General features: G+C 39.9%; 49 protein-coding genes and 6 pseudogenes (2 of these 55 cut by a window edge). 37 read left to right on the forward strand and 18 right to left on the reverse strand.

Annotated features, from left to right (window positions below; translation table 11 throughout):
- On the reverse strand, window positions 1-28 hold the beginning of the coding sequence (locus IPK31_08135) for a dipeptidase (GenBank protein MBK8087904.1). The gene continues 1,037 nt to the left of window position 1, outside the view; only the first 28 of its 1,065 coding nucleotides appear in the window; its start codon is at window positions 26-28; its stop codon lies off the left edge, out of view.
- A 39-nt stretch (window positions 29-67) separates the two neighbouring features.
- Between IPK31_08135 and IPK31_08140 the strand changes: the two genes are divergently transcribed.
- From IPK31_08140 to IPK31_08150, 3 genes are all read left to right on the forward strand, one after another.
- Complete coding sequence (locus IPK31_08140) at window positions 68-604, forward strand: GNAT family N-acetyltransferase (protein ID MBK8087905.1); 537 nt, start codon at window positions 68-70, stop codon at window positions 602-604.
- A 31-nt stretch (window positions 605-635) separates the two neighbouring features.
- Window positions 636-1,265, forward strand: a complete 630-nt coding sequence (locus tag IPK31_08145) for a Crp/Fnr family transcriptional regulator (protein ID MBK8087906.1) — start codon at window positions 636-638, stop codon at window positions 1,263-1,265.
- 178 nt (window positions 1,266-1,443) lie between these two features.
- Complete coding sequence (locus tag IPK31_08150) at window positions 1,444-1,653, forward strand: DUF2892 domain-containing protein (GenBank protein MBK8087907.1); 210 nt, start codon at window positions 1,444-1,446, stop codon at window positions 1,651-1,653.
- Between the two features lie 50 nt (window positions 1,654-1,703).
- On the opposite strand, the gene IPK31_08155 is transcribed toward IPK31_08150, so the two are convergent.
- The 3 genes from IPK31_08155 to IPK31_08165 are packed head-to-tail and all read right to left on the reverse strand — an operon-like array spanning window position 1,704 to window position 3,811.
- Window positions 1,704-2,249: a hypothetical protein gene (locus tag IPK31_08155; GenBank protein ID MBK8087908.1), complete on the reverse strand. Its 546-nt coding sequence runs from the start codon at window positions 2,247-2,249 to the stop codon at window positions 1,704-1,706.
- A gap of 2 nt (window positions 2,250-2,251) precedes the next feature.
- Complete coding sequence (locus IPK31_08160; protein ID MBK8087909.1) at window positions 2,252-2,917, reverse strand: DUF1211 domain-containing protein; 666 nt, start codon at window positions 2,915-2,917, stop codon at window positions 2,252-2,254.
- A 51-nt stretch (window positions 2,918-2,968) separates the two neighbouring features.
- Window positions 2,969-3,811, reverse strand: a complete 843-nt coding sequence (locus IPK31_08165; GenBank protein MBK8087910.1) for a class I SAM-dependent methyltransferase — start codon at window positions 3,809-3,811, stop codon at window positions 2,969-2,971.
- A gap of 94 nt (window positions 3,812-3,905) precedes the next feature.
- Here IPK31_08165 and IPK31_08170 point away from each other — a divergent pair, with 94 nt between their 5' ends.
- Entirely contained in the window at window positions 3,906-4,664 is a 759-nt protein-coding gene (locus tag IPK31_08170) for an FkbM family methyltransferase (protein MBK8087911.1), read from the forward strand.
- 117 nt (window positions 4,665-4,781) lie between these two features.
- Here IPK31_08170 and IPK31_08175 read toward each other — a convergent pair whose 3' ends face one another.
- Window positions 4,782-5,405: a hypothetical protein gene (locus IPK31_08175; GenBank protein MBK8087912.1), complete on the reverse strand. Its 624-nt coding sequence runs from the start codon at window positions 5,403-5,405 to the stop codon at window positions 4,782-4,784.
- 64 nt (window positions 5,406-5,469) lie between these two features.
- A complete protein-coding gene (locus tag IPK31_08180) occupies window positions 5,470-6,042 on the reverse strand; it encodes a phosphoribosylglycinamide formyltransferase (protein MBK8087913.1) in 573 nt (190 codons plus the stop codon).
- Between the two features lie 547 nt (window positions 6,043-6,589).
- Between IPK31_08180 and IPK31_08185 the strand changes: the two genes are divergently transcribed.
- The 19 genes and pseudogenes from IPK31_08185 to IPK31_08275 all read left to right on the forward strand — a co-directional run bounded on the left by IPK31_08185 (window position 6,590) and on the right by IPK31_08275 (window position 31,822).
- Window positions 6,590-7,825, forward strand: coding sequence for a c-type cytochrome (locus IPK31_08185; GenBank protein MBK8087914.1), 1,236 nt, complete (start codon window positions 6,590-6,592; stop codon window positions 7,823-7,825).
- A gap of 73 nt (window positions 7,826-7,898) precedes the next feature.
- Window positions 7,899-11,048 (forward strand): TAT-variant-translocated molybdopterin oxidoreductase, encoded by a 3,150-nt coding sequence (locus IPK31_08190; GenBank protein MBK8087915.1) that lies wholly within the window; start codon window positions 7,899-7,901, stop codon window positions 11,046-11,048.
- Between the two features lie 152 nt (window positions 11,049-11,200).
- The gene (nrfD, locus tag IPK31_08195) at window positions 11,201-12,643 is read left to right on the forward strand and encodes a polysulfide reductase NrfD (protein ID MBK8087916.1); all 1,443 of its coding nucleotides are present in this window, start codon (window positions 11,201-11,203) and stop codon (window positions 12,641-12,643) included.
- Window positions 12,622-12,720: pseudogene (locus IPK31_08200) on the forward strand (phage DNA packaging protein J). The gene nrfD and the pseudogene IPK31_08200 overlap by 22 nt, the downstream one beginning before the upstream one ends.
- Before the next feature lie 21 nt (window positions 12,721-12,741).
- Window positions 12,742-13,332 carry a DUF3341 domain-containing protein gene (locus IPK31_08205; GenBank protein ID MBK8087917.1) on the forward strand — a complete coding sequence of 197 codons (591 nt, stop codon included), beginning with the start codon at window positions 12,742-12,744 and terminating at the stop codon, window positions 13,330-13,332.
- Window positions 13,333-13,342: 10 nt separating this feature from the next.
- The gene (locus IPK31_08210; GenBank protein ID MBK8087918.1) at window positions 13,343-13,996 is read left to right on the forward strand and encodes a cytochrome c; all 654 of its coding nucleotides are present in this window, start codon (window positions 13,343-13,345) and stop codon (window positions 13,994-13,996) included.
- Window positions 13,997-14,032: 36 nt separating this feature from the next.
- Window positions 14,033-15,313 carry a quinol:cytochrome C oxidoreductase gene (locus tag IPK31_08215; GenBank protein MBK8087919.1) on the forward strand — a complete coding sequence of 427 codons (1,281 nt, stop codon included), beginning with the start codon at window positions 14,033-14,035 and terminating at the stop codon, window positions 15,311-15,313.
- A 61-nt stretch (window positions 15,314-15,374) separates the two neighbouring features.
- Window positions 15,375-16,466 carry a cytochrome c oxidase subunit II gene (locus IPK31_08220; GenBank protein ID MBK8087920.1) on the forward strand — a complete coding sequence of 364 codons (1,092 nt, stop codon included), beginning with the start codon at window positions 15,375-15,377 and terminating at the stop codon, window positions 16,464-16,466.
- Window positions 16,467-16,502: 36 nt separating this feature from the next.
- Window positions 16,503-18,315, forward strand: a pseudogene (locus IPK31_08225) (cbb3-type cytochrome c oxidase subunit I).
- Window positions 18,316-18,499: 184 nt separating this feature from the next.
- Window positions 18,500-19,299, forward strand: a pseudogene (gene cyoE, locus IPK31_08230) (protoheme IX farnesyltransferase).
- Between the two features lie 262 nt (window positions 19,300-19,561).
- Window positions 19,562-20,047: a heme-copper oxidase subunit III gene (locus IPK31_08235; GenBank protein MBK8087921.1), complete on the forward strand. Its 486-nt coding sequence runs from the start codon at window positions 19,562-19,564 to the stop codon at window positions 20,045-20,047.
- A 31-nt stretch (window positions 20,048-20,078) separates the two neighbouring features.
- Window positions 20,079-20,753 carry a cytochrome c oxidase subunit 3 gene (locus IPK31_08240; protein ID MBK8087922.1) on the forward strand — a complete coding sequence of 225 codons (675 nt, stop codon included), beginning with the start codon at window positions 20,079-20,081 and terminating at the stop codon, window positions 20,751-20,753.
- A gap of 35 nt (window positions 20,754-20,788) precedes the next feature.
- Window positions 20,789-21,214 (forward strand): cytochrome C oxidase subunit IV family protein, encoded by a 426-nt coding sequence (locus IPK31_08245; GenBank protein ID MBK8087923.1) that lies wholly within the window; start codon window positions 20,789-20,791, stop codon window positions 21,212-21,214.
- 156 nt (window positions 21,215-21,370) lie between these two features.
- Window positions 21,371-22,087 carry an SCO family protein gene (locus IPK31_08250; protein ID MBK8087924.1) on the forward strand — a complete coding sequence of 239 codons (717 nt, stop codon included), beginning with the start codon at window positions 21,371-21,373 and terminating at the stop codon, window positions 22,085-22,087.
- Window positions 22,078-22,659: a DUF420 domain-containing protein gene (locus tag IPK31_08255; protein ID MBK8087925.1), complete on the forward strand. Its 582-nt coding sequence runs from the start codon at window positions 22,078-22,080 to the stop codon at window positions 22,657-22,659. The genes IPK31_08250 and IPK31_08255 overlap by 10 nt, the downstream gene beginning before the upstream one ends.
- 258 nt (window positions 22,660-22,917) lie before the next feature.
- A complete protein-coding gene (locus IPK31_08260) occupies window positions 22,918-27,864 on the forward strand; it encodes a gliding motility-associated C-terminal domain-containing protein (GenBank protein MBK8087926.1) in 4,947 nt (1,648 codons plus the stop codon).
- Between the two features lie 54 nt (window positions 27,865-27,918).
- Window positions 27,919-28,944 carry a PorP/SprF family type IX secretion system membrane protein gene (locus IPK31_08265; protein MBK8087927.1) on the forward strand — a complete coding sequence of 342 codons (1,026 nt, stop codon included), beginning with the start codon at window positions 27,919-27,921 and terminating at the stop codon, window positions 28,942-28,944.
- Window positions 28,945-29,002: 58 nt separating this feature from the next.
- Window positions 29,003-31,066 (forward strand): OmpA family protein, encoded by a 2,064-nt coding sequence (locus tag IPK31_08270; GenBank protein ID MBK8087928.1) that lies wholly within the window; start codon window positions 29,003-29,005, stop codon window positions 31,064-31,066.
- A gap of 132 nt (window positions 31,067-31,198) precedes the next feature.
- Window positions 31,199-31,822, forward strand: coding sequence for an HAD family hydrolase (locus IPK31_08275; protein ID MBK8087929.1), 624 nt, complete (start codon window positions 31,199-31,201; stop codon window positions 31,820-31,822).
- Between the two features lie 5 nt (window positions 31,823-31,827).
- Here IPK31_08275 and IPK31_08280 read toward each other — a convergent pair whose 3' ends face one another.
- Window positions 31,828-33,111: an MFS transporter gene (locus IPK31_08280; protein ID MBK8087930.1), complete on the reverse strand. Its 1,284-nt coding sequence runs from the start codon at window positions 33,109-33,111 to the stop codon at window positions 31,828-31,830.
- A gap of 160 nt (window positions 33,112-33,271) precedes the next feature.
- Here IPK31_08280 and IPK31_08285 point away from each other — a divergent pair, with 160 nt between their 5' ends.
- Window positions 33,272-33,811: an ORF6N domain-containing protein gene (locus IPK31_08285; protein MBK8087931.1), complete on the forward strand. Its 540-nt coding sequence runs from the start codon at window positions 33,272-33,274 to the stop codon at window positions 33,809-33,811.
- A 35-nt stretch (window positions 33,812-33,846) separates the two neighbouring features.
- Entirely contained in the window at window positions 33,847-34,470 is a 624-nt protein-coding gene (locus IPK31_08290) for a hypothetical protein (protein MBK8087932.1), read from the forward strand.
- A gap of 94 nt (window positions 34,471-34,564) precedes the next feature.
- On the opposite strand, the pseudogene IPK31_08295 reads toward IPK31_08290, so the two are convergent.
- From IPK31_08295 to trmB, 5 genes and pseudogenes are all read right to left on the reverse strand, one after another.
- A pseudogene (locus tag IPK31_08295) lies at window positions 34,565-38,152 on the reverse strand (PD40 domain-containing protein).
- A gap of 119 nt (window positions 38,153-38,271) precedes the next feature.
- Window positions 38,272-39,444 carry an amidohydrolase family protein gene (locus tag IPK31_08300; protein MBK8087933.1) on the reverse strand — a complete coding sequence of 391 codons (1,173 nt, stop codon included), beginning with the start codon at window positions 39,442-39,444 and terminating at the stop codon, window positions 38,272-38,274.
- Window positions 39,441-39,941, reverse strand: a complete 501-nt coding sequence (locus tag IPK31_08305; protein ID MBK8087934.1) for an MGMT family protein — start codon at window positions 39,939-39,941, stop codon at window positions 39,441-39,443. The genes IPK31_08300 and IPK31_08305 overlap by 4 nt, the downstream gene beginning before the upstream one ends.
- Window positions 39,877-40,119, reverse strand: a complete 243-nt coding sequence (locus IPK31_08310; protein MBK8087935.1) for a hypothetical protein — start codon at window positions 40,117-40,119, stop codon at window positions 39,877-39,879. Before IPK31_08310 ends, IPK31_08305 begins: the two co-directional genes overlap by 65 nt.
- A 66-nt stretch (window positions 40,120-40,185) precedes the next feature.
- Window positions 40,186-40,892, reverse strand: a pseudogene (trmB, locus tag IPK31_08315) (tRNA (guanosine(46)-N7)-methyltransferase TrmB).
- A 180-nt stretch (window positions 40,893-41,072) separates the two neighbouring features.
- On the opposite strand from trmB, the gene IPK31_08320 reads away from it, so the two are divergent.
- From IPK31_08320 to IPK31_08335, 4 genes are read left to right on the forward strand one after another with little or no spacing between them, the layout of a single operon-like run.
- Window positions 41,073-42,788: an FAD-dependent oxidoreductase gene (locus IPK31_08320; protein ID MBK8087936.1), complete on the forward strand. Its 1,716-nt coding sequence runs from the start codon at window positions 41,073-41,075 to the stop codon at window positions 42,786-42,788.
- Window positions 42,789-42,827: 39 nt separating this feature from the next.
- Window positions 42,828-43,508, forward strand: coding sequence for a hypothetical protein (locus tag IPK31_08325; protein ID MBK8087937.1), 681 nt, complete (start codon window positions 42,828-42,830; stop codon window positions 43,506-43,508).
- Window positions 43,492-43,902 carry a hypothetical protein gene (locus IPK31_08330; GenBank protein ID MBK8087938.1) on the forward strand — a complete coding sequence of 137 codons (411 nt, stop codon included), beginning with the start codon at window positions 43,492-43,494 and terminating at the stop codon, window positions 43,900-43,902. Before IPK31_08325 ends, IPK31_08330 begins: the two co-directional genes overlap by 17 nt.
- A 56-nt stretch (window positions 43,903-43,958) precedes the next feature.
- A complete protein-coding gene (locus IPK31_08335; GenBank protein MBK8087939.1) occupies window positions 43,959-44,738 on the forward strand; it encodes an adenylate/guanylate cyclase domain-containing protein in 780 nt (259 codons plus the stop codon).
- Here the strand turns inward: IPK31_08335 and IPK31_08340 are convergent.
- The 3 genes from IPK31_08340 to IPK31_08350 are packed head-to-tail and all read right to left on the reverse strand — an operon-like array spanning window position 44,722 to window position 48,562.
- The gene (locus IPK31_08340; GenBank protein MBK8087940.1) at window positions 44,722-45,174 is read right to left on the reverse strand and encodes a cyclic nucleotide-binding domain-containing protein; all 453 of its coding nucleotides are present in this window, start codon (window positions 45,172-45,174) and stop codon (window positions 44,722-44,724) included. The two genes, IPK31_08335 and IPK31_08340, sit on opposite strands and share 17 nt — an antisense overlap.
- On the reverse strand, window positions 45,171-47,948 hold the full coding sequence (locus tag IPK31_08345) for a hypothetical protein (GenBank protein MBK8087941.1): 2,778 nt from the start codon (window positions 47,946-47,948) through the stop codon (window positions 45,171-45,173). Before IPK31_08345 ends, IPK31_08340 begins: the two co-directional genes overlap by 4 nt.
- A 14-nt stretch (window positions 47,949-47,962) precedes the next feature.
- A complete protein-coding gene (locus tag IPK31_08350; GenBank protein ID MBK8087942.1) occupies window positions 47,963-48,562 on the reverse strand; it encodes an HD domain-containing protein in 600 nt (199 codons plus the stop codon).
- A 631-nt stretch (window positions 48,563-49,193) separates the two neighbouring features.
- Between IPK31_08350 and IPK31_08355 the strand changes: the two genes are divergently transcribed.
- From IPK31_08355 to IPK31_08365, 3 genes are all read left to right on the forward strand, one after another.
- Window positions 49,194-49,670: an Lrp/AsnC ligand binding domain-containing protein gene (locus IPK31_08355; GenBank protein MBK8087943.1), complete on the forward strand. Its 477-nt coding sequence runs from the start codon at window positions 49,194-49,196 to the stop codon at window positions 49,668-49,670.
- A 65-nt stretch (window positions 49,671-49,735) separates the two neighbouring features.
- Window positions 49,736-50,578 carry a hypothetical protein gene (locus IPK31_08360; GenBank protein MBK8087944.1) on the forward strand — a complete coding sequence of 281 codons (843 nt, stop codon included), beginning with the start codon at window positions 49,736-49,738 and terminating at the stop codon, window positions 50,576-50,578.
- A gap of 1 nt (window position 50,579) precedes the next feature.
- Window positions 50,580-52,025 (forward strand): O-antigen ligase family protein, encoded by a 1,446-nt coding sequence (locus IPK31_08365; GenBank protein ID MBK8087945.1) that lies wholly within the window; start codon window positions 50,580-50,582, stop codon window positions 52,023-52,025.
- Here the strand turns inward: IPK31_08365 and IPK31_08370 are convergent.
- Entirely contained in the window at window positions 52,017-52,274 is a 258-nt protein-coding gene (locus tag IPK31_08370; protein ID MBK8087946.1) for a substrate-binding domain-containing protein, read from the reverse strand. The two genes, IPK31_08365 and IPK31_08370, sit on opposite strands and share 9 nt — an antisense overlap.
- Before the next feature lie 334 nt (window positions 52,275-52,608).
- Here IPK31_08370 and IPK31_08375 point away from each other — a divergent pair, with 334 nt between their 5' ends.
- The 5 genes and pseudogenes from IPK31_08375 to IPK31_08395 all read left to right on the forward strand — a co-directional run bounded on the left by IPK31_08375 (window position 52,609) and on the right by IPK31_08395 (window position 56,013).
- Window positions 52,609-52,941, forward strand: a complete 333-nt coding sequence (locus IPK31_08375) for a hypothetical protein (GenBank protein ID MBK8087947.1) — start codon at window positions 52,609-52,611, stop codon at window positions 52,939-52,941.
- Window positions 52,938-54,259 (forward strand): annotated as a pseudogene (locus IPK31_08380) (vanadium-dependent haloperoxidase). Before IPK31_08375 ends, IPK31_08380 begins: the two are co-directional and overlap by 4 nt.
- Before the next feature lie 104 nt (window positions 54,260-54,363).
- Window positions 54,364-54,582 (forward strand): hypothetical protein, encoded by a 219-nt coding sequence (locus IPK31_08385; GenBank protein MBK8087948.1) that lies wholly within the window; start codon window positions 54,364-54,366, stop codon window positions 54,580-54,582.
- A gap of 3 nt (window positions 54,583-54,585) precedes the next feature.
- Window positions 54,586-54,780, forward strand: a complete 195-nt coding sequence (locus IPK31_08390) for a hypothetical protein (protein MBK8087949.1) — start codon at window positions 54,586-54,588, stop codon at window positions 54,778-54,780.
- A gap of 96 nt (window positions 54,781-54,876) precedes the next feature.
- Window positions 54,877-56,013, forward strand: a complete 1,137-nt coding sequence (locus IPK31_08395) for a DUF3179 domain-containing protein (GenBank protein MBK8087950.1) — start codon at window positions 54,877-54,879, stop codon at window positions 56,011-56,013.
- Window positions 56,014-56,029: 16 nt separating this feature from the next.
- Here the strand turns inward: IPK31_08395 and IPK31_08400 are convergent, their stop codons facing one another.
- The gene (locus IPK31_08400) at window positions 56,030-57,112 is read right to left on the reverse strand and encodes an ABC transporter permease (protein MBK8087951.1); all 1,083 of its coding nucleotides are present in this window, start codon (window positions 57,110-57,112) and stop codon (window positions 56,030-56,032) included.
- A 153-nt stretch (window positions 57,113-57,265) separates the two neighbouring features.
- Window positions 57,266-57,671 carry the 3' portion of a glycosyltransferase gene (locus IPK31_08405; GenBank protein ID MBK8087952.1) on the reverse strand. Its footprint extends 743 nt past the window's final position, so only the last 406 of its 1,149 coding nucleotides appear in the window; its start codon lies beyond the right edge, outside the window; it ends in the stop codon at window positions 57,266-57,268.

The raw sequence follows: 57,671 nt of genomic DNA on the forward strand, positions 1-57,671 counted from the left end.
GCAACAGAATAAGGATTCGTGTAAGCATGGCTGGAAAAGATTGTAAGTTTGCGGTAAGTTATAGAAAATGCTGCAGTTAATTCAAATAAAAGAAGACGGGATTTTGATGGATGAAATCAGAACGCTTTTTCAGGAATATGAAAAAGAACTGGATGAAAATTTATGCTTCCAGAGTTTTGAAGCAGAGTTAAAAGACCCGTTAAAAAAGTATGGATCGCCTAAAGGAGTTTTGTACATCGCAGAATGGAATGATGCAGTGGCAGGTTGTATTGCTTTGACAGATATTTCGACCCCTGCAAATAAAGGGACAGGTTCGCTCAATATGACAGCAGGGGCTTCGACTAAGCTCAGCACTGTTTGCGAAATGAAGCGATTGTATGTGCGTCCGCAATTCAGGAAACACAAAATTGGCAGAGCAATGGTTGAGCAACTGATGAAGGATGCTGAACAGCTTGGGTACAAAACGATGAAGCTTGATACGTTGCAAAAACTGCAACCGGCTATTATTTTATACAAACAGTATGGTTTTACTGAAACGACAGCTTACTATGAAAACCCATTGCCGGGAGTTGTGTACATGGAAAAAAGATTGGTGGCTGATTAAGTTGTACAACGATTGTTTAACTTGGTGAACTATGCCATTACTTTTATCCGATCTTAAACCCATCAGTCCACGTTTTAACAGTGAACTGCTCAATGAAATTGCTGAACATGCAGTGATTATGGAATTTCCTGAAGGAACAGAAATTCTGAAAGAAGGACAGTATATCAAACTTCTGCCCATAGTGTTGAAAGGACTTGTAAAAGTGTTTGCTCCATTTGAAGAAAAGGAATTACTCCTGTATTATATTGAACCGGGTGAAAGCTGCATTATGTCTTTTTCAGCATCGCTCAGCAATGCACCAAGCCGCATTTTTGCTATTACAGAAGAAGATTCAACTCTCTTGTTACTCCCTGTAGAAAAACTGAACAGCTGGATCAAACAGTATCCGCAGATCAATGATCTGTTTTACCAGCAGTACAATCTCCGTTATTCAGAAATGCTCGATACCATCAACTCCCTTCTCTTCAGCCGCATGGATCAGCGCCTGTACAATTACCTGGTTGAAAAAAGTAAACTGAAAGGCGAAAAAATTCTTTCCATCCGCCATAAACAAATTGCAGCAGAGCTGGGCACGGCACGTGAAGTAATAACCCGTGTTATTAAGCGGCTGGAGCAGGAAGGAAAGGTGAAACAGTTACAGGACGGTATTGAAATTTTTTAAGCTGGTGATCATAGTCACCAAATACCGGGAAACAGCGGCATAGATTTACATCATCAATCAATAAAGTCTCCATGAAACAAAAAATACAGAGGTTGCTCCTCGTTTGCTTTTTATGCGTGACGATTATTACCGGGTTGGTATGGGCCATAAAATATTTTACAAACTAAACAAACTTATTATGAAAAAGAACATGGGAACTGCTGATCGTATCATCAGACTTTTAGTAGCAGCTGTATTTGCTTATCTTTATTTCAGCGGCACTGTAGCCGGAACATTAGGATTGGTTCTGGTAATACTGGGTGGCGTATTTGCTGCAACAGCGTTAATCAGCTTCTGCCCGTTATATGCAATTGTAGGAGTAAATACCTGCGGAGTAAAGAAGCCATAATAGTAATTGGCGAAAACGAATTGAAGGCAACGCATTATTGCGTTGCCTTTTTAATTTTCTTTACTTCCTTTTTCACCCACAAACCACTGTTCTTTATTTTTAAACAACACGTTGAATGTGGTGAGTGAACCATAGCAGCGTGTAATGTATTGCTGAATATTTACCTTCTCTTCATCGCTGAGATTTTTGCTGCTGTTGATATTTTGTTCCAATACACGGAGCCTGTCACGCAGCATTACAATTTTGTGAAAGAAATCTTCCATCGGAATTTCTTTTGGCTTCAGCGATTTGTCTTTAGGTTGCAGCATCATGGTGCCACCTTCCCATTTTTCACCAAGTGGAACCACTTCGCTTACACCATTCCACAAACGCAGAACTTTCAGTAGAGATTTTTCCACTTCACTGGTTGTTTCAATTTCTGCGGTTACATTTTCAGGAATAATTTCATCGAGGGCTGTATCAGTCTTATCAGTTTCTTTGATACCGCTGTTGATAAAAGAAATCAGATAAGTTGCATAACGTACAGCAACAATTACACCCGGACCATGTTGTGTATGCTGCAATCTTGTACCAATACCGAGAGTTGTTTGTTCCATGATTAATATTTTAAGTTGGGATCTTTTTTCTTATAATGTCTTGCTGCCAGGCGCATCATGACCGGAATGAGCATGGGAGCATACCTTGCTACGATCGGATTCCAGAAGCATAACAGGAATGATAACAGAAAGGCAAATGGTACAACCAGGGTTCTGAAATTTCCATATCCTCTTCTTGCATTGCTGATGAGTTGATTGGAGATACCGCTTTTTGGACTGCTGATATAGCGCCAGAGAAGAAAGTTGAAAAAACCGGTAAGGCAGATATTAAACACATAAAATCCATAAGGGAAAAGCAGCTCTAAATGATTTGCATATTCGCCATACAGCCCTGAACTGAATGGCATCAGTGCAATGCTGAACAGAAAAAAAAGGTTGAGCCAGAGCAGCTTGTTTGTGTAGTTGTCAACAAATACAAATACCTTATGGTGAACTGTCCAGTATAAACCAATGATCAGAAAGCTGATGAGGAACCCGACAAAGCGGGGAATCAAATGTGCCATTCCTTTTCCGATAGCAGCATCTGAAATCAACTCCTTTTCAACTTCAGGAACTTTAATTTCAATAACAAGCAGTGTTATGGCGATTGCAAAAACCGCATCGCTGAAAAGAATCAAGCGTTCTATCTGGAATTCTTTTTTTAATTCATTGTGCAGCTGGATACTCATGTGCAGTTGGTTAAGTTTCAGTTACAAGATAAATGTTCCTGTTTAAAAAAATTATGCTTTTATTCTCAGCCAGAACGATCCGCCATGAGTTTCAACTTTCGGCAAAGCATTCCATAAAGGTTCAAGAATTTGTTTCAGGGTCCTGTCTTCGCTCATATAAAAAACAGGGGCAAGAATTTCAAATTTACCGGGGTTGAATAAGAGAGCAGTTGCCAGCATATACTGTTCTGCATAGAAACGGTTGCACATGTTTTGCGGATAGTCATAAGGAAGATAAATATCATGAATTTGTACGACCACTCCTTTTTTTAATCTTGGCAGCACTTCCATAAAAAACCATTGCACATCACTGTTGGCATGTAATAAATGGGAGCCGTCAAAAAATAACACATCGTTTTCCTCTAACTGTTCAAACAAAGATAGCGGGGCCTGCTGTAATGGAATATTCAACCAATGATCAGCAACATCCGTTATTTCTTTTCTTGGATGCGGATCGATACAGGTGATGGAATAAGAAAGCTGCTGTTCTGCTTTTGCTTTTGCAGCGAGTTTAGTGCTTGTACCACTGCCGATCTCCAGGTATTTTTTTGGTTTTACTGAAGACAGGATTGTATAAAGCATCACCATATCAAGACCGGGAAAGAATTGATTGTTCCATACAGGAGCTGTTGAAGCAGCTGATTCATTTGTCTGAATGCTGAGAAAAAATTCTTTCAACTGTAATGTCTGCTGAAGTAATTGCTGATAAGGATCTTTTCTTTCTTCTATCAACTTCAGCAACTGTTGATGTGGTGCAGCCTTTGAATATACCGGCGACGGGTAAATCTCATAATCAAGCAGGGCCAATTTGGCGGGACGGGAAAAAGCATTGTATATTTTCTTCAGCCACTGCATTGATTAACGAATTTAGAAGCAAAGTAAATCTTTCTCTTTAAAAAGGATTTATCTTGGCAGCCTGATTATTGAAAAGAAACCTGTACAATTTTTTATGACGCAGCTATTCAATGCCGGAATTTTACTGAACCTGAAGCGACTGATTAAAAAGCTGCCGATTGTTTTTACAAAAAATCAGCAGTACGATATTGAAACGAGGCAGATCATTCAGAAAGTTTGTAATGCAAACAGCAATACAATTGATGTGGGAACACATGAAGGAGCCATTCTTGATCTGCTGATACAGCAATCACCTAACGGCTTTCATTTTGGTTTTGAACCAATACCTGCTTTGCAAAAAAGATTAATGCAAAAGTATGCAGGCAATGAGCATATAAAATTATTTGAACTTGCTTTAACAGATTCTTCAGGTGAAACAGCTTTCAATTATGTGCTGAGTAATCCTTCTTACAGCGGAATAAAAAAAAGAAAATACGACCGAAGGAATGAAACAGATACAACCATTACTGTAAAAACAAATACGCTTGATGCAGTGATTCTTCCGCTCAATCAAACAATCAGCTTTATTAAGATTGATGTGGAAGGCGGAGAAATGGCTGTATTAAAAGGTGCAGAAGAATTAATTAAAAGAGACAGGCCTGTAATTGTATTTGAATGCGGTATTGGCGGAACAGATATGTACAATACAACACCTGCTCAACTGTTTGAATTCTTTATGCAGCTTGGGTATGGTATTTTTTTAATGAAAGATTTTCTGCAGGTAAAAACTCCATTTAGCAAACAGGCATTTGAAGAGCAGTATTATCAAAAGCTGAATTATTATTTTGTTGCTTCCCCACAACAGAAGAAGTAAGGTTATCTTTCCTTCCTGTCAAGAAACCGTTTTGCAGTTCCCTGTATATACAGAAACAGTTCGATATCGATGATCTGTGTCAGTAATTCATATTCCGGACGATACAGTTGCATATACTCATCGAGTAACGGACCTTCTTTTTAGTTTGGTTAAACGCTGAACAATTGTTTTATTAAAGCGGTAATTAATATAGCGGTCCTGTTCTTCTTTGATCAACCGTTGCTGAAACATGGCCATACTCTTGTTTCTTCTGAAACGAAACACATTGATCAGTGCATCGAGGTCCAAGCCTGCGCTCATTCCTGCTTCCGGGTTAGAACCGGTAAAACGAACACCGCCCTTGTCTGTATTAAATACTTTATCGTACTGTAAACGGTTTTCAATAGAATCCTGCCGCCTGGTTTTTCCATACACAATTATTTCTTTCAGCTGTTTGTAACGGCCGGGTACATGCATGCTGATGGAAATATCAAAGGCTGAAAAATCTTTGATGGCAGCTACTGCAAATTTTTGGGTGGGTTTATTGCTGAAAAAGAAAAAGATTGAATCCTTTTCACCAACATAAATACTATAATTACCAACACTGTCGGTAAAGCTCATGGTACCGCAGGTGCAGATCGCCTGTACACCCATTACTAAATTCCGCCTGGTACTATCGTATACAGTTCCGCTGAGCTGAATTTGAGCAGTGCCTGTTTTAACCAGCAGAAGTACAACAATATAAAGGAGTAACTTTTTCAAAATTGTTGCAATGATAAATCCTTAAGTTGAGAAAAATAGAGACGAAATACTTTTTATGAAGGTTTTACGAAACCAGCAGTTTTTCTATAACCGCTGCATAATGTTTGTGTTCCAGTCCATGAATCCGGTGAGCAAGGGAATCAGGACTGTCCTCCGGCTTTACCTCGCATCTTGCCTGGAAAATGATTTGTCCGTGATCATACAGCTCATCAACAAAATGAATACTGATACCACTTTCTTTTTCTTTATTGCTGATAACGGCTTCGTGTACAAAGTGACCATACATACCCTTACCTCCATAATTGGGTAGTAAAGCAGGGTGTATATTAATAATGTGTTGCGGATAAGCACGGATGAGGGTAACCGGCACTTTCCATAAAAAACCGGCCAGAACAATGAAGTCAATATGATGGGCTTTCAATTCATCAACATAGGCATCACCCCGAAAGAACCGTTCTTTTTCCAGCAAAAGGGTTGGAATGCCATGCTCTTCAGCAATCTTCAACACACCTGCCTGGGGTTTGTTGCAAACGATAAGTGAGATTATAACAGAAGCGTGATTCCTGAAATGTTCAATAATCTTTTGAGCATTACTCCCCGCACCGGAGGCAAAAATGGCGATATGTTTTTTGGGAATCAGGGCTGCTTATTTGTCTTTTTGTTTCGTAAGCCCCATCCGGGCAGCAATTTTTTTCAAATAAACGGTAAAAAACCTGAATTGTCCCAAAGGAATACTTACAATCAATACCATTACCGGCCATATCAATGTCAATATTATAATATATACAGGCAAAAAGAACCAACCGTCATCAATTTGAAGAAGATGCATTATCCGGCGTCCAATATAACCCGTAAGGCTTCCGCCAATTGCAAACGTACATAAGATAAGCAGCAGCTGGAGGCCATTTACATTCCATTTTTTACGTAGCTTTTCAAACATGGGGGCAAAAGTCGGGGGAAAACTTTGCATGGCAAGGGTGCATTAGAGAAAAAACTAAAGTATGACTGGAAACTTACAGAAGTATGTACCCGAAGAGACCGAAATGAAGCAATCGGTTCATACTCAAGTCACAACTAAGTAAAAAAATTTTTTGAACTGTGGATATTATGTCAGTATCCTCCCCTAAATTTGCAGCCTGTATACACGGATATTCTTCCTAATCACAATACGGTTCCAGAACGTTATGAATCAACCAAAATTAATACTCCGCAGGTCGTTTACTGTTTGTTTGGTACTTGTTTCCTTAATGATTGGTAATAAATTATTTGCGCAGGATGGTAAGGCTTTGTTCCAAACCAATTGCGCAGCCTGTCATGCCGTAAATAAAAAGTTAACCGGTCCGGCACTTTCAGGTGTGGAAGGCCGTGGCCCCTGGAGTGATCGCAAAAAGCTTTATGCATGGATTCACAATCCTGCCGGGTTTGCTAAAACCGAACCTTATGCCGCTAACTTAATTAAAGAGTATAGTGGTGTAATGATGACCGCATTTCCGGGATTGGCAGAAAAGGATATTGATGCCATCATCACATTTATTAATACGCCGGTTGCCCCACCTCCCGGACCAACCACAGCAGTTGACCAACCAGCGGAAGACAACTCTCTTCTCTTCGGAATTCTTGCTCTGGTACTTGCTATTGTAGCCCTCATCTTATTACAGGTTAACAGCAACCTGAAAAAATTAACCGACGAAAAAGATGGTATTGTTCGTGGCGAACCCGTTGCATTCTGGAAGAATAAGGCTTACATGGCCACCATCACCATTGTACTATTTATAGTTGCAGGTTATTATTTAGCACAGGGTGCAATTGGTTTGGGCAGACAAACAAATTATCAACCCGAACAACCTATTTACTATTCACATAAAGTACATGCAGGCCTGAACCAGGTAAACTGTTTGTATTGCCACGGCAGTGCAATGGAAGGAAAGCATGCAAATATTCCGAGTGTGAATGTTTGTATGAATTGTCACATGGCCGTTAATGAATATAAAGGACCAAAGATTGTTCGTGAAGATGGTTCAGAAGTAAACGGCACGGCAGAAATTCAGAAATTATATAAATATTCAGGATGGGATCCTGCATCTAACAAATACACTTCAGCAGGCAAACCGATTGAATGGATCAAAATTCACAGCCTTCCTGATCATGTGTATTTCAACCACTCACAGCATACAAAAGCAGGTGGTGTACAGTGTCAAACCTGTCATGGTGAAATACAGAACATGGGCGAGGTATTCCAGTTCAGTACACTGAGCATGGGATGGTGTATCAACTGTCACCGTACAACCAATGTGAAGTTTAAAGAAAATGGTTTTTACAGTATGTACGAGAAGTTCCATAATGATATCAAGAATGGTAAAATGGACAGCGTAACTGTAGAAAAGATCGGTGGAACAGAATGTCAGAAATGTCACTATTAATTTAGTCAGTAACAGATAAAGAGCCGTAACGGTTTTTCATCAGCATATTATCAAATCAGCACATTAGCATATTATGAGTAAAAAATATTGGCAAAGTTTCGGAGAGCTGAACAATACAAAGGCATACAATGCAGATGCGGAGAATGAATTTAAAGAGGATCTGCCCTTTGAAATGGACGACAGTGGAGCGAAAGCACCCCGCCGTGACTTTTTGAAATACTTGGGCTTCAGTACTGCAGCAGCAACATTGGCTGCCAGTTGCGAAATTCCGGTGAAGAAAGCAATTCCTTTCCTCAACAAACCTGTTGATATTGTTCCCGGTGTAGCCAATTACTATGCAACTACGTTTGTGCTTGATGGTGATGTAGTTCCTGTGCTGGCGAAAGTAAGAGATGGTCGCCCCATTAAACTCGAAGGAAATGAAATGGGTTTTGCCAAAGGTGCAACTACCCAGCGTGTTCAGGCTTCTGTGCTGAGTTTATATGATTCTGCCCGTATCCGTTTTCCATTGGAAAAAGCAGCAGATGGTTTTAAAGAAGCTCCTACTTACGAATCAGTTGATAAAAAAATTGCAGCTGCTTTAGCGGCTGTTGGAAGCAAACAGATTGTACTCTTAAGTTCAACGCTCAATTCACCCTCTGTTCAAACGGTGATTGACGAGTTCAAAACAAAATACCCAACCTTTAAGCATGTAACTTATGATGCCATTTCTTACAGTGGTATTTTACAGGCAAACGAGGTTTCTTACGGTAAACGCAGCATTCCTTCTTACCAGTTTGATAACGCCAAAGTGCTTGTAAGTTTTGGTGCTGATTTCTTAGGAACATGGATCAGCCCGGTTGAATATGCAAAGCAGTTTGCAGCAGGAAGAAAGATCGATGAGAAGAACCCTACCATGAGCCGTCTTCTTCAGTTTGAAAGTATGTACAGCATGACGGGTGCAAGTGCTGATGAACGTTATACACATAAACCGAGCGAACTTGGTGCTGTGTTGTTAGCTCTTTATGCAAAATTAGGCGGTGCTGTAACGGCTCCTGCTATTACTGATAAACGTTTGACAGCAGGTATTGAAGCAGCAGCAAAAGAATTATTGGCAGCTGGTGGCAATGCTCTTGTAGTTTGCGGAAGCAATGATGTAAATGCACAGATTCTTGTAAATGCAATCAACGATAAGATTGGTGCCAATGGTAAAACCATCAACTTCGGTACAACGGTTAACTACCGTAAAGGGGTTGATGCTGATTTTGAACAGTTGGTGAATGATATGAATGCAGGAAGCGTTGGTGCTATCTTCATTCTTGGTGCTAATCCAGTTTATACTTACAGAGACAGTAAAAAATTTGCAGACGGGTTAAAGAAAGTTGGCGTATCAATTTCTTTTAACGAAAGAGAAGATGAAACAACTGAACTCTGCAACTATGTATTACCTGATCATCATTACCTGGAAAGCTGGGGTGATGCAGAAGCAAAATCAGGATACCTTGCTTTTATTCAGCCTACAATTCATCCTTTATTTAAAACAAGATCATTTGCTACTTCACTCTTAAAGTGGAGCGGAAGTACAGTAACTGATTACGAAACATATTTTAAAAACTACTGGATCACTAAACTCGGTGGTCAGTCAGCATTTGATAAAGCATTGCAGGATGGTGTAATTGAACCAGCCACTCCAGCTGTTGCAGGTGCAACATTTAATAGCGGTGCCTTAGCTGGTGCTGTTGCCAAATTAAGCGAAAGCAAAAAAGTTGGCAAGTACGAACTGGTGATTTATCAGAAAGTAAGTATTGGTGATGGTAAAATGGCCAACAACCCATGGTTGCAGGAAATGCCTGATCCCATTACCCGTGCATGCTGGGACAACTATGCAATCATTTCTGTAAAAACAGCTGAAGAGTTAGGATATAAAGCAGATGATGATTATGAAGTAAATCCTCCAAAGCCTGTATTAAAAATCAAAGCAGGAGGAAAAGATCTTTCACTTCCGTTATTGATCATTCCCGGTATGAATTCAAATACAATTGCTATTGCAACCGGTTATGGCCGCAGTAAGAAAACAGGAAGAGCAGCATTTGGTTCAGGTAAAAATATTTATCCAATGGTTGGCTTTAATGGCCAGACATATGAATATAGTGTCAGCGATGTAACAATCGAAAAGACTGACGAGATGTACGACATTGCCCAGATGCAGACGCACAGCACTTATGGCAATCGTATTGAAGTGATCAAGGAAGCAAGTCTTGCAACGATTCAGAAAGACCCCAAACATTTCATCAACGAACGTATGGCTGAGTTGAAAGATTATGGTGGTGTTGATCTGGAGAAATTTGAAAAAGAAGGAACACTGTATCCTGTGTATGACAAGCCGGGTATTAAATGGGGAATGAGTATTGATCTCAATACCTGTAATGGTTGCGGTGCCTGCGTAGTTGCCTGTAGCGCAGAGAACAATGTTTCTGTTGTTGGTAAAAAACAGGTTGCGAAATATCATGATATGCACTGGTTGCGTATTGACCGCTATTTCAGCGGAGATATGGAAGACCCTGATGTGGTATTCCAGCCAATGCTTTGCCAGCACTGTGATAACGCTCCTTGCGAGAACGTTTGCCCGGTTGCTGCAACGAATCACAGCAGTGAGGGTTTGAACCAGATGACTTATAACCGTTGTATAGGTACAAGATATTGCCCCAACAACTGTCCTTATAAAGTACGTCGTTTTAACTGGCACGACTGGAATGGTGCTGACAGTTTTAAAGACAATCAGAAACCGTTGATTGAGTATGGCAGAATCAACGAAGTAACACTTGATATGAACGAAGACTTAACACGTATGGTGTTGAATCCTGATGTTACAGTCCGCAGCCGTGGTGTCATTGAAAAATGTTCTTTCTGTGTTCAGCGTTTACAGGAAGCTAAATTAACAGCGAAGAAAGACAGCCGTCCAATGGTTGACAGCGATATTAAAACAGCATGTCAGCAGGCTTGTCCAACCAATGCAATTGTATTCGGTAATTCAAATGATAAAGAAAGTGCAGTTCGTAAACAGCGTTTGGCTGAAGGTGTAAACCGTACTTACTATGTACTGGAACAATTACACGTTTTGCCGAATGTAAGTTATATGGCAAGAATTAGAAATACAGAGCATACAGTTGGTAATCATGAAGAAGAAGGACATGTAGAAAAGCACGAAGAGAAAAAGGAAACAACAACTGAAGCAGCACATTAAAACTGCTGTCATCCCGAGGGATCTGTTGAATAGAATTAAGTTAAGTTGAAGTGTGCGACGCAACAGAAGAGGAACAAAGAAACTGAAGCTGAGTACAAAACATAAAACCAAAGCCTGCAGCGAATAGCTGAAGGCTAAAAGCGAAAACAAGTATGTCATTACTAAGGTACGAATCACAGGTTAGGGAGCCATTGGTTGATGGTCACAAAACCTACCACGATGTTACAGAGGATATTTGTAAGCCGGTGGAAGCTGCACCATCACGTTTGTGGTGGATCGGTTTCATTATTTCGGTTGCTCTCCTGTTGTTTGGTGTTGTGAGTCTTTACAAAGAAGTGGTGTATGGTACAGGTATGTGGAACCTGAATAAAACAATCGGATGGGGTTGGGATATTACCAACTTCGTGTGGTGGGTTGGTATTGGTCATGCCGGTACATTGATCTCTGCCATCCTGTTGCTGTTCCGCCAGGGATGGATAACAGGTGTAAACCGTGCGGCTGAAGCAATGACCATCTTTGCGGTTATTTGTGCCGGTCAGTTTCCGATATGGCATATGGGTCGTGTATGGATGGCGTTCTTTGTAATGCCTTATCCAAATACAAGAGGTCCTGTATGGGTGAATTTTAGCTCACCACTTCTCTGGGACGTATTTGCGATCTCTACTTATTTTACAGTATCTCTTTTGTTTTGGTATAGTGGATTGTTACCTGATTTGGCTACACTTCGTGACCGTGCTAAAAAGAAATGGGCAAAAGCATTTTATGGTGTTGCTTCTTTCGGATGGACCGGTTCAACCAAACACTGGCAGCGTCATGAAAGTTTATCACTGGTGTTAGCCGGTTTGAGTACACCGTTAGTATTGTCAGTACACACGATTGTATCTTTTGACTTTGCCACTTCAGTTATTCCCGGATGGCATACTACTATCTTTCCTCCTTACTTCGTTGCGGGTGCCATCTTCTCCGGTTTTGCCATGGTGCAAACCCTGATGCTGGTTACACGTAAAGTAATGCAGCTGGAAGACTATATCACCATCAGCCATATTGAAAATATGAACAAGGTTATTGTATTAACCGGTTCTATTGTTGGTTGTGCATACTTAACTGAATTGTTCATGGCCTGGTACAGCGCTGTAAAGTATGAGCAGGATATTTTCTTCAAATACCGTATTGCCGGTCCTTACGGATGGAGCTACTGGTTGATGATGACCTGTAACGTAATTACTCCGCAGCTGTTCTGGGTGAAAAAACTCCGCCGCAATATTGCGTTCACATTCTTAATGAGTGTGGTGGTAAATATCGGTATGTGGTTCGAACGTTTTGTAATCATCGTATCATCATTGTACCGTGATTACTTACCATCATCCTGGAGTGTGTACTATCGTCCAACTATCTGGGAAGTTGGTTTCTATCTCGGATCATTTGGTTTATTCTTTACCTGTTATTTCCTGTTCTCCAAATACTTCCCTGTAATTGCCATTGCTGAGATCAAACATATTCTCAAGAAAAATGGTGAAAGTTACAAGGAGCAGATGGATCCGATTGAAGCACAAACTGTAGAAGAGTTTGCACACGAACAGGTGCATGCACATTAAGGCCCCAACCCCTAAAGGGGTGTAAAGGCAAGAGGTTGAAATTTGAAATAGTTAACAAGCTTACAGCAAGAAGCTAAGAGCTAAAAGCTAAAAACAATATGTCTGTAAAAAAATTCGTAGTCGGCTGTTTTGATGATGAAAAAACGCTGTTCCCTGCGGTAAAAAATACCCGCAAGGCAGGTTATAAGATTCATGATGTATACACGCCATTCCCGATTCATGGTTTAGATCATGCAATGGGTTTGCGTGATACAAGTTTACATACTGCCGGTTTTATTTATGCAATGACAGGTACAACCACTGCATTAACGTTCATGAGCTGGGTGTTTACCAAAGACTGGCCCATGAATATTGGTGGTAAACCACATTTGCCATTACCAGCGTTCATTCCCATTGTGTTTGAATTAACGGTATTGTGTGCTGCGGTTGGTATGGTGTTGACGTTCTGCTACCTGTGCCAGTTGGCACCGTTTGTACGGAAAGATCATTTCCACCTGCGGTCAACAGATGATTTATTTGTAATGCCCATTGAAATCACTGAAAAAACAAATGCCGAAGAGGTGAAAGCGTTTTTTCAGAGTGCAGGTGCAGTGGAGATATTTGAAAAGGAAGCTGAAACAGGCTGGTGGCTGGGTCGTTACGACAAAACAAAAAAAGCGTTTGAAAAAGAAGAAATCGTTACAGCATAAACATATTGAAATGCGTTCAACAAAGATTATTTTAATTGGATTGGTTACAACAGTATTGGCGGCAGCTTCCTGCAACAATGGGCCACGCCGTGATACAGGTAAAATTTATATGCCCGATATGGCATACAGCCGTGCGGTTGAAACTTACAGTGACCATAGCTATCTGAACGAAGCAGGAATTAATTATGATGCATCGCCTGTTGCAGGTACCATTAAACGTGGTGGTGTTGCGGCATTTCCAATAGCAATGGATAAAGTGGGCGATACAGCAAATTATGTTGCATCAAAACAGGTTGTTAACCCATTACCTGCTTTAGATTCGGCTGGTATGGCAGAAGCGGCCAGGCTTTACCTGATTAATTGCGGAATTTGTCACGGAACAAAACTGGATGGAAACGGCCCTATTTATAATGGTGGTAACGGACCTTATCCAATTGCTCCAAGAAACTTAGTTGCAGATCCGGTTGTATCGAAAATGTCAATGGGTCAAATGATGTATTCAGTTACCTACGGCAAAAACCTGATGGGCAGCTATGCTTCACAACTGAGTACAAAACAAAGATGGATGGTGATACACTATGTGAAAAGTATGCAGCCCGGTGGAAATACTGCTGCTGCGGCAAGCGCACCTGCATCAGATACAACAAAAGCAACCACTAAATAAAGGCCAAAACTAACATTCAACTATAAACGAACTTCAATGGCACTGAAAGAGCAATTTGAAATACCGGGCGGATTAAAAAAATGGAGCTTCGCATTGATGGGTGTAGGTGTATTAACACTCATCCTCGGTATCGTATTCCTGCATCCGTTTTCCGGCGGTCATGGTGAAGCCCATGGAGCAGAAGCATATGGCGCAACAAAATTCTGGATGGCACTGATGCATAATGGAATTTTCTGGTTACTGGTTGTAGCGGCAAGTTTCTTCTTTATCTCTGCCACTACATTGGCACAGGGTGGTTGGCCATTGGCGTTCCGTCGTGTACCTGAAGCAATTTCAGGTTCAATGAATGTGTTAGGACCTATAGCCCTAGTGATTTTATTATCGTATGTGTGGATCTCTGACGATCATCATATCTATCACTGGAAAGATGTGGAGCATGTTAAAGTGGACGAAAAACTTACGCATAAAAGCAGTTTTTTAAACCCTGTTTTCTATACCGGATTATCATTGGCAGCTGTTGGTTTATGGATCTGGTTCCGTAACTGGTTCCGCAAAAATTCTTTGGCGGAAGATCTGGCTGCAAAGGGTGATACAAGTTTTTACTGGAAATCGCTGGCTATTGCTGCTGCCTTTCTTGTAACATACGGGTTAACTGTTTTGAGCACTTTACCATGGCTGTGGTTAATGAGCATTGATGCACATTGGTACAGCACCATGTACAGCTGGTACACATTTGCAAGTTCATGGGTAGCCGGTATTTCTTTAATGATGCTGTTTGTGATTTATCTTAAAAACCAGGGATATCTTGAGTTTGTAAACGATGAACATATTCACGACATTGGTAAGTTCATGTTTGCCTTTTCTATCTTCTGGACCTACCTGTGGTTCTCACAGTTCATGCTCATCTGGTACAGTAACCAGCCTGAAGAAACAGAATATTTTATTGACAGAATTGGTATACCGGGTCAGTCTGGGCCTTTTAAGGCAATCTTTTTACTGAATTTGATCATCAATTTCCTTGCTCCGTTGTTAATTTTAATGCGCCGTGGCTCAAAACGTAACTACACTGTAGTAACGTTAATGGCCGTTATTATCATCTTTGGTCACTGGCTGGATTTTTATCAAATGATTACACCGGGTCCTTTGCAGGAACTGGGTCAGGAGTCAAATACAATCGGACATTTTTTATACAGCCTTGGAATTGGTGCAGGATTTTTAGGATTGATTATTTTTCTTACAGCAAGGTATTTAACGAAAGCATCCCTGTTACCTAAAAACCACCCATTAGTAAAAGAAAGTGTAATTCATCATACATAAGCAAGCAACGAAAGAAACAATAACGAATTTAATTCAACAACCATAAATATTTGCGCAAGCTATGAGTACAACAGCATATTTGGTTATAGCATCGGCAGTGCTGGTTTTTATTGTCATCTTCCAGATTACAAAAGCCAGTGAATATGTAAGTGTGTTAAAAGGGGAAGAAAGTTCCCGCAAGCAAACCAACCGCATCAATGGTTTTATGCTGCTGGGCTTTATGATCCTTGGTTTTATCGGCGTTTGGTACTGCAATAAAATGCTATATGGCTCCACGTTGTTTCCTCAGGGAGCAGCTTCAGTAGAAGGTGAAAAGATTGATCAGATGTTTATGATCACCACAGCTGTAACAGGAGTCATCTTTGTATTAACTCAGTTCCTGTTATTCTTCTTTGCCTGGAAATATCAGGAGAAAGAAGGGAAAAAAGCAACCTTCTTTGCACACAGTACAAAACTCGAATTGATCTGGACAGCTATACCTGCAATTGCATTAACCGTATTAGTTGTATTTGGTTTGAAGTTCTGGTTCCGTATTACATCGGATGCACCAAAAGGAGCTTTAGAAGTTGAGATTGTAGGAAAGCAGTTTGGATGGACCATGCGTTACCCCGGAAAGGATAAAAACTTTGGACGTACATACTTTAAAGTAATCAGCGACGAAAACAGTAATTCACTCGGACAGATTTGGGAAGACAATGCAGAATTTAAACTGAAAGCAGACCCTGCCAATTTTGATGATGTGGTTACTACACAAACAATGTACGTTGTAAAAAACCGCCCGGTGAAATTGATCATCAACAGCCGTGATGTAATTCATGATGTTGGGTTATCACATTTCAGAATGAAAATGGATGCAGTACCGGGTATTCCAACTACCATCTGGTTTACACCAAAGTACACAACCAAGGAAATGAAAGAGCGTACAGGAAATCCTGAATTTGCATACGAAATATCCTGCGATCAGATGTGCGGAAACGGTCATTACTCGATGAAGGGAATTATTGAAGTGGTATCACAGGAAGATTTCGACATGTGGATGGCAAAGCAAAAACCCAACTACTATGTTGCAAATCCTGAAAAAGATCCATCCAATAAACCTGCAGCCGACACTACAGCAAAACCAGCAGTAGTAGCAGCTGTGATATCTAAATAATTATAAGCGAAATTGAATAAACAATAACTACCCAGTATGAGCGAAACCACACATATACACGAGCATTCGGTTAATGTGCCGCACGAAGCACATCATGAAGTGCACCATGGTCATCACCATGAAACATTTCTTACAAAGTATGTCTTCAGCCAGGATCACAAAACAATCGCCAAGCAATTCCTGATAACAGGAATGTTCTGGGCATTGATCGGAGGTTTGTTTTCTGTGATCTTCCGTTTGCAGTTAGGATATCCCGATGCAAAGTTTCCATGGATGGAAGCTCTTTTGGGCGATTGGGCCAAAGGCGGTCAGTTACAGCCCGAAGCATATTATGCATTGGTAACCATGCACGGAACTGTGTTGGTGTTCTTTGTATTAACGGCAGGGGTTGAGTGGTACGTTCGCAAACTTCTTAATACCATTACAGGTAGGAGCAAGAGATATGGCTTCGCCTTTTCTGAATATGCTTTCATTCTGGTTCTTCTTTACAGCAGGTATTGTAATGCTGTCTTCTTTATTCGTACAAACCGGTCCATTCAGCGGAGGCTGGACGGCTTATCCACCATTAAGTGCATTGGGTGAAGCATCTCCCGGTTCGAAAGTGGGCATGGATCTCTGGCTGGTATCAATGGCATTGTTCGTAGTTTCTTCTTTATTGGGAGGCTTGAATTATATCGCAACCATCCTGAACATGCGTACAAAAGGGATGAGCATGACCCGTTTACCGTTAACGATTTGGGCACTTTTCTTTACAGCCGTACTGGGTGTATTATCGTTCCCTGTATTATTCTCTGGTTTTATCTTATTGATATTTGACCGTCATTTTGGAACAAGTTTTTATCTGAGTGATATATTCATCAATGGGCAGGCATTACCAAATGAAGGAGGCAGTGCAATTCTTTATCAGCATCTGTTCTGGTTCCTTGGTCACCCTGAAGTATATATTATCCTGCTGCCGGCAATGGGTATGGCATCAGAAATTATGTCGGTTAACAGCCGCAAACCAATCTTTGGTTATATGGCAATGGTGGGATCATTATTTGCCATTACCATTCTTGCCTTCCTCGTATGGGCACATCATATGTTTGTAACCGGGTTGAATCCGTTTCTGGGTGCATTCTTTGTATTACTTACATTGCTGATTGCGGTACCAAGTGCCATCAAAGTATTTAACTGGTTAACTACTTTATGGAAAGGAAATATCAGATTCACACCGGGAATGCTGTTTGCTATCGGTTTTGTGAGTCTGTTTATCTCGGGTGGTTTAACAGGGATCTTCCTTGGTAACTCATCACTTGATATTCACCTGCACGATACATACTTTGTAATTGCTCACTTCCATATTGTAATGGGTGTGGCTTCTATGTTCGGAATGTTTGCAGGTATTTATCACTGGTATCCAAAAATGTATGGCCGTTATTTAAACAATACACTTGGTTATATCCATTTCTGGGTTACTATGATTGGTGCATATCTTATTTTCTGGCCAATGCATTACGAAGGACTGGCCGGTATGCCACGCCGTTATTATAAATATGATATCTGGGAATCATTCAAACAGTTTGGTACACTCAATCAGTTCATCAGTATTGTTGCCATCATTGTATTCCTTACACAGATTCTGTTTATTTTAAACTTCTTCTACAGCATCTGGAAAGGAAGAAAAGTAACCACACAAAATCCATGGGGTTCAAATACACTGGAGTGGACTACACCAATTAATCCGGGTCACGGTAACTGGGAAGGTGAAATTCCTGAAGTACACCGCTGGGCATATGATTATGCAAAAGACGGGCATGAATTTATTCCGCAAACAACACCGGTTGGTGCGGATGAAAGCAAACATTAATTGTTGCTGAAAGTAACAGAGGTTCATTTTTATATAAACTATTTTGAGCAGTAAAAGGGCAGATAAAGAGGAAGAAGGAAAGATCAGTTTTTTTTCAGCAGCAAAGAGTAAGCTGAAGGATTACAAGGAACTTGTGAAGTTTACACTCAGTTTTACAGTGGTATTCAGCAGTGTTATTTCGTATATGCTGGCACCGAATATTGTTGAATATGATCTTTTAAGTATACTGTTATTGTTTTTGGGCGGCATGCTGGTAACAGGAAGTGCCAACGCCATTAACCAGATAGCAGAAAAAGATTCAGACGCAGTAATGAAGAGAACCGGAAGCAGACCGGTTGCAAGTGGAAGAATGAGTGTGCAGGAAGCAACAGCGTTTGCTTTTATTGCAGCCATTACAGGCTCTTTGATTTTAGGTTTGTATTTTAGCTGGTATGCTGCAGCAATTGCTTTGTTCAGTTTATTTATTTACGGGTTTGTTTATACTCCCTTAAAAAAATAAATTCAATTGCTGTTTTGATTGGTGGTATACCGGGGGCATTGCCCTGTTTAATTGGATGGGCAGCTGCTTATAATGATGGAGAAGAATTTTCATGGACGGGTGGATGGATTTTATTCGCCATTCAGTTTCTCTGGCAGTTTCCGCATTTCTGGGCAATTGCATGGGTAGCACACCAGGATTATACAAAAGCAGGATTTAAACTGTTGCCTTCCCAACAGGGACCAACAAAGTTTACAGCAATACAAACCATCATTTATGCATTGCTGATGGTACCGGTAGGCATGCTGCCATATTTTTATGGCATGAGCGGAGTAGTGAGCATGTGGATTTTGATTGCAGCCAACCTGTTTATTGTTGCGCAATGTGTGAGGTTATACATCAATATGGATGTAAAGAGTGCAAGAAGAGTGATGTTCAGCAGTTATATCTATCTGCCGATTGTGTTACTTGCATTACTGGCAGATAAAATTGTAAGCCCCCTCTAACTCCCCCAAAGGAGGAGAATAGCAAAGCACAAGGCTTGCTTTACGGAGTGGTTGATGAAAGTATTGAGTAGATAATTAGTGATGAGTAAAGTTCTTTTGTTGATGTGGGAGAATAAATAATTTATTAACGATATAAAGCACCGCTCCTTCTCCTTCGGGGAAGGAGAAGGAGGAAGGGGCCATGGAGAAGGTTATGAGTGAAAGAAATCAAAAAATGCATCCGCATAAATTTACTTTGTGGATTGCGATTGGAAGTATTACAATGATGTTTGCCGGTTTTACCAGCGCATATATTGTAAAAAGCAACCAGGCCGGATGGCAGCCTGTACAAATGCCGAAGATCTTTTTCTTATCAACAGCATTGATTATTGCAAGCAGCCTTACGATTTACCTGGCGCAAAAAGCAATGAGCAACAGGCAATCATCAAAATACAGAACGCTGATTACAGCAACTGCTGTATTAGGACTTGCTTTCGTAGTTACACAGTTTCTTGGCTTTTCAGAACTGTGGGCACAGAAGATAACGTTTAAGGAAAGTGTGGCAGGATCGTTCTTTTATATTATAGCAGGGGTACACGGATTACACGTAGTAGGCGGTATTATTGCACTTTTTGTTTTATTACTGAGAACGTATAATTCTAAAATGAAATATTACAGCACAGCACCGGTTGAAACCGCAGGCCTGTACTGGCACTTTGTAGATTTATTATGGATATACTTGTTTGTTTTTTTCTTACTGGTATCCTGATAAAAAATTGAGAACAATAAAAAACCGATAAATGGCACAAGCAGCAGCAGTTAACACAAAATGGTGGAGTGGAGGTAAAAGTCCCTTCAACGTAGAGTACGGGAAATTGATGATGTGGTATTTTTTAATGAGTGATGCGTTTACATTTGGCGCCTTCCTGATTTCTTACGGAACGGTGCGTATGAGCAGCGTTTCATGGCCTGATCCCAACAAAGTATTTAACTCGTTTCCTTTGGCCGGGCATGCTAACCTGCCACTGGTGTTTGTGAGTTTAATGACGTTCATTTTGATTGTGAGTTCCGTTACCATGGTATTGGCAGTACATGAAGGCCATCATGGAAACAGGAAGGGTGTGGTAAAATGGATGTTCTGGACCATTATTGGCGGATTGGCTTTTCTTGGTTGCCAGGCATGGGAGTGGCATCATCTTCATGATCAGGGCGCATGGTGGGGACGTAATCCTTTTCCGAATGCTGACGGAACAGTTGCAACAACAAATTTTTCTAATTTCTTTTTTACCATAACAGGTTTTCATGGCTTCCACGTATTTTCAGGAGTAATTATTAACCTGATTGCGTTGATTATGGCTCAAACCGGAGTGTTTGAAAAGAGAGGCCATTACCTGATGATTGAAAAAGTAGGATTATACTGGCACTTTGTAGATTTAGTGTGGGTGTTCGTATTCCTGTTCTTTTATCTTGTATAACAATATTTAAAAATTTCAACATAATTACTGATTACATGGAGCATCAAACATTTGGCGGAGAGGTAACCATTCCACACCACGCACCAACCGATGAGTCAAAGAAAAGAATCTGGAAAACAACGATCATTCTTTCGATCATTACAATGATTGAATTGGGGATAGGTTATTTGCTGTATCTCACTGAGTTCAGTCATGGACTGGATCTTGCATTTAAAGGAGTGGTAATTATCCTTTCTTTGCTGAAGGCATTTTATATTGTGTCTATCTTTATGCACCTGGGTGATGAGATCCGTAACCTGATCATGACCATTGTTGCGCCGTTAATGATTTTCATCTGGTTTATTATTGCATTTCTGTACGAAGGCGCTTCATGGAAAAACCTGCGTAATGAATACAATCCGAAAGAACCGGTAAAGTATGAACAGACCACTACGCCTTCACATGAAGGTGGATTGAAATAATTTTTTTTGATTGATCTGTTAGTCGTCCCGGTTTTCCTTTTTACAGGGAATGTCGGGACGAAATTTTTTAAGAAGTGATTGATTTGTGTACTGTGTACTACGTAGCTTGAGCGAAGTAGTATGAAAATCGGTTGCCTAAACCAGGAGCGAAGTAGTATGAGCAAAAAAGCAGTTTTGGCCGTTTTGATCGCAGTTGGAATTCCCCTTGTTTCCTACTTCATCGTTAAATATGCAAGCGAAGGTACAGTTGATATGCCCCGCCGTTATTTTTTCGATTCTGTAACTCAAAAAACAGAAAGCGGCAAAAGAGTACACGATACACTGTGGCATAAAATATCCAATTTTTCATTTACTAATCAACTGGGCAAAACAGTTTCTGCAGATGATGTAAAGGGAAAGATACTGGTAGTGGATTATTTTTTTACCCGCTGCCCCAATCCCTGCCCCACTCTCACAAAGAACATGAAGAAAATGCAGGATGCATTTTTGAAAACAGATTCATTGGTCCAGTTTATTTCTTTTTCAGTTGATCCTGAAAGAGACAGTGTACAGGTATTGAAACGGTATGCTGATAAATATAAAGTAAGGCATAACAACTGGTGGTTTTTAACAGGAGATAAGAAAACCATTTACGATCTTGCTTTCAATGAATTTAAGGCGGCTACAGTTGATGGAGGCATCGTTGACACTTCGTTCATCCATACAAGCAAATTTTATTTACTCGATAAAGACCGTGTAATACGTGGCTGGTATGATGGAACTGATTCCGCAGCCCTTACTAAAATGGCCCGTGATATTGGCTTGTTGTTTTTAGAAAAAGACAAAAAGAAAAACGTAACCTTTTCAGAAAATAATAATTACCCATGGAAGTAAAAAGTCACAGACACCACAGAAGAGGAACGCCATTGCCTGCATCCATTAAAAAAAATGATAAGCTGGCTTACTTCCTCATCTTTACTGTGAGTGTAATTGTATTTGCAGCTGTAGTATTCCTCAAAAAAGTAACCATTAATTGGAACCTTGGTTTTGATAAACACATTTTTGCACGATTGAATGCACTCGTCAATTCTTTTGTAGTGCTCTTTTTGCTTGGTGCTTTGTTTGCAGTAAAGGATAAACGTTACCGTACACACAAGAATTTAATGCTCTGGGCAATTGGTTTTTCCGTTCTGTTTTTGATTTCTTATATCTGCCATCATTTATTCACGGGTGAAACAACTTATGGCGGATCAGGGCTGCCGAAGCTTGTTTATTATTTTATCCTCATTACACATATTGTGCTTGCAGGAATTATTTTACCATTTATTTTATTCACTGCTTACCGTGGCTTAACTGCCGATTATCACCGACATAAAAAACTGGCACGTATTACATGGCCATTGTGGCTGTATGTTGCTATAACGGGAGTTGTTGTCTTTTTTATGATTAGTCCGTATTATAATTGATTTTGAATCTGTAAAAATTTCAGGGTTATCTGCTTCAAATAAAAAATGAATTTTTCTTTTTCTTAGTTGTCACAAATAAGAAATACCCCTCATTCGTGTGCCGTAAAAAACCAATGGACGGAACTACATAGTATTGTATCTACTGCTAAGTAGAAAAACTCAATCTTTCAGGAAAAATACTGTATCGCTTCATAAATTGTATGAGATGACTTAAGTTTATGCGTTATTAGTACATTAACCTGAACTAACAGCCTTACAATGAAGCCCCAATATCCACTATCTCTGATAGGAGTTTTCCTCCTGTTTTTTTTCTGTAATTATACGAATGCCCAAACTTATGGAACAACTGCTTCAGCAGTTTGGTTAAGCGATTGTAATCAAAGTAATTTCTTTAATACTTCTGGAACGAGTCCTGATTTAATCGGTCCCGCAGGCAATGCGTTTAATAATGCAAACCTTGGAGCACATACTCAAAATTCAGGAACACTTATTCTGCGTGGTGCAGAAGTAAGAACATTTAAAAACCCGGGCGTTGCTAATGTTTGCAGCGTTCGTATGTATTATCGTGTTTACCTGCAGAGCGGAGTACCTGGTGCTTTCAACAGTATTGATCTTCCATTGGCAGATAATTGTGATGTACCAACCAGCCAGTTCCCAACGGGCGGCAGTTGTATTGCAGGTGATCAGAAATGGCAACGTGTAATTGCTGACGGAACAACAATTCCTTATGCACCAGTTAATCTTACAAATTATCCCGCAGGTAATTATATACTGGAAGTATATTATGATGTTGCAGGTTCGTTTACATCTACATCTTTATGTAATGACCTTGTTGTTTTAAATAACAGTGGCGCAAATTATAAAGCAAACTTTTCTATACAGGCGCCAACAATTACAAGTAATAATCCAACATCCTGCAATGGTACAGAAGGTTCTGTTACTATCAGTGGATTAGTAGCAGGCGAAACCTATGCTGTTTCTTATACAGACGATGGCGCACCTGTTGGACCGGTAAACATTGTTGCCAATGCAGCAGGCCAGGTAATTATCAGTGGATTGAATGCGGGAATCTATTCCAATTTTGCTTTGGTGATTAACGGATGTACAACCAATCTTTTTACAGGAGTTGTTTTATCTAACCCGATTTTTATTCCTACGTTCAGCAGTATTCCGCCTTTCTGTGCAGGAACAACTGCACCTACATTGCCACCTACATCAAATAATGGTGTAACAGGAACATGGAGCCCGGCTGTTATTAATAATCTTGCAACAGGAAATTACACATTTACACCAAACACTGGTCAGTGCGGATTACCGGTAACAATTACTGTTACAGTTACTCCAAGAACAACACCAACATTCAGTTTTGGAACAACAAGAACAATTTGCGCCGGAGGTGCTGTTCCAACGTTACCAAATACATCAACCAATCTTATCACCGGAACCTGGAGCCCGGCCGTTGTTGACAATCAGAATTCAGGTGTGTATACATTTACACCAACAGCAGGCTTGTGTGCAAACCCAACAACATTTACAGTTACAGTTGCACCAAACATTACACCAACATTCAGCTTTGGAACTGCCTTAACGATTTGTGCAGGGGGGGCTGTTCCGACATTACCAACAACATCAACAAATAGTATAACCGGAACATGGAGTCCATCTGTTGCAGATAATCAAAATTCAGGCACCTATACCTTTACACCAACAGCAGGACAGTGTGCAACCACAACATCATTAACTGTTACAGTTAATCCAAATATAACTCCGGTATTCAGTTTTGGAACAACGTTAAATATTTGTGCAGGCGGAACTGTTCCAACACTTCCAACTACATCAACCAATGGAGTTACCGGAACATGGAGTCCATCTGTAGTTGACAATCAGAATTCAGGTGTGTACACATTTACACCAACAGCAGGACTTTGTGCAACAACAACAACATTTACTGTAACTGTTGCACCGAACATTACACCAACATTCAGCTTTGGTACTGCATTGAATATTTGTGCAGGCGGAACTGTTCCAACATTGCCGAATTCTTCAACCAATGGAATTACCGGAACATGGAGTCCGTCAACAGTAGATAATCAAAATTCAGGAACCTATACATTTACACCAACAGCAGGACAGTGTGCTACAACAGCAACCTTTACTGTAACTGTTGCACCGAATATTACACCAACATTCAGCTTTGGTACAACACTAATGATTTGTGCAGGAGGAACTGTACCAACGTTACCAACTACATCAACGAATGCTATAACCGGAACATGGAGTCCGTCAACAGTAGATAATCAAAACTCTGGTGTGTACACATTTACACCGACAGCTGGGTTGTGTGCAACCACAGCAACCTTTACTGTTACTGTAAATCCGAATGTTATACCAACGTTTAGCTTTGGAACAGCATTGACTATTTGCGCAGGAGGAACCGTTCCAACTTTACCAACTACATCAACCAATGGTATAACCGGAACATGGAGTCCATCAACTGTAGATAATCAGAATTCAGGTGTTTACACATTTACACCAACAGCAGGACAGTGTGCAACTACTGCAACCTTTACAGTTACGATTGCTCCGAATATTGTACCAACGTTTAGTTTTGGAACAGCATTGACTATTTGCGCAGGAGGAACCGTTCCAACTTTACCAACTACATCAACCAACGGCATTACCGGAACATGGAACCCGGCTGTAGTTGATAATCAGAACTCAGGTGTTTATACATTTACTCCAACAGCAGGGTTGTGTGCAACAACTGCAACATTTACTGTAACAGTTAACCCGAATATCACACCAACATTCAATTTTGGAACTGCATTAACGATTTGTGCAGGCGGAACAGTGCCGGCATTACCAACAACATCAACCAATAATATTACTGGAACCTGGAGCCCATCGGTTGTAGATAATCAAAGTTCAGGTGTATACACATTCACACCAACAGCCGGATTGTGTGCAACTACTGCAACTTTTACTGTAACAGTTAACCCAAATGTTACACCAACCTTTGCTTTTGGAACTGCAATAACAGTTTGTGCCGGAGCAAATGTTCCAACACTACCAACCACATCAACGAATGGTATAACCGGAACATGGAGCCCATCAACAGTAGATAATCAAAACTCAGGTGTATACACATTTACACCAACAGCGGGATTGTGTGCAACTACTGTAACATTCACTGTAACTGTTACTCCGAATATTATTCCAACATTCAGTTTTGGAACTGCGTTAACGATTTGCGCAGGCGGAACAGTTCCAACACTTCCAAACACATCAACAAATGGAATTGCAGGAACATGGAGCCCGGCAGTTGTTGATAATCAAAACTCAGGCGTTTATACATTTACTCCTGATGCAGGACCTTGTGCAACGACAGCAACTTTCACAGTAACTGTAAACCCGAACATAACACCAACATTCAGTTTTGGAACAACGCTGGTTATTTGCGCAGGCGGAACAGTACCGGCACTACCAACAACATCAGCGAATGGAATAACCGGAACATGGAGTCCATCAGTTGTTGACAATCAAAATTCAGCTGTGTACACATTTGCACCAACAGCTGGTCTTTGTGCTACAACAGCAACATTTACTGTAACCGTTACAACGAATATTGTTCCTGCATTTAGTTTTGGAACAGCACTAACAATCTGTGCAGGCGGAACAGTACCGGCATTACCAACAACATCAACCAATGGTGTAACTGGAACATGGAGTCCATCAACAGTAAGTAATCAAACTTCAGGAGTATATACATTTACACCAACTGCCGGACAGTGTGCAACAGTTGTAACATTCACAGTTACCGTTAATCCAAACATCACACCAACGTTCAGCTTTGGAACAACACTATCCATCTGTACTGCCGGAACAGTACCGGCATTACCGGCAACATCAACCAATGGTATAACAGGAACATGGAGCCCTTCTGTAGTTGATAATATAAACTCCGGCGTTTATACGTTTACACCAACAGCAGGTTTATGTGCAACTGCTGCAACCTTTACTGTAACGGTGAATCCAATTCTTACTCCAACGTTCAGCTTTGGAACTGTATTGAATATTTGTGCAGGTGGAACAGTACCGGCTTTGTCAACTACTTCAACCAATGGAATAACAGGTACATGGAGTCCGGCAACTGCAAGCAATCAAACAACCGGAACATATACATTTACTCCAACAGCAGGGCAGTGTGCAACTACTGCAAGCTTTACTGTTAACGTTACACCGAATACAGTACCAACCTTCAGTTTTGGAACAACACTTTCCATCTGTACAGGAGGAACAGTACCAGCATTGCCTGCAAGTTCTGATAATGGCGTAACCGGAACATGGAGCCCGGCAACTGCAAGTAATCAAACAACAGGAACCTATACATTTACACCAACTGCAGGAATATGTGCAACTGTTGTAACATTTACTGTAACGGTGAATCCAATTGTTACACCAACCTTCAGCATTGGTAATTCAATCTCAATTTGTATTGGTGCAACAGTTCCAACTCTTCCGCTAACATCAACGAATGGCATTGCAGGAACATGGAGTCCTTCAACAATCAGCAACCAGGCTGATGCTGTTTATACATTTACTCCTAACGCAGGACAGTGTGCGACTGCCACTACATTCGGCGTTCAGGTAAATCCAATTCCATCTGTAACAGTAAGAACAGATACAACAGTAAATGATGGCAGTATTTTACCGGCAACAAATTTCATTTCAACGCCCGGAGCTGTAGTATTAAACTGGACCAATTCAAATCGTTCAATCGGATTGCCTTCATCCGGTACAGGAAATGTTCCATCCTTTGTTGCAGTTAATACAGGTAATACAAATGTTACTGCAACCATCACTGTAACACCATCTATCAACGGATGTATTGGTACAGCAAGAACCTATATTATAACAGTGCGTCCATTAAATAAGGATGTATTTGTACCAAATGTGTTTTCACCAAACGGAGATGGAAAGAATGATGTGCTGCTGGTATTCGGTAATTATATTGACAAGCTTGAGATGCGCATCTTTAACCAGTGGGGACAGCAGATTGCACTGATCAACAGCCGCACACAGGGTTGGGATGGAAGAGATAACGGCAAGCCGCAACCGGTGGGTGTGTATATGTATGCATTAAGAGCTGTGATGAGTGATGGCCGCACAATTCAACTGAAAGGTTCCATTACGCTTGTACGATAATTTACAAACTGATTGTGACGAATAAAAATATTAAAATCTTTATCTGACAGTACTATGAAAAATAAAGCGATCATACAAACCGGGTTTCTTACAGCATGTTTGCTGACAGCAGGAATGCTCCGGACAGTAGCCCAAACAGATCCGCATTTTACGCAGAACTATACATACCCGATGTATATCAATCCTGCCATGACGGGAGGAAGTGATGGTGAGTACAGGGTATCTGCTGTGTACCGCACGCAATGGAGCAGTGTAAGTAATCCTTACCGCACCAGTGGTTTATCGTTTGATACACGCACCAGTAAGAACATTGCGTTAGGTGTGAATGTGCTGAATCAATCAGCAGGTGATGGAGGGTTTAATTATTTTAATGCCTATGGTTCTGTTGCTTACACAGGTGTAAAATTCGGAAACGAAGATCAGCACCGGTTGGTATTGGCGATCCAGGCAGGATTGATTAACCGTCGTGTAGATCAAACAAAATTCAAATGGGGCGATCAGTGGAATCCCATTACAGTATACAATGCATCGAATGCAACATCTGAAACATTTGCCGCTACCGGTTCAACTTCTTTTGATGCAGGTGCAGGTGTTTTGTATTATGATGCATCACCAGAAAAGAAAACAAATGTATTTGGAGGATTTTCTGTCTTTCATCTTACCCGTCCAAAAGATCCGATCATCTCTTCACAAAGTGTGGAACTGAATACAATACCATTACGTTATACGATCCATGGAGGGTTAAGTTTTAATCTTTCTGAACGCACCAGTATTGTGCCGCATGTATTGTATATGCAGCAGGGAACTGCAAAAGAAGTGATGCTTGGCACTTACGTTCAGCTGAATGTAAATGAAGAAACTGATTTTATGTTTGGGGGTTACTACCGTTTCAAAGATGCCATTGCACCATTTGTTGGTGTTGACTGGCGCAACTTTATTGTTGGTTTGAGTTATGATGTGAACACTTCTAAACTGGGAGCTATGACAAGGAACGTGAACAGTTTTGAATTAAGCCTTTCTTATATCAAACGAAAAGGTACAAGAAGCATTTTTGATTTTATCCGTTGTCCACGCTTATAAATTGTCAGCAATGAATATGCAGGGTATTACCAATATTAAAAGCCAGAACACGAATCATATGAAATCCAAACTTATTATAAAGCAGCAACAGATGAATCTGTTCTCATACATACAAATAAAGAAATTAACGGGCAGAATTATCCTGTCATGTTTTGTTTCTGCATTCTGTTTACAATCGCAGGGGCAGATCGATCAGCGCCTGGTAAAAGCCGATCAGTATTTTGCTGCCGGTGATTACTATACTGCAGCACATTTGTATGAGCAGTTTCTTACTCCCAAGCCAAATCAAAAAACCTATGCGAATTTTCCACTCAATGCCAAACGAAATACACAGGTTGGTGGCATGGGAAAAGGTGTAACAAAAAATGATATTCTCTACAGGCAGGCTGAAAGTTACCGTCTTGCCAATTACTGGCCACAGGCAGCAAGCGCTTATAAAAAAGCAACTGAGGCAGAACCATCGAAATATGCTGCGGGTTTATATTGGTACGCAATATGCCAGCGCAGTCTTGGTAAGTATGCTGATGCAGAAGAAAGTTTAAATCGTTTTCTCAGCAATGTAACAGCAAACGATCCGTTGAAACCGGCAGCAGAAAAAGAATTACATACGCTTACTTATATCAGAACACAATTAGCAAGGCCTGATACGGTAATGTATCATGTGCAGAAACTTACACTTTCAACAGGAGCAGATAAAGGAGTATACGCACCTGTGCATGTAAGCGGCGATCAGTTTTTGATCACCAGTACTGAAACAGATACTGTAATGAAAGAAGGAGTTAGTCCTTACCGAAACAGATTGTATACAACAACACTGTCAAACGGAACATTCCAGAATACAGAAGTACTCAGCATTGAAGGAACCGAAACAGCCATTAACCAGGGAGCAGCAACAATTAATCCTGCAAACGGTTCTGTTTATTTTACTCAATGGAAGAATATAAACGGACAAATCATTTCTTCTCTTTACTATGCAACTAAAACAGGAAAAGGATTAAGTGCGCCTGTATTACTTGGTTCAGTAAGCAGCAATGGGCACAGCAGCAAACAGCCTTTTATTACGAGTGATGGGAAATATTTATTCTTTGCATCCGACAGGCCTGGCGGAGCAGGAAAATTTGATATCTGGTATGCACCCATCAATGCAGATGGAACAACAGGGGATGCTGTGAATGCAGGAGCAACGATTAATACTGCTGCTGATGAACTTGCACCATTTTATCATAACACAAGTAATACCCTCGTGTTTTCTTCCAATGGAAAACAGGGCATGGGTGGTTATGATCTTTTCATGTCGAAAGGATCGGAAAACGGATGGAAAACAGCAGAGAACATGGGGCATCCTGTGAATTCCGTAAGAGATGATATTTATTTCTATGCACCGGAAAATCAATTGCTGTTAAGTAATGCCATCTTCAGTTCAGATCGTGGATCTTCCTGCTGCCTTGAAACATACACAGTAGCCAAAACACCCAAGAAAAAAATCATCAAAGGAATTGTGCGTGATTTAAAAGATAATCAACCTGTAGAAGGCGCAACCGTTGTGTGGAAAGATGCTTCAGGAAAAACAGGAACCATTGTTACAGGAACTGATGGTACTTACCAGTTTGAACTGGATGGTAATGTGGAGAAAGAGATTACTGTTACAAAAGAATTATACAAGGAAAAATCTGCAGGTATTACTGTAACAGGAACTGATGAATCAGACCTGTTTACAGATAAGCTCAGCAATACAGAGATCTTTATTGAAAAGAAACTGGTGATTAAAGTTGAAAATGTAGTGACTGTTTATTTTGATTTTGATATGAGTAACCTGAAAACAGCAGCAGTTGAAAAACTGGATTCTATTTACAACGTACTGGTTGAACATCCAACAGCTACGATTCAGATCTCCGGTTACACGGATGGATTGGGTTCAGTGGAATACAATGCAGTGCTGAGTGATAAAAGGGCAAGAGCATGCGCAGATTACCTGATTGCAAAAGGAATTGATACAGGACGAATTACGTTTGAATCGTTTGGCGCCTGCTGCCCGATTGAAATGGAACTGCTTAATGGCAGGGATAATGCTGAAGGAAGAAGTAAGAACAGAAGGGCGTTGATTAATGTAATGAAAGAGTAATCCAGTAGCCATGGACCGAGGAAATAAATAGTATATTAAAACGGGGTGTTCATTCCTGGACGCCCCTTTTTTATTTTGCAAAAGCTGATATTTATTCTGAATATTGAGGAAGAAAAACTCATTAAAAGATGTATGAAAAAGAAAGCAATCATACTTGATCTTGATAATACCATTTATTCAGTTCCTTCAATTGGCAATAAATTGTTTGCATCCTTATTTCTGATGATAGAAGAAAGCGGTGAACATACAGCTGAAATTGCAGCAATAAAAGATGAGATTATGCGGAAACCTTTCCAGCTGGTAGCGGCACAGCATCAGTTCAGTGAAGTGTTGACAAAGAAAGGAGTTGATCTGCTGCTGAATCTTACCTACGAAGTACCAATTGAACCTTTCAGTGATTATTTCTTCACGAAACAATTAACCTGCGATAAATTTTTAGTGACAACCGGTTTTTTAAAACTGCAGCAGAGCAAGATCAAAGGAATGGGAATAGAGCAGGATTTTAAGGAGATTCATATTGTTGATCCGGCCACATCACACAAAACAAAGAAAGATGTATTTGCGGAGATCATTTACAGAAATGCGTATCAGCTTGCAGAAGTAATTGTAGTAGGCGATGATCTGTATTCAGAAATTAAAGCGGCAAAGGAGTTGGGAATAGATACAGTGTTGTATGATAAATTCAATCTGCATGAAGGTAACAGCTCACAACGCAGGATTACAGACTTTAAAGAGCTGATTGAGTTTGTTAATTAATCAACTCACCCTGCCATATCCTGCGCAGCGGCTACTTCATCTTCCATAATTTTTTCCTCTTCATTTAGTTCTTCGGGTTGACGAGGTGTTTGCTTTTTACGCAGCATATTAAAACCAAGAACAGAAAGCATACATACTCCGCCAACTACCCACCATAAAACAGTAAAGCCCGATTTATCTGCAATTCTTGCACCGAACATGGGACCAAATGTCTGTGCAGCCGACCAGGCCATTGTATATAAAGCAGCATATTGTCCACGGTTACTGTGATTACTCCGTTCAATCCAAAAAGTATTCATAAAAGGCATGGCCAGCATTTCTGCAACAGTAATGATCAATATAATAACCATGGCCATGAGATGATTGATATTGAAAAAATTCAGCAACAGGTAAGAAACGCCTGTAAGGAATACACCGAACACAACAAATAGCAATGGCGTTTTTCTTTTTTCCAAACGATAGATCAGCGCCATTTCAGTGAACACGATGAACAACCCGTTTACTGCCATGAGAAATCCGATATACGGCTCAGAAAAATCCCGTTCCTTTTTAAAGTAAACCGACAGATTGGTAAACAGTTGAAAGAAACCGGAGGCAAATAAAAATGAACAGACAATAAACCACAAGTAAACTTTGTCTTTGTAAGCAGAAAGAACTTTTATACTTACTGCTGCAACTGTTTCTTTTTTTATTTCCTTTGCAGGTGGTTTCAGCAAACGGTAAAGTAGGAATGCTGCTGCAAGATTAGTGATGCCATCAATCCAGAACAGCAACTCATAATTGACATGTGCAATCAATCCGCCCAGGCCGCTGCCGATGGCCCAGCCTAAATTAATAGCCAGCCTGTTGAGTGAATAAGATCTTGTTCTGTTTTCTTCCTTGCTGTAAAAAGCAATGGCGGTTGAGTTGGCAGGACGGAAAGCTTCATTTACAAAACTCAGGATGAATGTAAAGATGCAGATGAGCGGATAGCTTTTCATTTGCCCCAGTACCATGAATAACAAACCGCCACCAATCAGTGTGATGAGCTGGATTTTATAAAAACCAATTTTATCAGTCAGCCTTCCGCCAATATATGCCCCGGTAAAAGCACCTGCACCAAACAATCCAAACACAAAACCTGCCTGACTGAGTGAATAACCCATGGCCGGACTGGTGAGATATAAACTCAGGAACGGTATCACCATGGTTCCGCTCCTGTTCACCAGCATGATCCATGATAATAACCAGGTTTGTTTCGACAAACCGGTATAAGACTGTTTATAAGAATTGAATATTTTTGAAAGCATAGCAGGAAAACAAAAGTATTATTATTCGGCAAGAAAGGAGCCAGAGTAAATTACTGAAGACTGCTGTTGTTGTTAGAATCTCAGAAACAAGTGAAATTGGAAGACGCAAATTACGACCTCCGGTTTTTATTTTTTATATTTATGAAATCAACTATAACCTATGGCAAAGAAAGAATTACAATTGCTGGTTGCTGAGCAAAAAATTCTCAACAGAATTTATGTTGTAAGGGGTGAAAAGGTGATGCTGGATAGGGATTTAGCAGAAATGTTCGGAGTGGATACAAAGGTTTTTAACCAAAGTGTGAAAAGAAATCTCGAACGATTTCCTAAAGATTTTATGTTTGCTTTGAATGAAAAAGAATGGAAAAACTTGAGGTCACAATTTGTGACCTCAAGTTGGGGCGGCGTAAGATACAAGCCTAATGTATTCACCGAACAGGGTGTAGCTATGTTATCCGGTATCTTAAGCAGTAAAACAGCAATTGAAGTGAATATCCGAATCATCCGGGTATTTACCAGGCTCCGGGAGTATGCATTAACACACAAAGAAATCTTATTACAACTTGCTAAACTGGAAAAGGAAGTAAAAGGTAACAGCAAAGACATTGAAAACATTTTTATGGTGCTGAAAGAGCTGGTAGAAAAACAAATCAAACCTGCAGTACCAAGGCAAAAGATAGGATTTAAGCAAAATGAGTAAAACCACTGGCGCAAAACCTAAAAAACACAATCAAAATGTATCCTCAGATAATTGTAAAGATTATGCAAATCTTATTTTTTCTGTTGCAGACTAACTATTCATTCAGTCAGTCTGTAAATCCTGTTTGTGTTACAGATTCTTGTAAAAAGAAATTTTTATCATACACAATCAATCATGGCAGCTTTCCAATGGAGTGTGTTTTGATTAAGTTTAAAGATAAATCAGAGAACAAGTGGAGTGAGGTTGTGTATGTAGTATCTATTCATAACTATTATTACTACTCGGTGGATTCAGTTAATACAAAAAAGTATATCGATTTTGTATATCAAGCTATTTGTAACGGGGATTACATTTTAAAAGACACAAGTGTTGATAAAATGTTTGGGGGGTATCGTTTAAAAGAAAATGTATACAACCAGATGAAATCGATGCCTGTTGATAAATTTTTATACAAGTATTTTGATAGGGAAGGCAATATTTTGATAAAATACCGGAATTACACTACAGAAGTTTTAGCAGTTTGTTTTTCTTACAACATTACTTTTCTTCTTGCTGAATATTATTATCCTGCAATCCATGATGCAACATGGGACGAATTATGTAAATATTACACTCAACTTAAGAACTTGCCCCGCCCTCTAAAGTCAAGGTATTATTGATGATTTTTGGAAAAGACAGAACCAATTAAATACTTAATATCAAAGCCCCGATTATCGGGGCTTTGATATTTGAGCTATTGGCAAAATAATTTTCTTACTGCTTCACCTCCGTCGTCACCTTCGGTACTTCTTTTGTCCAGGCACCAATATCCATTTTCCGGGGAGTAGGATAAATTTCATCTAATGTATTACCATCATACAGTCTTCCGTTTTTCACCACATAGCGAATGGTATTTGTATTGCGGATGTTCGCCAGCGGATTTGCATCCATGATCACAATATCAGCAAGCTTTCCGTTTTCTATACTTCCCAGTTCTTTATCCAACCCCAATGCAGTTGCACCAAGAATGGTTGAAGTACGCAACATATTGATCGGGCTCATACCGCCACTGCCAACACTCCACATTTCCCAATGATAACCGAGACCCTGTAACTGACCATGACTTCCAATACCTGCAAGACCACCTTGTGACACTACACTGTTTACAGTTTTTGCATGTTTCGGAAACACATGATCTTCGGGTGCAAACCATCCACCCAAACCACCTGCACGTCTGCGTGCCTTTGCATTTAACTCTTCATAAGGAGTAAACCGGTTGAGCTTTGGATCATGTAACGGACTCTCTGTTGTGTAATAAAAATTCTCGGCCCATGGTCCGCCATACGCAACTAATAACGTTGGCGTGTAAGCCATTTTACTTTCTGCAATGGTTTTGGTTAAATCATTGTACAATGGAAAAACAGGAATAGCATGTTCATGACCGGGATAACCATCAAATAATTGTGTCATGTTCAGTTTGAAATCCAAACCACCTTCTGTGGTAGGCATCAGCTTTTGTTCTTTTGCTGCCATGATCACCCACTGACGCATTTGCCTGTTACCAACCAAATACATTTTTATATACTGTGTGTTGTAATATTTGCTTTATTGCTTCAGTACATTTTTTGTTTGTTCAAGATCTTTTAAATTATACATCCAGAAACCAACACCAGGGCCTGTGCTGTAAATACGTGGACCTGGTACCTGTCCTGCATCAACCATATCGCCCCATGTTAAAACATCCGTAGTTGCAGTTTGCGGATCTCTTGTTGTAGTAACTCCATATGCAAGATTGGCTGCATAAATCCACGATGTGTTTTTATGCAATCCCCAGTAGGTCCACATATGCGAATGTGTATCTACAAAACCCGGTGTGATTGTTTTGCCTGTACAATCAATTTCTTTTGTTCCGGCAGGAGGACTCAGTGTTCCCGTTTTACCAACTGCTTTAATCCGGTTATTAACAATCAGCACATCACCATTTTCAATTACCTCTTCTCCTTTCATGGTAATGATCCTTGCGTTCTTTAATAGGATGCTGCCAATTGGCATATCTTTTTGATAATATACTTTCACCTGCGTTTCATCGGGCGAATATTTTTCTGCTTTCTTCTTTGCTTCCAGTGCAAGCTTGTCCCTGTTTGCTCTTGCCGTATCAACTTTTAAAATGGCAGCAAGTGAATCTGCACTTTTCTTTGCAAGCGAATCAGCAACACGTTTTGCATCCGGTCCCAAAGCAATCAAAGCTTTCACACTGTCGGCCAATCTTTTTGTTTCGATTTTTTTAGCTGCTTTCACAGAATCTTCTACAAACTTTGCCCTTTCTGTATCATATACCCAATGGCCATTTCCCAAACTCCAGTGAATTTTTTTACCGTTCGCTTCCCATGCAGGAAACTCACCGCCAATTTCCGTTAACTGTTTAGAAGGAAATGAACTGAATGCTGGGTCGGCTACATTAATGTTGGGTATTTTACCTGCATCTGGAATGGTAACAACATATACATTATTGTTTACCTGTGCGATGGCCTGGTTACCAACAGGAGACATTAATATTGTACCGGCAGGTGTTGGTAAATTTTGCGGTTCACGGTTTCCTGCACTTTCAGGTAGCATGCAGTTATTAACCGGGTCCATATTCATCATTGGTTTACCCATTACATACTTTACAGTATTGGCAACCTGTTCTCCATTATTTGTTTGATGATGATCTGCATCTGCAACAGCACCATAGGTTGTAATACCTGTAATACGTGCATGCGTTTTTTGATCGGTACCATCCCAGCGAACAGAAACCAATGCACCACCACCAGTATTGAGATAAATACGGTTGGTATCTTTTGTAAAATGAATGTTACCATAGTTGGCAGCAAGCAGATCAACTTTTGTAACGTTGCCGCCATTGGGATTCATCCACACAAGATCAGCTTCATTACCACTGTAAAAAGGATCTTCTGCATCTTTGAATAAACGCTTTGGTCCACGGAAAAATGCAATGCGGTTATTGTAACTCCATACAGGCTGCATATAAAAGGCAGCTTCATTTGTAAGTTTAGTAACAGATGGTTTTGGAGACAACACTGCTTTAAAAATATTACCACCATCTGTTTCACTCCATGTAACAAATACCAGTTGATTTCCATCAGGGCTCCAGGAAGGCATTGCCTCAGTAAAATTAAAATTAGTTACACGTTTTGCAGTGCCACCGGGATAATCCATTACATACAACCTGTTCAATACAGTGAAGGCCAATTTCTTTCCATCAGGACTTGGAACGCCATCACGAATTTGTGTTGCCAATGCTGCGCTGGTATCTTTCACTGCATAATTAAAATAAAGCCTTGGGCCCATTTCAAGATTTACATCTGCATCAAAAATTATTTCTGTGGCCTTGCTTCCATCAACAGGAAGTTTCCAGAGCTTACCGCCGTAACTGGCAATTAAAAATTTACTATCGGGTGTAAAACTCATACCGGGCAACACACCTTGCGGTGCAATACTTTCCTGTTCATCTCTCTGCACAGGATAGGCCAGCCATTTTTCATCACCGGTTTTCATATTACGCAAAATCAAACCTGTTTTATCTTCATACCTGCTACCATAAGCCAGCCACTGTCCGTCTTTACTGAGTGTTGGTGTGAAAGATGAACCATACCTGCTTGCAATTACATTCACGGTTCCTTTTTCACGGTCGTATGTTCCTATTTGATACTGCGGAAGCAATGCATTGTAATTCCATGAACCAATCCGCTGACTGTAATAAACGGTTCTTCCATCTGCACTTACAAAGGGATCAATCATTTTGAGGTTGGGGGGAAGTTCACCCAGTTGAATGCCGCCACCACCATCTTTATGATACATCCAGAGTTTTGCAATACGGCGACCTTTGCTGGCAATGATATAATTGCCATCGGGTGTCCATACTGCTCCGGGAAAATCTTCTGTGCGGTCTTTGGTTAATTGAATGGTATCCTGTTTTTCCATATCAATGTACCAGATATTATCACTGCCGCTTCTATCGCTGGTGAATAGAATCTTTTTTCCATCGGGGCTGAAACGTGGATGTGTTTCATACGCAATTCCTTTAGTTACCTGTGTTGCTTTTCCACCGTTGATGGGAATGGTATAAATATCTCCCATCAAATCAAATGCAATCGTACTTCCATCAGGACTAATATCTACACTCATCCATGTTCCTTCTTTGGTATTGAATTTTACCTGCCGCTCTGGTTTAAGCGGAAGGCTTGTGAACGGAGTGTAAACCATCGTGTCTTTTTTAACACTGTCAGCAAGATTAATTTGCTGTGCTGTTACCGGGGAAAAAGACAGTAACACTAAAGCAATGAAGATTGATTTCATCATAAAGCAGTTTTTTTGAAAATTAATAAAACAGTTGAGTCTTTTTCAGGAATTAATATGAAATATTACAAATGGTAATTGTACAGATGAAGCTGTTTACTTTTTTGCGTACCTTTTTTTCATCATTGAACAGAATAAGCAGGCCCAAACAATGCCCTGCCACTTCTTGTTCCCGTATGTTTCCCTTCATCAATTACAAGTTGCCCGTTAACCAGTATAAACTGGAAACCTTTTGAAAACTGGTGAGGGTTTTCGAATGTAGCATTGTCTGTTACTTCTGCTTCGTTGAACACAACAATATCAGCAGCCATTCCTTCCCTGATCAATCCACGATCCTTCAACTGAAATTTCTGTGCAGCAAGAGAAGTCATTCTTCTTATGGCTTCTTCCAGTGAAATGATCTGCTGTTCACGCACATATCTTCCAAGCACTCTTGCATTGGTTCCATAAGTGCGTGGGTGCGGCATACCTCTGCCTGTGCTGACACCAGCATCGGCACCAACCATATTAAATGGATATTTCATAAAAGCCTGTACATCTTTTTCACTCATGCTGTGATATACCATTTGTGCACCACCTGCCAGCATCAGGTCAAGTATTGTTTCAGCTTCTTCTTTTACTTTTGGTTTTCTTCCTTTAAGAATGTTGATCTCTGAAATACTTTTTCCATTCAACGTACTGTCAGCTGCATGATTGGCCACTACTGCAAAACTGTAATTTTTATACTTGTATCTTTTTAATTGTGTAAGCATTTCATCAATCATTTGCTGGTGAAGAACAGGATCGTTGATTCTTTTTTTCAACGAGTCGGTTCCACCTGCCAATGCCCAGTCGGGTAAACGTACACCAAGGTTCGTGCTGCTGGCTGTATAGGGATACTGATCAATGGTTACATCATATCCTTCTTTTCTTGCAGATTGAATGAGTGATAAAGTTTCTCCTGATCTTCCCCAATTAGCAGGACCGCTTAATTTAAAATGCGAAATCTGTACAGGGATATTTGCCGCCCTACCAATATTGATAGCTTCGTTAATAGCACCCACCACTCCGTTTTCTTCATTACGGATATGTGATGCGTAAATGCCATAAAACTTTGCAGTTTCTTTTGCCAGTCCAATTACTTCATCTGTATTACTGTACATACCGGGCAAATAAATAAGTCCAGTTGAAAGACCAACAGCACCATCTTTCATTGCTTTGGCAATGAGTTTCTCCATTTGTAATTGTTCTGCTGCAGTTGTAAACCTGTTATCCAAACCCATTACCTGGCGACGGATGGTATTATGACCAATCAAAGAAGCAACATTAATAGAAGTATGTATACTATCGATCCTTGTAAAGAATTGATGCAGATCATCAGCCGACCCACCACAATTACCGGTGATAACAGTAGTAACACCATCATAAATATAGTTATCTGCAGTTGGTCGTTCAAAGATGCCGCTTTCAATATGCCCGTGTATTTTTCCAGCAGCTCCTGCATTTGTGTGGGAGTATTGAAATGCATTTTACCGGTAAGCATTCCATTGCGGTTAACGACTCTCTGTGCCGGAACTTTTGGTTTTACTTTTCCTGCGCCATTCATGGCCCATCCAACCATACGTGCAGATAATTTTGTACCGAGATAAACGGCAATTGCACCATACGATGTTACACGCCCTTTTGGAATTTGCCTCACCACATCATACACATCTTCAAAAAAAGTATACTCTTTTGGTTTACCCGGTTCAGGCTTCGCCTTCGGTAATGCTTTGCTCACCGAAAGAAGTTGGGGAGATTTTTTTGGCTTCATTGTTTCGTTCTTTCAGCAACAAGATACGACGGGGCTCCGAAACATTTTCATATGCAAAGGGACAATGTCTGCAACCCAGTCCGCAGCAATAGCCCCGGTCTTCATGATATTTTTCCGTGAGGACCATATTGTCATCCTCATCATAATAAAAATCAATCCCCTCTGCAAGTTTGTTCATTGCTTTTAAAAATACTGTATAATGATTAACCACCCAGTTTGGTTTTTGTTGAAAGAATAAGAAAATTTATTCTCTTTCTGTATCAAACACCCATTGTTTTAGCAGCGCATCGGTTTCTATCGGTAATTGCTGCTGAGGTAATGAGAAGCTGAGATAATGGATGCGGTTGCTTTGTGCAATATCCAAACCCTCGTAATGTGTTTTGATCTTCAGCTCATCGTTCAATTCTGTCTGATTATAGAGATGATCAATATCTGTATGCACCGGTAAGCTGTACAGTTCAATCACCTGTTTGGTAAAATGATACAAAACCGGTGAGTCTGTTTTTAAATGAATCAATCCGCCAGGTTGTAGAAACTGCTGGTACAATCGCAGGAACTTTGGATGCGTTAAACGTTTTTTATGTTTGGATGCACGCAGCTGTGGATCAGGAAAACTGATCCAGATTTCACTCACTTCATCTTTGGCAAAATATTCAGCAATCCGGTCAATCTGTGAACGGAGAAAAGCAACATTACTTAAGTTTTCTTTTAAAGCTGTTTTTGCCCCCACCCAGATGCGGTTGCCTTTTAAATCAACACCCAGGAAATTCCGTTGCGGATGTAAACGGCCAAGCCCAACCGCATATTCACCTTTCCGCAGGCAAGCTCTAAAGTAACAGGGTGATTGTTTTTAAAAAACACATGCCAGTTGCCCGGCATTTCCTGCGGGTATTGTAATACGTTAGGAAATGTTTCAATTTCAGAAAAGCGGATGAGTTTCTTTTGGCCCATAAAGCGGCAAAGTTAATGGCTCCTTTTGTTTTGCGGGAGAAAGCTGCAAAAAACAAATGGGCGTTTGCTTTTAATTGCAATAAAAACAAATTATATTTAAACACAATCCACTCCCTTCGGGAATCTTCTAACCAACTTTCGCCTTACGCTTTATTTCTTAAACTGTAAAACCAACTAACTATGCCCAAAGTAATAATACTTGGAGGTGGCGTGGCAGGTATGAGTGCCGCTCATGAACTGATTGAAAGAGGATTTGAAGTGGAAGTGTATGACAGGCATAAGGTATATGCCGGAGGCAAAGCAAGAAGTGTACATATTAAAGAGCCGGCAGCAGAAAATAATGAACCTTTACCGGGCGAACATGGCTTTCGTTTTTTTCCCGGTTTTTATAAGCATGTGATCGATACCATGAAACGTATTCCGTATAAAAAAAGCGACGGAACAGAGGTTATGGTTTCCGACAATCTTACTTCAACAGCAAGGGTTTTGCTTGCAAGGAATGGAAAGCCATCAATTACAACGATTGTGAATTTTCCGCATACATTGAATGATATCAAAACTTTGCTGAACTCCATGCATGCTGATACAGGGTTAACGGAAGAAGAGAAACATTTCTTTGCCGGGAAAGTATGGCAGCTGATGACTTCCTGTTATGAACGCAGAGCCAATGATTATGAAAAGATCAGCTGGTGGGATTACCTGGAAGCAGATCGTTTTTCAGATAATTACAGGGCATTACTGGTGCAGGGCTTAACCAGAACACTGGTTGCAGCCAATGCAAAATTTGCCAGTACTAAAACAGGCGGTGATATTTTTCTGCAACTCATTTTTAATATTACCAATCCGCATGTGCATACCGATCGTGTATTAAATGGCCCTACCAATTCAGTATGGATACACCCATGGTATGATTATCTAACTGCTAAGGGAGTAAAATACTTCAGGCACTATGAAGTAACAGGAATTGAAATGACGGATCGGAAAATATCCGGCGCTAAAATTTTAGATAAGAATACCAACAATACTATAACTGCTACGGGTGATTATTATCTGCTTGCAGTGCCGGTTGAAAAAGCAGCAGCATTAATTACAAAAGATATGCTTGCTGTTGATGCAACATTACAGGGCATTATTGATTTAGCACCAAGTGTTGCCTGGATGAACGGTGTTCAGTATTATTTACCGGAAGAAACAACTCTTGTTGATGGCCATACAATTTATTCTGATTCACCATGGGCTGTTACTTCTATTTCACAGTTACAGTTCTGGAAAGATTATGATATCAGGACAAAAGGAGATGGAAAGATTCGCACCATTTTATCAGTTGATGTTTCTGATTGGGATACGAAGGGATCAAACGGATTAACAGCAAAAGAATGCACACATGAACAGTTGAAAGATGAAATCTGGAAACAGATAACAGATAGCCTCAACGTAAATGGCAAACAGGCATTACCAAAGGAAACTCCGGCTTTGTGGCATATTGATGGAGATATCAAAGCAATTCCGGGAACGGGTATAAGAGAAAGAAACGAAGAGCCGCTGCTGGTAAATACAGTTAACTCATGGAATTTACGGCCGGATGCATATACTGAAATATCCAATCTTTTTCTGGCCTCTGATTATGTAAAAACATTTACTGACTTAGCCACAATGGAAGGTGCAAACGAAGCAGCACGCAGGGCAGTTAACTCAATTATTGATGCAGCGAAAGTGAATGCTCCGATGTGTGAAATCTGGAAGCTGCACGAGCCGGATATTCTTGCCGGTTTCAGAAAGCATGATCTCAAAAGATATCAGGAAGGATTAAAATGGGAAATGTATGAGCCCTGGTGGCTGAAAATCATTTTAAAGATTGTATCATTCTTTAAAAAATTATTTGGGAAAAAAGGGTAGAAGAAAACCAACCTGTTTTAAACTTAAAAATCAACGCTTATGCCTTTTGTTAATATGCAGGACTATACATTGCTCGATCATCTCCTGTTTGGAATAGGATGTTTTTTATGGGTAATCGTTTATATTCTTGTACTCATCAATATCCGCAAGTTTAAGTTTGTAGAAATCCCGATGATTGCAGTAACAGTCAATTTTGCATGGGAAACCTTGTGGAGCTGGACCTTCGTTTCCAATATGGGTATGCTGTATGTGTGGGGTTACCGCAGCTGGTTTTTTCTTGATTGCTTTATTGTGTTTTATACATTGAAATACGGGTATAAACAATTGCAGTTAAATGTTTCACCAACAGCAAGTAGAATTGCTTTTGCTGCTTTCTGGGTAGCCTGGCTGGTGATTTTATATTTTTTCAGTGTTAAGTTTGATATTCCTCAAAGCGGAATGGGGGGATATGGAGGTTATTGGTGTAATCTCATTATGTCGTCTGTTTATATAACACTTCTTCTGCGTAAAAAAAACCTGGAATACTTTTCTGTTTCCGGTGCATGGCTGAAAGGATTGGGAACTTTTCTGGTAACGCTGTTTTGTATCAATCATGCACAATGGAAAGGGGAATGGTTTTTATACAGTCTTGGAATTGCAACTGCTCTTTTAGATGCAGTTTATATCTGTACACTTTACTGGTTAAAGAAAAAACAAACTGCCAATGTCAGCATGGGGTAATTTTATTGAAAGCATTTTTGGTTTTGATCTGCTTGAAGCACAGGAGCGGCGCAAGCGTCGTATGACCATTGAATTGTCATTATGGATTGTAATTGCAGGCATTATGTACAACCTGGTGTACGTATATCTTGGATACCCGGCTGCCATAACAGTTTCTGTTGTATCAATTATTGCAACTATTTTGAATATCCTTGTCTTTTACTTTTCAAAGAATTATAAGCTCTTCAAAATAACACAGCTGGTTATTCTCGTATTCTTTGGTTTTCTAGATCATGTAATACTTGGAGGATTTGTAGATGGAAGCGGTGTTGGTTTATGTGCAATCCTTGCTGCAATGGGCGCATTGATCTTTACTGATGTGCGGACAGCCAGGTTCTTTTTCTTCTTTTTATAATAGGTGTCGTTGGTGTTGGTATTTGGGAGTTCACAATTATTGATCAGCCATTTCGTATGCCCAGGAAACTGAGTCTTACATTTTTTATTCTGAATTTTATTTTTATCGGTGCCATTGTTTACTTTATTGTTGAAAGCGCATTCATTAAATCAAATGCATTTCAGGAACAGTTAGAAAAAGAGAAAGCAAAAACAGAATCATTGCTGTTGAATATTCTTCCCAGTGAAATAGCAATAGAATTGAAAAACTCCGGCTGGACTAAAGCAAGAGGTTATGCATCGGCAACGGTTGTTTTTTCTGATATTATCGGGTTCTCTTCTACAGCCCGCTATCTTACTCCCGGTAAGCTGGTGGAAGAATTGGGTTTATACTTTGGAGCATTTGATGATATTATGGAGAAGTACGGGTTAGAAAAAATAAAAACAATCGGTGATGCGTATATGTTTGTTGGTGGCATCCCCACCGAATCAAATACACATGCACATGATGCAGTAAGGGCTGCGCTGGAAATGCAGAAAGAAGTGGAACGAATCAAGAGCAGCGGACAAATTTCTTTTCCATTTACACTCAGGGTGGGCATCCATTCAGGGCCAATTGTTGCAGGTGTGGTTGGAAGGAAAAAATTCGTGTATGATGTATGGGGTGAAACCGTAAATATGGCTGCACGTATGGAACAGAAAGGGGAAGCAGGGCGGGTGAATATTTCTGAATCAACATACTACCTTGTTCAGAATGAGTTTAACTGTACACCCAGGGGAAAAATTTCTGCAAAAAATGTTGGCGATATAGAAATGTATTTTGTGGAAGAGAAGAAACCGGTTAACCCCTTGCTGTAACCATTTTCTCGTTCAGCAAACGTAAACGCTGACAAAGAATTTTAATAAATCCCCTGGCTATTTCAGGTCTTGCTTCCAGCAGTTCATAAAATGGATCCTGGTCAAGTTTAAACAGGAAACAATCTGTATCGCAGGTTGCAGAAGCCGATCTTGTTTCTGAATCAAGTAACGACAATTCACCAAACACTTCTTTTTCTTTCAGTACAGCCAGTGTTGAATTCCCTTTATGAATTTTTACTTCACCTTTGTAGATCACATACATTGAATCGCCAATATCTCCTTCATTAAAAACAGGAGTTCCCTGTTCATATTCCATTTCTTCCAGCAAGGGAGCCAGCTCCGATAAAATCGTTTCAGGTGTTTCATTGAACAGACTGAGCGATTTCAGGATCAATACTTTTTCAAACAATAATAGTTTATCAGTGGATGAGCTCATATTATTTTAGTTTCAGGTTCTGCAACTGCGTAAGCAGCAGTTTCTCTCAGTAAAATATTTTCTGAACGAAGGTATTGATGAATCAGTTCCCTGTCAATTTTTAGTGAACCATGCTTTGTTGTGTGCAGGGAGCAGGCTTTTGTCCAGTGATTAAAAAATGCATTCTCTGTATTCAGTACACGGGTGATCACTTTTTGAATATCAGCAAAAGCAGATTCGGGAATCAGTTTTTTTAATGCAGAACAGCGAAAGGAAAGATCAGCATCTTCAAAAGCTGAATTGAAAGTAGAAGCATATTCTTTTTTAATGGTTACCTCAATCAGTTCAAGTGCATTGGCTGCCAGCTCTTTTTTATTTAAGTACAATGCTTTCTTAATTTTATCTACCTGCTCTTTGTCTGAATAAAACGAAAAGAGGTTAAGCAGTGCTTCACGAATATCAAGCAGCTCAAGCTGAAGTGAATCATACATGAACAGTTTTATTTCATGTGTTGACCGGGAGCGGTTTAACATGAACAAAATTTCTACTGCCCTCAGTAAATGAGCATGTGTAACAGCGTCAATCAGTCTGCTGTTTTGTTCGTCAACATGAAAACCTGATCTGTTCAACGCTTTAATGATTGTATAACTTTCTGCAGGGAATGGATGAAACAGTTCAAGCAGGATTTGATGTGAAGCTCGGTCTCCAATTCTTCCACAGGTAAGAATCAGCCTTTCCTTTTGTTTTTGAGTGATTTTTTGACCGAACAATAACTCTTTTATTGCAGCTAGACTTTTGTTTCCGGCTTTTACAAATGCTTCCGTCACTTCTTTTTCATGCGAAGTGAAGAGTTTAGCCAGGTGCAAAATGGTTTTATTGCCGGAATTTGGGCCAATTGATTGAATCGCTGCTTTCTGTACTTCAATCGTTGAATCATCCAGTAAGTGCTCAAAGTCTTTTTCAAAAACCGGGCCTCCTATTTCAGTAACAGAACGAATGGCTGATATTTTTTGTAAGGGGTCATTTGATAATAACAGCTGTTTTAATAAATCAATTGCCGGCTTTCGCTCCATTTCTGTTTTACCAAATTGCAGAATGCTTATCAGAGCTGCCTGTTGTAACAGTAAATCAGGTGAGGAAAGAAAGGGTAATACAAAAACATTGTCAAAATTAATTGAACAAAGAACCCGCAGTGCTTTTGCCCTCACAACTACATTACTGCTGTTACTGATAAGGTCTGCAACATCACCGGTAATTACTGTCAACTTTTTCTTCTGCACAATATCTAACGCAGCTATGCAAACATTTGTGGAAGGATGTTTCAGTGCGGTAGCTATCAGCTGATCATTGATTTTGCCTTTATCATCATCCAGCACTTTAAGCAGGTATAAAACTTCCAGTTCTGTTCCGGTATGAATTTTCTCTGCAATCCTGTCAAGTGTTTGTTTGTCATTCACGTTAAACTCTTCCCTTGTAAAATACCTGCTGCTGATTGTTTGTATCAGTGTTTTTAAATATTGTTTCTGTATGAGGAATACATAAACTGCCCAGATAACTGAAAGGGTAATGATGATATAACAGAGTATAACCAGTTGATACAAATTCCATTTATAAAGATAATACAGGAGAACCCCGATAAATAAATAGGCAAAAGGATCCATGATGCCTTTTACAATATTATGTGCCCTTAGCCGCTCAGGTGTGGAAAGCGGCTGAAGTATTGTAAGCAATACCGGTGAATTAATGGAAGCTCTTAAGGCATCAACAAGGATTGCTGTTATACCGAATACATACAGGATCAGTTTACTGTCCTGTTTGTATGTGAAGGCAATTAAAACAATTACGTTCAATATAAAAACAGCAATGGGAGTAATGAGTAAAGCGTTTCTGTTTCCTATGCCTGCTACAATTCTGCTGGTGAAACCAAGTTTAAAAACCCAGGCTACAAGCCTTGCTGAACCCATGAATAAAGCAATAAACGCAGCAAAGGAAACATCGGAGGTATATCTGTCTGATTCTTTTATTTCTGCATAAAATGCATATTCAATTAATACAAAACCGGCAAATGCAATCATGGAAAGAATCGCTGTACGCATGATCAGTTTATTTCCGGTAATGTTGCGCAGCATAGCCGCTAGTCCGGCAGTTTGGTGTTGTTTTATTTTATGTGTGTGTGCAGTAATTTTTGAAAGATCAGCCGAATGAAAGATGCTGCGGACAAAAAATAATGAAAACAGCATTCCGAAAAACCCTGCAAGTAACAGGTTTTGTGTACCTATAAAAGGAATTGCCAGTAAAGCAATGGTATAGCCAAGAAACTTTGCAGGAATATCACCTGAGCTGATTACCCCAAATAGTCTTTTGCTTTGTCTTACATCATACAGCTGAGCAGCAAGCCCCCAAAACTCAAGGTTATTGATGAGGTATAATACATTAAACCAGGCAAGCATGATATAATAAAACCAATTCCCGGAAAATACAAATTCACCTAACCAGAAAAACAACATGCTTGTTGCCATGATGAGCGTCATAACTACACTCAGCTTCTGTAAACTCAGTTTGTGTTCAAGTTTGTTGCTTACTATACCGGCAATCCATAAAAGAAAAGCAGAGATGATAAAAACATAAGCCAATTCAGAAATGGGAAATTTTTCGAGGAACTGTGAAATAGCTGCGGTAAAAAACAGGGCAATACCTGCACCCTGAAAAAACTGAAGTGAAAAGAGTTTTTGCACCAATGGCCATTCTCCGGGATGTATATTTAACAGCTTTAAAAATCGTGACGACGGATTCATTTGTTGTTGTTTAGCTAAAGGCGCAGCAGTTCGCTTTTCTTTAATTCTTCATAGTGCAGGCTTTTAACAGGTCCTCTCAATTTTTGCGAAGACTTTGTACAGTATTCATGGGATTCAAAAAAACGGAGTTGTAATTCTTCAAAAGCTTTTTGATTACCTACAATGCCATAAGATATAAATTCTGCCTGTAAAGTCTTGCTGATTTTTTGAAAATCATTTCTGCCCAGATAATCCAGGTCGGCGTCTGCTATAATCTGCTCCAGTAAATTACATGGCTTTTGTGGAATCCTGGTAGCTTCAATCATACCACATATATTTTTAATATGGATTTCAGAAAAACCAAAAAAGGGAAGCTCCCGCTTTACTTTTTTGCAGCTCTCTGTTTCATGACCTTTATAAGTGAGTAAAAAACCAGTGTCATGATAAAGTGCAGAAACCTGTAAAAGGAGCAGGTCTTCTTCACGGGTGATTCTCTCCCGCTTTGCAATTGCAAGGGATTGTTTTACCACATCAATTGTATGATGAACTCCATGGTAGCATAGGTTTTCAGGCAGCAATGTTTGTAATTCTGACAATACTTTATCAGAAATAAGTTGAACCGTTTCAATGGTCATAGCAGAATTTGTGCTTTAATGTACAAACTCAAAATGGTATTCTATAATGATAAAAGAGAAGCAGGGACAAAAAAAAGCCCTTTGTATAAACAAAAGGCAGTCGTAAAAATAAGCATGAGAAAAAGCTGTAGGGGGAGGGATCGAACCTCCACGGAGCAGTTAGTTGTAGCACAAAGTTCAGTGGTCGACCCTGGTCGGCTGATTATTGCTAATCAACCGGCTCTATGCTATATTTATCCTGTTACCTCCACCCCCGAGACAAGAGGGTATGTCTGCCAAGATTTCATCACCCCACAAAGTTTAAAGAACTTAAAAAGCTGTAGAGGGAGGGATCGAACCTCCACGGAGCAGTTAGTTGTAGCACAAAGTTCGGTGGTCGACCCCGGTCGTCACGCCTTACAGCGTAACGGCTCTATGCTATATTTATCCTGTTATCTCCACCCCCGAGACGAGAGGGCATGTCTGCCAAAAATTTCATCACTCCACAGTATGTTGTTCAAAGAACAATTACAGTGTAAAAGTAGGGTGATTACAGTATTCATTGCAAATTTTCGAATGATTATTTTAAAACTTTTGATTATCTTTAATTAATCATACTATTTTTGAATAAATATCAAAACCGTTGTCAAATATGCCAGCTAAATTGAATCTTGACAAATTAGACCTTCAAATCATTTCTGAAATGATGGAAGATGCCCAGATTTCTTATGCCGAATTAGGCAAGAAGCTCTTTGTTTCTGGCGGAACAATCCACGTACGGATAAAAAAACTGCAGGAACATGGAATTGTAAAAGGAACAAAGTTAAATGTTGATCTTAAAACACTGGGGTATGATATTACGGCTTTTGTAGGCGTGTATCTTGAAAAGAGTTCATTGTACGATAATGTTGCCAAGGACCTTCAGAATATCCCGGAAATAATAAGGCTCAATTATACAACCGGCAACTACAGTATGTTTATTGAAGTGGTTTGTAAAGACATTACCCAGCTCCGTTACGTACTGCATGATGCATTACAGAAAATTAAGGGAATTGAGCGGACAGAAACATTTATTTCACTCGATGAAAGTTTTAACCGTAATGTGCAGGTAGTACAAAATGCATCCTGATGTATTTAATGAACCTGCAATTAAAAACTATTGTACATTAGCCGCAACCGCATATAAATTTACGTATGAATTTAGATATTGTTTTTGAGGTAATCAGAAAACGCTGGAAGCAATCATTGATCATCGTTTTCATTGCAACTGTTGCTGCAGGTGCTGTTCTTCTTTTACAAAAACCATACTTCAGAAGCTCAGCTGTTTTTACTGCTGCCAATCCAAACCTGGGCGACCGTTCGAATATTTACCGTACCGAATTCTGGGAACAGTATTTTTATTATGGAGGTGAGTTTGATAATGACCGTTTGATGGCTGTTGCAAAGTCGGAAGAGATGTGCCGGTTTATGGTTGACAGTTTTAAACTGATCAGCCACTATAAAATTAACGCATCAAATGAACGGGCTGCTTATTTAGCAGATTTTGAATACAAAGAAAATGTACGGATTCATAAAAATGAATTCGGGCATGTAAAAATAAATGTGTGGGATACGGATAAGCAGCTTGCTGCAGCTATTGCCAATGCAATCATGAAACGGGTGAATGAAAAGAGTGTGGCTTCAGTGAATAATATGAAAGTGGAGATCCTGCAAAAGCTGCAGAAAGATTTCAACTCTCAGAAAGATTCTTTACAGCAGGTTGAAAAAAATCTGCAGAACAATGCCGAAGCGTTTCTTTCAGCAAGAAAACTCGATTTAATTACCCAGCTGAATGAAAAAGAAAAACTGATTCAGCAATTCAATACAAGTGTAAATAATGTAAGTGCACTTTTTGTAATTGAAGAAGCCCTGCCTGCGTTTAAAAAAGATAAGCCTCAAATTCTTGCAGGGATAATTATGGCAGCAGTTGTTTCTTTTGTGTTTTCAGTTTTATTTCTGCTTCTGCTTGAGTGGAAAGCCAGAAGAAAAGCAAACTGATATGCTGCAACTTTTTTCAAAAGAAGAAATACTCAAATGGTGGATGCCTTCTCTGGCAGCAGTCATGTTTATTGTAATGGGTATTATCCTTGAAGAAAACCTTTTACTTGTTCTTCCCTTTGTTGTATTGGCAGCGGTTGTCTTCAGCTCCGATATCAGGAAACTGTACTTCGCTTTATTGTTCGTTATTCCGTTATCAACCGAGTTTTCTGTTACAGCAACACTGTCAACGGATCTGCCCGATGAACCGATGATGCTGCTGCTCTCCGGGTCATTGATTGTTATTATGGTACTGAAGCCATCTGTATTCCCATCGCAGATAAAAAAGAGCAACCTCTTTTTGCTGGTATTGCTGCAGCTTACATGGATGACAGTAACCATGTTGTTTTCATACGAAACATTCTTAAGTGTAAAATATATACTGGCAAAAACATGGTTCATAACAGCCTTTGTAATTGGGGGGATGATTTTTTTGAAAACAAAGGAAGATTTTATTCTTGCATCAAAGGCGCTGATTTTTTCAATGCTGATTCCTGTCGTTATCAGCTTAACCAGGCATGCATTCAAAGGATTTACGTTTGAATCAATCAATGAAACCTTAACTCCTTTTTTCAGGAATCATGTAAACTATTCTGCTTTGATTGTTTGCCTGCTGCCGGTTCTTTTTATGTGGCGGCATTATTCAACCGGTCGTTCAAAAAAATGGGTTACAGCCTGTATCTTACTGTTCTTTGCCGCCTTAGTTTTTGCTTATTCAAGAGGAGCGTGGTTATGCTTAATCACTGGTACAGTAACATGGCTGGCAATAAAAAAACGATTTCTGTTATCATTAATTTTTACAGGCATACTGATTGCTGCCACTTCTTTATTCTGGCTGATACAGAATGAAAACTATTTAAAATTTGCTCCTGATTTTAATACAACAACACAACATACAAATATTGGCGAACACCTTGAAGCAACATATACGCTAAAGGATATGTCAACGATGGAGCGCTTTTACCGTTGGATTGCCGGGTTAAAGATGGTGAATGAAGAACTGCTGAAAGGCTACGGACCAAATACATTCAGCCTGCATTATAAAGAATATACGGTTGATGCATTTAAAACATGGGTAAGCAGTAATGAAGAAAAATCATCAGTACACAATTATTTTCTGCTGGTGAGTATTGAACAGGGAATACCAGGTCTTTTGCTATTGCTTGTTCTGCTGATCAGTATGTTCAGTATTGCTATTAAAGGTTATCATACATTAAAAGAACCCTTTGACCGCTCTTTAGCCATGTTGTGTGGAGTAATTTTGAGTATGATTGTAACACTCAACCTGCTCAGCGATTTAATTGAAACAGATAAAATCGGCAGCATCTTTTTTATCGTTCTTGGAATATTGATTCATTTGCAGGTAAAAATGAAAGAAGAAAAAATTACAGCAGTTCATTTACAATGATCCTCCTTCCACAAACCGTGAAGTAACAAACATTTCTTTGGCATCCGTATTTCCCAGCAGGCAATCGATCATCTGTTCAAATGCAAGCTTGCCGAGTTTGTATCCACTTGTTTCTATGAAAGTAATTTCAGGATAGTATATTTTAGGAAAGTAACCATCACTTAATGAAATAATACCGGTTTCATTTGGCCAGGGTACATTCATTCTCTGCAGGCATTTCATTACACCGGTTAAAATTTCATCACTCATACAGAATATCGCATCCGGTTTTTGTTTCAGTTAAAAATGCTCTTCGGTATTTATTCTGTGACCTTACTTTTTTTGCGCATATTCAATAGTAAGCCTGATCTTTTAATGCCTTTCTATATTACTCCTGAAGACTTTCAACAACTTAGGATGTTTGCAGTACAAGAATTACAAAAACATACGCTAAATTCACTAAAGTTTAACAGCTGATGATTGCGATCGACCAAAGTAGAACCTTATGTATTAATTGACTGCAAATTAATATATATAATCTGTGTTGTCCATTCTGCATCCTCGGCATAAACCTTAACCATCAACAATTTAAAACCTGCTGAATATGATCTTGAAGAAACTTGCAAGAGGTATTCTCGTGATGCTCAGTTTGTTTTTGTTAGAAAATGCTCATCTGGCAGAAAGCGAATCAGTAACAGTTAAAGTAACCGAATCAAAAGGCGAGCCCGTTCCATCAGCAACCGCAAAGGGCAAAAAAATTTCAACGACTACGGCACCCGAAGGATCTTTCCGTATCAGTGAGCCAACGGGAGCTTCCATCCTTGTTTGTTCATCTGTTGATTTTGGTTCACAGAAACTAAGTATTTCCAGTAAAGACGGTGTTTCTGTTTTGTCAGTTTCTTTCTTTTATTATTTAAATATTTATTATTTCTCATGAAGAATGTATTGTTCATTGCTGTTATCAGCATGCTGCTGATTGCCTGTAAACCCAAAGGTGATTATAAAGCATTTACCACCGACCCCATTCTTTACAGTAAAACCGTAAAGAAGCTCAACAATATTGTACTGGAGAATAATTTTCCTCCTATGATTGGTGCACGCAATTATGTATATGCAAATATTGCAGCATTTGAATGTGTGGCTGCAGGTGATCCAACGTATCAATCATTAAGCGGGCAAATCAAACACATGCCTGCCATGCCGAAGCCGGATACATCAAAGCAAATTGATTTTTCTCTTGCTGCATTGCTTTCATTCACCAAAGTGGGTAATGCCGTTACATTTCCGGAAGGAAGCTTAATGGATTATTACAACGAATTAAAGCATAAAGCTGATTCATCAGGAATGCCCGAAGATGTACTTAAAAATACAATTGCTTTTTCTGATACGATTGTTGCAACTGTAATGAAATGGAGTAAAGGTGACAATTATGCCGCAACACGTGGTGCAGAAAAATACACAGTGAAAGATGAAGATGGCAGGTGGGTTCCAACACCCCCGATGTATGCAACGGCTATTGAACCGCATTGGGCCGAAATCAGGCCAATGGTATTGGACAGTTCTTCTATGTTTGCTATTCCACGCCCGCCAAAGTTTGATGTAAAAAATAAAAGCAGTGTTTTTTACAAAGCAATGATGGAAGTAAAAAATACCGGGGACAGTTTAACAGACGAACAAAAACATATTGCTGACTTCTGGGATGATAATCCGTTTATGATGCACGTAAGCGGACATGTAATGTTTGCTACCAAGAAGTTTTCACCTCCCGGACACTGGTTAAACATAGTTGGTATTGCAGCAAAAACAGCTAAAGCAGATTTCAACACCACCGTAGCGGCTTATACATTAACTTCAATTGCATTCTTTGATGCATTTATCAGGGGCTGGCAGGAAAATATACAAGCAACTATATCCGTCCTGAAACAGCAATTAGTAAATATGTCGACCAGGAATGGCGTCCTTATATTCAAACACCTCCATTCCCGTCTTATGTAAGTGGTCATGCAACCAATTCATCTGCGGCTGCAGAAGCAATGACGTATTGGTTCGGCGACAAATTATCATTTACAGATACTTCCTTACTGGAATTTGGTATTAAGAACCGGGAGATTCATTCTTTCCGTGCAGCAGCTGCAGAAGCAGCCATGTCAAGATTGTATGGAGGAATACACTACCGCTTTGATAATGATGAAGGATTAAAAGCAGGAAAGCAGATTGGCGAATTAATTGTTCAGCGTTTGAAATTAAAAAAATAAAGAGATGAGCGTAACGCCCGGATTCAGGTAAAGTAATCCGGGTGTTACAACAGAAATGAAACGGGGCAATGACGCATACCAGAAACAACAATCAAACCCAAAAAATGAAACAATTCAAATCAACTAAAATAGCTATGCTGCTGTTTTTTTTATCAGTAAGCTGGCGATCATCTGCACAAACAGACATAGACGCTATTATGATGGAGAAGAATGCTTTTTGTGCCGGTGGCATGTACACTTACAATCCCTGGAAAAATTACCGGGAAGGAACATTAAAACGAACCAATGAAAATATTGGTAGGATTACTACCCAGGTGATTTAAGTGATGGGTAATTACGATGTTGGCAAAAAACTCAACCTCCTTTTTAATATTCCTTATGTAACTACACAAACAAGTGCAGGTACATTACATGGCATGCATGGAGTTCAGGACCTGAGCGATTGTGAAGCAGGGTTAATCTGCGGAAATAAAGTGGGTATATATGCAATTCAGCGTGCACAGACTAATGGTTCACAATAGAAATATGCAGATAAGTTTTTCATATATTATCAGTAGATGTTAAACGACCCCCCCTGTTTCTATCGGGGAGCTATTTTTTAAACAGTCAATCAACACATGAAAAAAATATTCTGGATCGGAAGTTTTGGTTTGATCTTATTTGAAATAGCCAATGTGTATTTCATTATGCCCATGCCCGGCAGTCAGCAAATGAACAGTATTGATCTTGCTTATTCTCTGTTCAGTTACCGGTGGTTCCTGCGCATATTTTTTTCGGTTTTGATTTTAACTGGTCTTGTAAAATCTTCCTGGAAAAGAAAGTGGGTTCCATTTATTCAGCTTGCATTGATTGCTGCTGTTATTTATATGACCAATTTTAAAATGGCAGCTGATGCTATGTTTCAACAGCCAAAGCAATTGATCATGGCGAAGACATCTGAGAATAAAGTTGACAGCAACCGTCTGGTGATTGGCGTAACGCTGAATGAACAGTCAAAAGCATATACCATTCAGTATATAGGTTATCATCATCATGTGCAGGATACGCTTGCAGGCAAACCGATCCTCGTAACTTACTGTACTGTATGCAGAACGGGCCGGGTATATGAACCAATCATTAACGGAAAACATGAAACCTTCCGTTTGGTGGGGATGGATCATTTCAATGCGATGATTGAAGATGCAACAACAAAAAGCTGGTGGAGGCAGGCAACAGGGGAAGCTATTACAGGTAAGCTGAAAGGAACAACCCTGCCCGAACTGATGAGCACACAAACTTCATTGGCAAAATGGATAGAGCTTTATCCGCAAACATTGATCATGCAGGCCGATCCATCATTCGTAAAACAATATGATACTAGTTTCAGATTCGAAAGCGGAAAAAGTAAAAGCAAACTCACGGGAACGGACAGTCTTTCCTGGAAGAAAAAATCATGGGTTATTGGAATACAACCAGGCAAAGAAACAAAAGTATACGACTGGAATAAATTTAAAGAGTCACGTATTATTCATGATACACTCAATCATTTACCGGTGTTAGTAATACTGTCAAAGGATCAAATTAGTTTTTTTGCTTTTGAGCTGCCGGCTGATGATGCAATATTTACCATCAGTAACGATACCATATTGCTGAATGGGAAAAAGTATCAGATCAATGGGAAGGGAATTGATACGAATTTCAATTTAAAACCAATACAGGCATATCAGGAGTTCTGGCACAGCTGGAAAAGCTTTCACACACAAAGCAGGCAGTAGTACATTTAAAAACTGCCTAAGATCTTACGTCCAGCACATCCCGCAGTCCATTGCCAAGTAAGTTGAACGCAAGTACCAGTAGCATAATGGCAATACCGGGTGCGATGGCAAGCATGGGGTTATTGGTGATGATGAAGTTGTAGTTTTCTTTGATCATTAATCCCCAGCTTGGTTGCGGAGGCTGTACGCCCACACCGAGAAAACTTAAACCGGCTTCAATGACAATGGCACTGGCGAAATTGCTGGCCGCAATTACAATCACCGGCCCCATTACATTGGGTAAAATATGTTTGAAGATGGTTCTTGCATGGGAGAAGCCCATCGCCTTGGTTGCTTCGATATAATTCAGTTCACGAAGGCTGAGTACCTGTCCACGGATCAATCTTGCCACATTCACCCACAGTGTTAAACCAACAGCAAGGAATATCTGCCAGAAGCCTTTGCCCAATGCAAGAGTGATAGCAAAGACAAGTAGCAAAGTAGGAATGCTCCACACCACATTAATGAGCCAGAGAATGGCTTCGTCTACCCAGCCACGGAAGTAGCCGGCAACAGCTCCAAGAAAAATACCAACGGTAAGAGAAATGAGTACAGCAATCAATCCAACACTTAAACTGACACGTACACCAACAATCAGGCGGCTTAAAATATCTCTGCCGAATTTATCGGTACCCAGCCAGAAAGTTTTGGTTGTAATAAGCTCACTTACTTTTTTCCCATTTAAAGAAAATCTCATTGGTTCAGTTACAGCATCATCCACAAATTTTTCAATTGCAAGACTGTCTCCGTTTTGTTTGTAAGAAGTAATGGGGATGTAGTGATACCGGTCTTCTTTCCCAAAGAAGAATTCACTGATGACAGAACTGTTTGTTTGCTTTTCCTGTTCGATTTTAATGAACTGCTGTTTATATCCCGGCTTCTTTGCTGCAATTTCCACAATGATCCTGTTTGCATCAGGAGTAGAATCAGGTGCAATAACATATGCCAGCAATGCCATGAGAAGGGAGAGTACAATAATCACCAAACCAAACACAGCGCCTTTATTACGGCGCAGTTTTTTCCAGAAAATTTTAGTGAAAGAGTATTCCTGTTTTGACATTGATGCCCTAGCCCCTAAAGGGGAGTAATTACGATTATAAAAAAATGAAGCTAACTAAATAAATTAAAAAAAGAAATCAAATTGATGGATTATAGTGATTTCAAATTTACTCAGACTGTTTATGGTTTCCCCTTTAGGAGGCGGAGGAGGATCCTACTTCACCTTTCTTCCTTTCCACTCATAGCTTCCAAACTTTCCCAGCCATCCTGCAATAACTGTATACAAAATATGAAAAGGCTGAGCCAGTGGAAACCAAACCAATAGTTTTTCTTTCTGAAAGAAAGACGCAACAGGTGTCAGGAACAACAGTTCAACAATTGTTTTGAACAGCATACTTCCTGCCAGTAAAATCCATAATGTGCTGTTGAAAAATCCAGCAATAAAAAGTACAAGTAAAAATACATTCAATAAATACACCAGCAGCAATACCCAGAAGATTCGTTTGTCTTCATACTTGTCGGCCTTACTTGCCCAGCGTATCCGTTGCCGGAAAAACTCACCCATAGTTTCAACAGGTGAGGTAAGTACAATGCTGTCTTCGGCTTTACAGTAGTGCACT

The sequence above is a fragment of the Chitinophagaceae bacterium genome (assembly GCA_016713085.1).
GTDB lineage: Bacteria > Bacteroidota > Bacteroidia > Chitinophagales > Chitinophagaceae > Lacibacter.

Coding starts and splice junctions, on each gene's coding strand:
- IPK31_08140 (MBK8087905.1), top strand. CDS start 68: ATGCTGCAGTTAATTCAAATAAAAGAAGACGGGATTTTGATGGATGAA.
- IPK31_08145 (MBK8087906.1), top strand. CDS start 636: ATGCCATTACTTTTATCCGATCTTAAACCCATCAGTCCACGTTTTAAC.
- IPK31_08150 (MBK8087907.1), top strand. CDS start 1,444: ATGAAAAAGAACATGGGAACTGCTGATCGTATCATCAGACTTTTAGTA.
- IPK31_08155 (MBK8087908.1), bottom strand. CDS start 2,249: ATGGAACAAACAACTCTCGGTATTGGTACAAGATTGCAGCATACACAA.
- IPK31_08160 (MBK8087909.1), bottom strand. CDS start 2,917: ATGAGTATCCAGCTGCACAATGAATTAAAAAAAGAATTCCAGATAGAA.
- IPK31_08165 (MBK8087910.1), bottom strand. CDS start 3,811: ATGCAGTGGCTGAAGAAAATATACAATGCTTTTTCCCGTCCCGCCAAA.
- IPK31_08170 (MBK8087911.1), top strand. CDS start 3,906: ATGACGCAGCTATTCAATGCCGGAATTTTACTGAACCTGAAGCGACTG.
- IPK31_08185 (MBK8087914.1), top strand. CDS start 6,590: ATGAATCAACCAAAATTAATACTCCGCAGGTCGTTTACTGTTTGTTTG.
- IPK31_08190 (MBK8087915.1), top strand. CDS start 7,899: ATGAGTAAAAAATATTGGCAAAGTTTCGGAGAGCTGAACAATACAAAG.
- nrfD (MBK8087916.1), top strand. CDS start 11,201: ATGTCATTACTAAGGTACGAATCACAGGTTAGGGAGCCATTGGTTGAT.
- IPK31_08205 (MBK8087917.1), top strand. CDS start 12,742: ATGTCTGTAAAAAAATTCGTAGTCGGCTGTTTTGATGATGAAAAAACG.
- IPK31_08210 (MBK8087918.1), top strand. CDS start 13,343: ATGCGTTCAACAAAGATTATTTTAATTGGATTGGTTACAACAGTATTG.
- IPK31_08215 (MBK8087919.1), top strand. CDS start 14,033: ATGGCACTGAAAGAGCAATTTGAAATACCGGGCGGATTAAAAAAATGG.
- IPK31_08220 (MBK8087920.1), top strand. CDS start 15,375: ATGAGTACAACAGCATATTTGGTTATAGCATCGGCAGTGCTGGTTTTT.
- IPK31_08235 (MBK8087921.1), top strand. CDS start 19,562: ATGATGTTTGCCGGTTTTACCAGCGCATATATTGTAAAAAGCAACCAG.
- IPK31_08240 (MBK8087922.1), top strand. CDS start 20,079: ATGGCACAAGCAGCAGCAGTTAACACAAAATGGTGGAGTGGAGGTAAA.
- IPK31_08245 (MBK8087923.1), top strand. CDS start 20,789: ATGGAGCATCAAACATTTGGCGGAGAGGTAACCATTCCACACCACGCA.
- IPK31_08250 (MBK8087924.1), top strand. CDS start 21,371: ATGAGCAAAAAAGCAGTTTTGGCCGTTTTGATCGCAGTTGGAATTCCC.
- IPK31_08255 (MBK8087925.1), top strand. CDS start 22,078: ATGGAAGTAAAAAGTCACAGACACCACAGAAGAGGAACGCCATTGCCT.
- IPK31_08260 (MBK8087926.1), top strand. CDS start 22,918: ATGAAGCCCCAATATCCACTATCTCTGATAGGAGTTTTCCTCCTGTTT.
- IPK31_08265 (MBK8087927.1), top strand. CDS start 27,919: ATGAAAAATAAAGCGATCATACAAACCGGGTTTCTTACAGCATGTTTG.
- IPK31_08270 (MBK8087928.1), top strand. CDS start 29,003: ATGAAATCCAAACTTATTATAAAGCAGCAACAGATGAATCTGTTCTCA.
- IPK31_08275 (MBK8087929.1), top strand. CDS start 31,199: ATGAAAAAGAAAGCAATCATACTTGATCTTGATAATACCATTTATTCA.
- IPK31_08280 (MBK8087930.1), bottom strand. CDS start 33,111: ATGCTTTCAAAAATATTCAATTCTTATAAACAGTCTTATACCGGTTTG.
- IPK31_08285 (MBK8087931.1), top strand. CDS start 33,272: ATGGCAAAGAAAGAATTACAATTGCTGGTTGCTGAGCAAAAAATTCTC.
- IPK31_08290 (MBK8087932.1), top strand. CDS start 33,847: ATGTATCCTCAGATAATTGTAAAGATTATGCAAATCTTATTTTTTCTG.
- IPK31_08305 (MBK8087934.1), bottom strand. CDS start 39,941: ATGAAGCCAAAAAAATCTCCCCAACTTCTTTCGGTGAGCAAAGCATTA.
- IPK31_08310 (MBK8087935.1), bottom strand. CDS start 40,119: ATGAACAAACTTGCAGAGGGGATTGATTTTTATTATGATGAGGATGAC.
- IPK31_08320 (MBK8087936.1), top strand. CDS start 41,073: ATGCCCAAAGTAATAATACTTGGAGGTGGCGTGGCAGGTATGAGTGCC.
- IPK31_08325 (MBK8087937.1), top strand. CDS start 42,828: ATGCCTTTTGTTAATATGCAGGACTATACATTGCTCGATCATCTCCTG.
- IPK31_08330 (MBK8087938.1), top strand. CDS start 43,492: ATGTCAGCATGGGGTAATTTTATTGAAAGCATTTTTGGTTTTGATCTG.
- IPK31_08335 (MBK8087939.1), top strand. CDS start 43,959: ATGCCCAGGAAACTGAGTCTTACATTTTTTATTCTGAATTTTATTTTT.
- IPK31_08340 (MBK8087940.1), bottom strand. CDS start 45,174: ATGAGCTCATCCACTGATAAACTATTATTGTTTGAAAAAGTATTGATC.
- IPK31_08345 (MBK8087941.1), bottom strand. CDS start 47,948: ATGAATCCGTCGTCACGATTTTTAAAGCTGTTAAATATACATCCCGGA.
- IPK31_08350 (MBK8087942.1), bottom strand. CDS start 48,562: ATGACCATTGAAACGGTTCAACTTATTTCTGATAAAGTATTGTCAGAA.
- IPK31_08355 (MBK8087943.1), top strand. CDS start 49,194: ATGCCAGCTAAATTGAATCTTGACAAATTAGACCTTCAAATCATTTCT.
- IPK31_08360 (MBK8087944.1), top strand. CDS start 49,736: ATGAATTTAGATATTGTTTTTGAGGTAATCAGAAAACGCTGGAAGCAA.
- IPK31_08365 (MBK8087945.1), top strand. CDS start 50,580: ATGCTGCAACTTTTTTCAAAAGAAGAAATACTCAAATGGTGGATGCCT.
- IPK31_08370 (MBK8087946.1), bottom strand. CDS start 52,274: ATGAGTGATGAAATTTTAACCGGTGTAATGAAATGCCTGCAGAGAATG.
- IPK31_08375 (MBK8087947.1), top strand. CDS start 52,609: ATGATCTTGAAGAAACTTGCAAGAGGTATTCTCGTGATGCTCAGTTTG.
- IPK31_08385 (MBK8087948.1), top strand. CDS start 54,364: ATGAAACAATTCAAATCAACTAAAATAGCTATGCTGCTGTTTTTTTTA.
- IPK31_08390 (MBK8087949.1), top strand. CDS start 54,586: ATGGGTAATTACGATGTTGGCAAAAAACTCAACCTCCTTTTTAATATT.
- IPK31_08395 (MBK8087950.1), top strand. CDS start 54,877: ATGAAAAAAATATTCTGGATCGGAAGTTTTGGTTTGATCTTATTTGAA.
- IPK31_08400 (MBK8087951.1), bottom strand. CDS start 57,112: ATGTCAAAACAGGAATACTCTTTCACTAAAATTTTCTGGAAAAAACTG.